This window comes from Devosia sp. FJ2-5-3, from assembly GCF_029201545.1.
Lineage (GTDB): Bacteria > Pseudomonadota > Alphaproteobacteria > Rhizobiales > Devosiaceae > Devosia.
Genome location: NZ_CP104007.1, coordinates 3214135 through 3268566, shown reverse-complemented (window position 1 = coordinate 3268566; position 54432 = coordinate 3214135). Strand labels below are relative to the sequence as shown.

Below are 54432 nucleotides of genomic sequence, written 5' to 3'. Positions count from 1 at the left end.
GCGACGCTGCCCAAGGTGATCATCCTCGACGAGCCGACCAAGGGCATTGATATCGGCTCGAAGGCGGCGGTGCATGAATTCATGGGCGAGCTGGTGGCGCAGGGGCTCAGCGTCATCATGGTCTCGTCCGAGCTGCCCGAAATTCTGGGCATGAGCGACCGGATCGTGGTGATGCGCGACGGGCTGGTGGTGGACACATTGGTCAATGATGGGCTCGCGCCGGAAAATCTGGTGCGGCTGGCCGCGGGCATTGTGGAGGACGCGGCATGAACCGGCTTCTCAAAACCCGCGAACTCTGGCTGGCGCTGGCCATTCTGGCCGTGCTGGTGCTTGTGACCATCCGCTTTCCGCGCTTTGCCCAGCCGGGCAATCTGCTGACCATTTTCAACGACACATCCATTCTGATGATGCTGGCGCTGGGGCAGATGGCGGTCATCCTGACCCGCTCGATTGATCTTTCCATGGCGTCCAATCTGGCGCTGACCGGCATGATCGTGGCGATGGCCAATGCGGCCTTTCCGATGATCCCGATCCCGCTGCTGATCGCGGCCAGTGTCGCCATTGGCGCGGGGCTGGGCGCATTTAATGGCGTGCTGGTCTGGAAACTCGATATTCCGCCCATCGTGGTGACGCTGGGCACCCTCACCATTTATCGCGGACTGGTGTTCGTCATTTCGGGCGGCGCCTGGGTCAACGCGGCGCAGATGAGCCCGGATTTCATCCAGCTCCAGCGCGGGGCCTTCCTCGGCCTGCCGATCTTGAGCTGGTTTGCCATCGTGGTCGCGGTGCTGGTTTATGTGCTGATGACCCGCACGCCGCAGGGCCGGGCATTCTACGCCATCGGCGTCAATCCGACGGCTTCGGTCTATACCGGTATCAATGTGGGGCGGACGAAATTCTGGGCCTTTGTGCTGTCCGGGGCCATTTCGGGACTCTGCGGTTATCTCTGGATTTCGCGCTATGTGATCGCCTCGGTGGAAGTGGCGAGCGGCTATGAGCTGACCATCATCGCCGCCTGCGTCATTGGCGGGGTGTCGATCGCGGGTGGTATCGGCACGGTGGCCGGGGCGCTGCTTGGAGCGCTGTTCCTCGGTGTGGTGAACAATGCGCTGCCGGTGATCGGGGTGTCGCCGTTCTGGCAGATGGCGATCTCCGGGGCGGCGATCCTGATTGCCGTGGTGCTCAATGCGCGGGGGGAGACCCGGAAGGGCCGGGTGATTTTGAAGAGGGCGGAGGCGTGATGGGGATCTTTTCCAGTTTTACCCCCCACCCATCCTCCCCCTCAAGGGGGGAGGTGTCTCTCCGCGTGTGCGGCACGATGGGAGGGTACGCACAGGCCTGGCACCTCCCCATTGAAGGGGGAGGTTTGGAGGGGGTGACGGCACGCCCAAATGTCATGAGTGATTTGGGAGGGCTTTCGCATGACTGACACCACGCACACCCGTCATCTGCCGGATCGGCTGGATAATCCGGTGCGGGCGGCGGTGATGAGTTGGGAGAGTTTGTTGGTGCTGGTGGCGGTGGCGATCTTTGTCGCCAATTCCTTTGCCTCGCCCTATTTCCTCAACGCCTGGAGCCTTTCGGATCTGACGTTCAATTTCACCGAGAAGGCGATCATTGCGCTGGCGATGGCGCTGGTGATCATCACCGGGGAGATTGATCTTTCGGTCGCCTCGATCATTGCGCTAGCCTCGACGCTGATGGGGCTGGCGCTGCAGTTTGGGGCGGATACGCCCATGCTGGTGGCGGTGGGCGTGGCGGTCGGGATCGCCTGCGGGGCGTTCAACGGGTTTCTGGTGACGGGGCTGAAACTGCCATCCATCGTCGTCACCATTGGCACGATGAGCCTATTTCGCGGGATCGCCTACATCATTCTGGGGGACCAGAGTTTCAAAGGCTATCCCGCGAGCTTTTCCTGGTTCGGGCAGGGCTATGTCTGGTGGGTGATCTCGTTCGAGCTGGTGCTGTTTCTCGTCGCGGCGGTGATCTTTTATGTGCTGCTGCACCACACCAATTTCGGGCGCCGGGTGTTTGCCATCGGCAATAATGCGACGGCGGCGCAGTTTTCCGGCGTGCGGGTGGACCGGATCAAATTCGTGCTGTTTTGCCTCACTGGGCTCATGAGCGGGATCGCCGCCGTGCTGCTGACGGCGCGGTTGGGCTCGACGCGGCCCTCGATTGCGCAGGGGTTCGAGCTTGAAGTGATCACCATGGTGGTGCTGGGCGGGGTGTCGATCCTCGGTGGTGCCGGCTCCGTCATCGGCGTGGTGCTGGCCGCCTTGATCATGGGGCTCGTGACCTTTGGGCTGGGGCTGCTCAACGTGCCGGGGATTGTGATGTCGATTTTCATCGGGGCGCTTCTGATCGTGGTCATTGCGCTGCCGATCCTTTTCAAGATGTGGAAGCAGCGGACAGCATGATCGTCGACCAAAACTACGAAAAACACGCCTTCAAGATGAAGCTCAATCCCGGCATGGCGGCGGAATATAAAAAGCGCCATGACGAGATTTTCCCCGAGCTGGTGGATCTGCTCCACGAGGCGGGGGTGAGGGATTATTCGATCCATCTCGATGAGGAGACGAATATCCTCTTTGGCGTTTTGTGGCGGCGGGTGGACCACACTATGGACGCGCTGCCGCAGACCGAGGTGATGAAGCGCTGGTGGGCGCATATGGCCGATGTGATGGCGACGAACGAGAAGAACGAGCCGCTGTCGGTCGATCTGGTGCCGATGTTCTGGATGAAATGAGGGGAGAAAGAAGTACCCCCCCTCCTAACCTCCTCCTGAAAGGGGGAGGGACAAAACCGGGTCATCCCCGCGAAAGGGGGGACCTCCGTTTAACAGAGGTTCCCGCTTTCGCGGGAATGACATCGTGGGGGTAACGGGCCGCGGTGTCAGTGCTTGTCGTGGGAGTTGCGGATGTAGCGGACCATGGCCCAGACGAAGACCAGCACGAAGGGCGCGGCCAGGGATAGGGTCATGGTCTTGTCCCAGTGCAGCTGGGCGAGCGGGCCGGCCAAAGCGTAGCTGATGATGCCGAGCAGGTAGTAGCTGATGGCAATGGTCGAAAGACCCTCCACCGTGCGCTGGAGCAGGAACTGGCTGCGGGCGGTGCGGGCGATATTGTCGAGCAGCTTGGCGTTTTGCACCTGCATGTCGACCCCGATGCGGACATTGAGCATGCCGACGGCGCGCTCGATCTTTTCCGACACGACCTGCAGGCGCTTTTCCATGGCCGCGCAGGTGGCCAGCCCCGGATCGACACGATTGCCGATATAATGGGTGAGGGTCGAGCCGCGCGGGGTCGAGTTTTCGCGCAGATTGGCGAGGCGGCGGCGCAGCACGTCGCCATAGGCCTGGCCGGCGGCGAAACGATAGCCGAGCCGTTCCGAGAGCTGGCCCGACCGCACCGACAGCGCATGGAGCGCATCGAGCGCCGCCTGGATGTTTTCCGGCGTCCCTGCGTCCGAAAGGCTTTCGATCTGTGTGGTCAGCTCAAGCTCGATACTGCGCAACTCCGGTCCCGCTTCGCGGGCGAGCGGCAGGCCGAGCAGGGCCATGGTGCGATAGGTTTCGACTTCCATCAGGCGGCGCACGACGATCGAGCGGCGCAGCTGGGTCAGCCGGCCGGCGGCCAGCTCGAAGCGGATAAAGCTGTCCTCATCGGCGACGAAGTCGGTGGCGACCTGGGCATTGCCGCTTTCGATGTCTGGCAGGCAGAGGCTTGCCAGGTCAAAACCGGGAATGAGTGCGTCCGGAATCATGTCCTGATTGGTCACGTCGATGCGCATGGCGCCGATCAGCAGACCATCGGCGATGGCGGACAGGCCGATATCCTCGGGCCAGTTTTCCCAATCCTCAAGGTCGCTGCGCCAGGTGATGGTGACGAATTCTGTATGGAATTCCCAGGTGACGTGGTGCGCCGCGGTGTTGAAACTGTGCTGGCGCGTCGTGGCGCTGGGCGCGGGGTGGCCGGCCTCGGCGCAGAATGCGGCAAAGGCGTCGAAGACGCGCATCATGGCGCCCGACACGGATGGCATGACGAAGACCAGTCGCCGCAGGCGGCCTGGGCCGGCGATGATATCGATGGGGCGCGCATGGACCTCGTCCATGATGGCCTGGCGATAGGGGTGCTCTGTCAGCAAAAGGGGCGGCATGGTCTGGTCCTAGGTGCCCGAGAAAATGGGCAGGGGGACAGAGTGTGTGACCCGGCCCCCCAATGGCAATAAGACCATCGGGCAAATCGACTGCGACAGATTAGCCGGGCCTATTGGTGGCGCCAGCTATATTGGGGCGAATAGCCCAGCATGCGCTTGGCTTTTTCGATGGAGAGCAGGGTGGAATTGGTGGAGATATTGCCCTTCTGCTCGACGCCGGGAAAGACTTCGGCGAGGAGCGAGGCGCTCGAGCGGCTCATGACCGAGTCGGCATTGGCGATGATGAAGGCCTCAAAGCCCTTGAAGTCGGCGAGGATGGCGCGGCGCACCGCCTGGGCTCCGTCGCGCGCGTCGATATAGCCCCAGAGGTTCCATTTTCGCGCCGTCGGATCGGTGTCGAATTTGGGGAAGGCGGCGTAGTCCTCGGGATACATGACGTTGGAAAAGCGCAGGCCGACCATGCGCAGCTCCGGGTCCCAGCGGCAGAATTGGGCGGCGATGGTTTCGTCGACCAGCTTGCCCAGTGAATAGGCGCTTTCCGGGCGCGGATAATATTCCTCATCAACCGGCGCATAGGGCGGGGGCGTGTCGAAGGGCAGGCCGAGCACGGTCTCGCTCGAGGCAAAGACGATATTCTTGATGCCGGCGAGGCGGCAGGCCTCGAAGATATTGTAGCTGGCCGTGACATTATTGGTGAAGGTGCGGGCATTGGCGGCAAGGCCCGGCGCGGGAATGGCGGCCAGATGGACGACGGCGTCGAAGGGCCCGCCGCGCTCGTCGATCCCGCCCATGATGGCGGCGGCGACTTCGCCGAAATTGGTGAGGTCGATCTTCACGCTCGGGCAGATCGGCTCGGGTGGCGGCGCCTGGTCGAGATTGAGCACATCATTGCCATGAGCGACGAGGTCGCGCAGGACCGCCCGTCCCAGCTTGCCGCTGCCGCCGGTCACCAGGATCTTGCCCATCGTCGAACCTCCTCAAATCGCTGGCGGATTTGCCTGCGTCTCCAGAACCCAGACTATGACGGTTCAGCCGCCCTGCCAATTCGCTGGGGTCGTTTTTGCGGCGGTGTCGAGATGAACGCTAGCTGAACGTCGGGATCAGCAAGGGTTCAAGCCAGCCGGCTAGGTTCGTGTCCAACACCAAGCAGATCTCCAAGGGGGGCGCCATGAACAAGACACAGGAAAAGCTGCTGATCGCCGGGCTTTGCGGGATTGTCATCACCGCCGCCGCGGCCTTTGCCACCCAGCCTGCCACGGCCGCCGGCTATGCGGTGGATGGGATGGCCAAGGTGTCCAATCTGGCCCGCTGGGACCAGCTCAATGTGCGCAAATGGCCGGCCAGCTATTCGCAGAAGGTCGGCGCCTTCAAGCCCGGCGCGCATGTCTGGGTCGAGCGCTGCATTGCAGTCAGGGCCGGCGCAGACTGGTGCCTTGTGGATCGCAACGATGTGCGGGGATGGGTCAACTCCCGCTATCTCACCCCAGTGGCCGACTGGGACTTCTGATCGGCCAAATTGCCTCCTCCCATGCAGTTGACTTTTCCGGTCCCGCGCTGTTCCACAAGAACAGTTCTGGACCGGAGTTTTTTTCATGGATGCCAATCCCGTTCTCGCTGAGGTCGTTCGCGGCAATTGGGTGGAGAACCGCCATCGCGGCGCCTTCGTAGTGATGGATGCGGATGGGCAGATCATCGCCTCGGCGGGCGACATCGAGCGGCCGGTGTTTCCGCGTTCGGCGATCAAATCCATGCAGGCGCTGGCCATGTTCGACCGCCACGCCATCGAGAAATTCCACCAGACCAGCGAAGAACTGGCACTGGCCTGCGCCTCGCACCATGGCGAGGATGCGCATGTGGCCGGGGTGAGCCAATTCCTCGATCGGATGGGGCTTTCGGTGGCCGATCTCGAATGCGGCGCGCATATGCCGACCAATGGCGCGGCGCGCGAGGCGGTGCGGGTGTCTGGGCAGGGGCCGAGTGCCTTGCACAATAATTGCTCGGGCAAACACGCCGGCATGCTGAGCGTGGCGCTGGCCATGGGCGTGCCGACGATGGATTATGTGAGCCGCGAGCATGATGTGCAGCGGGCGGTGCGCGCTTCGGTCGAGGCGGTGATCGGCGAGAGCCTGACGGAAGATCGTTGCGGTACGGATGGGTGTTCGATCCCCACCTGGGCGGCGCCGCTGCGGGCCTGGGCGCTGGGTTTTGCACGCATGAGCTCGGGCAAGGGACTGGATGCCGGGCATGCGGCCGCGGCGACGGCGCTGTTCGATGCGGCGACGAGCCATCCCCATCTCGTGGCCGGGACCGGCCACTTCGATAGTGTCGTGATGGAGGCCTTTGGCGGGCGCGTCATGCAGAAGGTCGGCGCCGACGGCGTGCAATGCGGCGCCATTCGCGACAAGGGCTGGGGCTATGCGCTCAAATGCGATGACGGGCATATCGCGGCCAGCCAGGCGATGATCGCGGGCGTGCTGTTGAAATATGCCGATCCGGATGCTGGGCAGAAGGCGGTGCTGGAGAGGTTTGCGCGGCAGGAGGTGAAGAGTGTCCGCAAGGCCGTGATCGGGGAACTGCGCGCTGTGGTGTGAGGCCTCAGTTACCCCCTCCCAAGCTGCGCTAGCCCTCCCCTCAAGGGGGAGGGTGACGAAGGAGCGGAGAATTAGGGGTGTAGGCGTCTCTGTCGGCGAGGAGGGTGCGAGATGGTGCCAAAACACCGGCAGAAACCCTCCCCCTTGAGGGGAGGGTAGGGAGGGGGTTTTTACATGACCCGCACATGCCCGTACTTGCCGGCATTCCCCAGGAGATCGCGCTCCGCGATTTCGGTCCAGCGCATGCCGACGATGTCGCCTTCGGTGGCGCCGGAGACGAGGTTGCCCGAGAGGGTGACGGCGCCGACGCCGTCGACGACGCTGACGCCGATGCCGATGGTGCTCTCGGTGACGATATTGCCCGAAACCGCGACATTGCGGAGATAGGGACCCCAGCCGGCGATGATGCCGGCGCCGGGGCTGTTGGCGACGAGATTGCCGGTGAGCGCCACTTCAGCCTCGACGAGAATGCCGATCGGCCGGGTGTCCGGATTGACTTCGGAGCGCGGAAAAATGTTGCGCACGATATTGCCGGCGCAAATGGCGATCTGGCCGCCGGTGTCGAGATTGGTGATGGCGATGCCGGTGGCGGCGCCGTCGATGACATTGTCCGAGACGATGGAGCCGGAAAAACCGAACTCGGAAAAGATCGCCACTTCCCGCGAATTGAAACAGAGATTGCCGGTGACCTGGCAATTGTGGGTGGTGTTGAGACGCACCGCAGTGAAGGCGCAATCGCTGATGTGGTTGTCGGCAACGATCACCTGATCGGCGAGATAGACATTGATGCCATTGCCGTTCTGGCCATTGCCGCCGCCGCGCCAGTCGATGGTGCGGATACGGTTGTGGGAGACGATGGACCCATCCGGCCCGTTTTCGGAGCGCCAGATGCGAACGCCCGCATTGCCACATTTCTCGATTGTGTTGCCGGTGACGATGACGCCGAGACTATCGACCGAGTGGATGGCGGCATCGCCATGGCCGGAAAAATCGCAATCGCGGATAGTGGCGCTGGAGGTGCGGAGGCCCAGCGCGATGGCCGGGCTGTCGCGAAAACCGCAGCGCTCGACGGTGATGCCGGTGCACTCTTCAAAACCGAGAAGGGGCGCGTCGCCGCTGTCGCCGGTAAAGCCGATATCGCGCAGCACGATGCCGGACTGCGCCGAGGCCGAGGCGGCCATGCCGCCTGAAGTGACCAGCCAGGTCGCGCCCGGAACACCCTCGATGAGAATATTGCTGGGCAGGCGCAGGCTCGACACCCGGAACCGACCTGCAGGCAGGGTGAGGCGCCCATTGGCGCTGTCGATGGCCGCCTGAAGCGCCGATGTCTGGTCCGTCGTGCCATCGCCGACGAGCCCGGTCTGTGCCTGCGCGGCAATGGGCAGGCTGGCAGCCAGCCCGGCGAGACCAGCGACAAAAAGGCGGCGATTGGGGGCGGTGAGATTGCGCATGACGACAGTGTGGCGGCAAATCACGGTGGCAGCGAGCAAAAGCGTCTGCATTGGTGAACAGCTTGCTGAAGGCCTTGCCTTGTTCGCCGCCCCTTCGCCCGGCTATAAACGCCCAACACTAGAGACTGACACAGGTGACCAGCATGCTCGTCGACGGCAAGATCTATCTGGGGACGAGCGACAGGCCGGAATATCTCGCGCTAAAATATGGCAATCGCCATGGGCTGATTACCGGGGCGACGGGCACCGGCAAGACGGTGAGCCTGCAGGTGCTGGCCGAGGGATTTTCTGCCGCCGGGGTGCCGGTGTTCGCCTCCGACATCAAGGGTGACCTTTCGGGCATTTCCAAGATGGGCCAGGCACAGAAGTGGCAGACCGAGCGCGCCGAGGTCATCGGCTTTGACGATTTCCGCGACGATGTGTTTCCGGTGGTGTTCTGGGATCTCTTCGGCAAGCAGGGCCATCCGGTCCGCGCTACGATCTCGGAAATGGGCCCGGTGCTGCTCAGCCGCATTCTCGATCTCAACGACACGCAGGAAGGCGTGCTCAATATCGCCTTCCGCGTTGCCGACGATGATGGCCTGCTGCTGCTCGATCTGAAGGATCTCCGGGCGCTGCTGACCAATGTGCAGGAGCGGGCAAAGGAAATTTCCGGCCGCTATGGCAATGTGACCACGGCCTCGATCGGCGCGATCCAGCGGGCATTGCTGGTGCTTGAGCAGCAGGGCGCAGACCATTTCTTCGGTGAGCGGGCGCTCGAGATCGCGGACCTCATGCGAACTGACAGCGATGGGCGCGGCTTTGTGTCCATCCTTGCCGCCGACCAGCTCATGCAGTCGCCGCGGCTCTATTCGACCTTCCTGCTGTGGCTCCTGTCCGAGCTGTTCGAGGAATTGCCGGAAGTCGGTGACCTCGACAAGCCCAAGCTGGTGTTCTTCTTCGACGAGGCGCATCTTTTGTTCGATGACGCGCCCAAGGCGTTGATCGACAAGGTGGAGCAGGTGGTCAAGCTGATCCGCTCCAAGGGTGTCGGCGTTTATTTCGTGACGCAGAACCCGGTCGATATTCCCGAGAGCGTGCTGGCGCAGCTGTCCAATCGCGTGCAGCATGCGCTGCGCGCCTATACGCCGCGCGAACAGAAGGCGGTGAAGGTGGCGGCCGATACGTTCAGGCCCAATCCGGCTTTCTCGACATCCGAGGTGATTACCCAGATGGGGATCGGCGAGGCGCTGGTCTCGGTGCTGGAGGACAAGGGCATCCCCTCGATGGTGGGGCGCACGCTGATCCGTCCGCCTTCGGCGCAGGTCGGGCCGGTTGGTCCTGCCGAGCGCGAGGCCATCGTCGCCAATTCGCCGGTGGGTGGGCTCTATGACAGTGTCATCGACCGGGAATCGGCCTTTGAGATCCTGCAGCGACGGGCGCGCGAGCGTCAGCTGGTGGAGGAGCGCAGCAAGCTCGAGGAAGCCGATCGCAAGGCGGCAGAAGCCAGGGCCAAGGAAATGGATCGCCTGCAGCGGACCAGCCAGCCCAAGCGCAGTTCGAGCCGGCAGACGCCAACCGAAGCGGCCGTCAATTCCTTTGCCCGCACCGTGGCCAACAAGCTGGGCAATGCACTGGTGCGAGGCATTCTCGGTGGCCTCTCGGGGAAGCGATAGACCATGAGCAGCATCAGCCCCTCCGGCCCGACGATCGGTATCTTCGCCTCCGACCGGGGACCCGGCGATCCGGAACGGGCAAGCCTGATGACCCAGGTCGGTACGCTTTTTGCGCGGCGTGGTGCACGGCTCGTGTGTCTTGCCGAAAAGGGCATCATCCCCGTGCCGCTGGTGACAGCGGCGCGGGCAGCCGGCGGCGCAGTGGAAATCCTCGCGGACGAGAGCATCGTGCTGCCGCCGGCGCTGAGAGGGGTGCCGATTACCGTGCTGTCTGACCGCGGTGACCGTTACCGGCGCATGGGCGAACTATCCAGCACGCTCGTGGCGCTGCCGGGATCGCTGGCTTCGACCTCGGCGCTTTTCAATTGCTGGGCGATCTCAAAACCCAAGCCGGTGGTGATGCTCAATCGTCACCGGGCGTTTGAAGTCGTGCGGGGCTTTGCCGGGGATGTGATGTCCCATTCCGTGCCGGGCTTCGACAAGAATTTGCAATTCGCCGAGACGGTCGAGGATTTGTGGAACAAGGTCACCTGGGTGGGCGAGCAGAAGCGGTAGGATGCTCCGCGTGGCCCCGTGCAAGGGCCGCTCGGCTTGGTCGCCTCGGTCGGTCTATCCAGCGAGCCGCGCTTCCCTCGGGCTTGACCCGAGGGGCTCTATCCGAGCGTGAGCGGCCAGTATCGTGGCTTGCGGAGTGGCCCTCGGGTCAAGCCCGAGGGAAGCCTAGAGCGTTTCCAGGAAAAGTGGACGCCACTTTTCCGGTTCGGAAGCGCGACAAAACAATGACTTGGAGTAATTTCATCGCGTCAACGACGCGGTGAAATGCTCTAGGGCACGTCAATTGAGTGCCCGAGGCGCCCTCAGATCAGCGGTTCGAGCCCGGGGTGCCGGGGCTTGCGACGGTCGGGGAAGAGGGGGATGACGTTGTCGCCATTGCGGCGCGCCGGGTGGGGCTGCGGCGTGGGCAGGGCGGCGCGGTTGCGGCGGTCGGGACCGCGATAGCCGGCCTGGACTGCGCCAATGACGCTGCGATTGATGAGCCGGGCCTGGACGCGCTGGAGGAGATGGCGCGGGGACATGGGCTTGACCACCACTTCATCGATGCCGGCGCTGATGGCCTGGTGGCGCATGGGCGGGGTGATGGAGCGGGTCAGCGCAATGACCGGCAGGTCGCGGGAGACGAAGCTGGGATCAAGGCGGATGGCTTCGACCATCTCGTAGGCGGGACGGCCCTCGCGGTCGAAATCGACCACCAGCAGATCCAGCGGAGCAATGCGCATATAGCCGAAGAGCTCGGCTTCGCTCTCGAAAGGGCGGATGCGCAGACGTGAATCGCCAGCCAGGACCATGGTCAAGACAGCCGACAAGGCCGGATTGGCGGCCAGCATGGCGACGGTTTTCGGCCTTTGATGCAAATCAGTCCCCTGGTTGGTAAAGGGTTCGTTAACATGCTCCAACGAGGGTGAGAAGATGGCGCTTCGCTCGGGCCAAACTATTCCGAGATAAAGTAAACCCGCCGGCCTTGCGGCGGCGGGTTTGATGTGGCTGGCGTGGCCAGCTCTGAGATCGCGGCTCTCGGACACCCCCTCCCAGCCTCCCCCTTCTAGGGGGAGGTGCCGGGCGGCGTATGTGGCGAGGTCTCTCCCCCTCTCACCGGCCAGTCACCCTCCCCCTTGGGAGGGAGGGATGGGGAGGGGGTGTAAGGCAGTTAGGCCGAGGCTTCTTCGAACATGTGCTCGACATGTTCCCAGTTCACGAGGTTGTCGAACCAGGCTTCGAGGTATTTCGGACGGGCGTTGCGGTAGTCGATGTAATAGGAGTGCTCCCACACGTCGACGCCGAGCAGCGGCTTGCCGCCATGGACCAGCGGCGACTCGCCATTGGCGGTCTTGGTGACTTCGAGCTTGCCGCTCTGGTTGTTCAGCGAGAGCCAGGCCCAGCCCGAACCGAACTGGGTGGTGCCGGCATTGATGAAGTCGGCGCGGAACTTGTTAAAGCCACCGAGGTCTTCGTCGATCTTGGCTGCGAGCTTGCCCGGAAGCGACTTGCCGCCGCCATTGGGCTTCATCCAGTTCCAGAAATGGACGTGGTTGTAGTGCTGGCCGGCATTGTTGAAGAGGCCCGCATTCTTGCCGAAGCTCTCCTTGACGATGTCTTCGAGCGGCAGGATTTCCAGACCCGAACCCTCAAGCAGCTTTTCGCCGTTGGTCACATAGGCCTGATGGTGCTTGTCGTGGTGGAATTCCAGCGTTTCGGCCGACATGTAGGGGCCGAGCGCATCATAGGCATAGGGCAGGGGCGGAAGAGTGAACTTGGTGGTCATGGAAGCCTCCATTGGTGAAAAGGGATGACGCTGGCGGTAAACACTAATGATGCCAGTGATATAAGCCGATCAGTCGCGCGCAACAATCGCGCCGATGGAACTAAGAGTCCAATCCCACGCACTTTATGGCAAAGGCGTAGCACTGGGCGGTTTCCTTGAGGCGGTCGAAGCGACCGGAAGCCCCGGCATGGCCGGCGCCCATATTGGTCTTGAGATATAATGGGGCAGTGCCTGTTCCGGTTGCCCGCAGCCTTGCGACCCATTTCGCCGGCTCCCAATAGGTGACACGGGGATCGGTGAGCCCGGCCAGCGCAAAGATCGGCGGATAGGCCTGGGCTGAGACCGCCTCATAGGGCGCATATTCAGCGATGCGCGAATAATCCTCGGCCGAAGTGATGGGATTGCCCCATTCGGGCCATTCGGGCGGGGTGAGCGGCAGCGTGTCGTCGAGCATGGTGTTGAGCACGTCCACGAACGGCACCTGGGCGATGATGCCAGCCCAGAGATCGGGGCGGAGATTGGCAATGGCGCCCATCAGCATGCCGCCGGCCGAACCGCCCTGCGCGACAATTCTGCCCTTCTGCGTGTAGCCGGCCGAAATTAGCGCCTCGGCAGCGGCGATGAAGTCACCAAATGTGTTTGGCTTGTGCTCGCGGCGGCCGTTCTTGTACCAGGCATATCCCTTTTCCATGCCGCCGCGGATATGGGCGATGGCATAGACGAAGCCGCGATCGACCAGCGACAGCACTGAAACCGAGAAGGACGCCGGCATGGACATGCCGTAGGCGCCGTAACCGTAGAGCAGGGCCGGGCGGGTGCCGTCGAGCGCGATGCCCTTCTTGTAGAGGAGGGTTACCGGCACATCGGCGCCGTCCGCTGCCTTGGCGAAGATGCGGCGCGTTTCATATTGCGCGGGATCGTGGCCGGAGGGCACTTCCTGGGTCTTGAGCAGGGTGCGTTCGCCGGTAGCCAGATCGACGTCATAGACCTGGTTGGGCGTGGTCGGCGAGGAATAGGAGAGGCGGAAGACGGTGGTGTCGAACTCGTAGCCGACCGACATGCCGAGCGCATAGGCTTCCTCGTCAAAGCCGACGACATCTTCCTTTTCGGTCTGCAGATCGCGCACGACGATGCGCGGCAGCCCATCCTCGCGCTCGAGGCGGAGGAGATGGTTCTTGAGCACGATCATGTCGAGGACGAGAACGCCGGGACGGTGGGGGATGAGATCGGTCCAGTTGGATGCGTCGGGCGCATCGATCGGCGCGGTGACGATCTTGTAGTCTTCGGCGCCATCGGCATTGGTGCGGATATAAAGAAGGTTTTCGCGGGCCTCGACGTCATATTCCCGGTCGGTGAGCCGGGGCGCGACGAGGCGCGGTTCGCCACCGGTTTTGGCGTCGATCAGCCAGACTTCGCTGGTCTGATGGTCGTGCGCGTCGATGACGATGAACTCATCGTTCTGCGTCTTGCCGACGCCGACGAAAAAGCCCGGATCTTTTTCCTCGAAGATGATCGGGTCGGCATCCTGGGCGGTGCCGATATCGTGGCGGCGGATACGGTAGGGCCGGTGGTTGTCGTCATATTCGGTGTAGTAAATGGCGCGGGAATCATTGGACCAGACATAAGAGCCGGCCGTCTCGGCGATGATCTCGGGGCTGTCCACGCCGGTTTCGAGGTCGCGAATGACGATGTCATAATATTCCGAACCGGCGCGGTCGGCGGCCCAGGCGAGGAAGCGGTGGCTTGGATCGTGGTCGGCGCCGGCAAAACCGAAATAGCCTTCTCCGGCCTCGATATTGCAGTCGAGGAGGATAGTCTCCTCGCCGCCGTTCCGGGGCGTGCGCACCACCAGCGGATATTGCTTGCCCTCGAGCATGCGCGAATTATAGGCCCAGGGGCCGTCGGGGGAGGGGACGCCGCTATCGTCTTCCTTGATGCGGCCGCGGATTTCCTTGTAGATTTTGTCCTGCAGCGCGGCGGTCGGCTGGCCGAACTCGGCCTCGTAATAGCCGTTCTCGGCCTCGAGATAGGCGCGGATTTCGGCATCCAGCGTCTCGGGCTTCTGCATCACCTCCTGCCAATTGTCGGCGCGCAGCCACGCAAAGTCATCCTCGCGGGTGATGCCGTGATGGGTGTGGCTGTGCGGAACGCGCTTGGCGCGGGGCGGGGTCGATTGGCTCATCTGGTCATCCGCATTGATTTGCCGCGCGAGGCGGGACGGTGGAGGGCGGGCCGGCGCTGGGCCCAGCCAAAAGGTGTCGTCACAAGCAGATAGGACCCCTGGGAAGCGAATGCCAGCCTGTGTTGACCGATTCTCGTGGGTAGTGGGGCATGCTTGGTCGATTACGCTTGTACCATGGGTCTCAAATTGTAAGGTCGCAACCCGAAGTCATTGATTGGAATCGCTTATCACCGAGGGGAGAGGCAAGCTTGGCGCTACCATCTCTGGATGCAAGCATTGCCCTCGTGGCTCTCTTTCCATTTCTCGCTGCTGCTCTCGCGCCGCTGTTGCATCGGCTGACTGGTCCTTTGTCGGGCTGGATACTGGCGCTGGTCCCGGCCGCTATTTTTGCTTTTCTCCTCTCATTGTTGCCCCGGATTGCCGCCGGCGAGACCTTGCGCCTCGCCATTGGCTGGGTGCCGGCCTATGGGCTTGAGCTGAGCTTCTTCGTCGACGGGCTGAGCCTTGTGTTTGCGCTGACCATTTCCGGTATCGGCGCGATGATCGTGCTCTATTCCGGCGCCTATCTGGCTGGCCATCCGCATCTGGGGCGCTTCTTCGGCTTCATCCTCGCCTTCATGGGCGCAATGCTGGGCCTCGTCCTGGCCGACAATATGGTCGCGCTGTTCACCTTCTGGGAGCTGACCTCGATCACCTCCTTCCTCCTGATCGGCTTCGACCACCAGCGCATGGCGGCGCGGCGGGCGGCGACCCAGGCTCTGGTGATCACCAATATTGGCGGCATGGCGCTGCTGGTCGGCGCCATCGTGCTCCAGCAGGCCGGTGGCAGCTGGGAGCTCAGCGTGCTCCGCGCCGGAGGCGGCCTGCAGGAGCATGGTCTCTATGGCCTCATCCTCGCGCTCTTTGTCCTCGCTGCCTTCACCAAATCGGCGCAGTTTCCGCTGCATTTCTGGCTACCCAATGCCATGGAAGCGCCGACCCCGGTCTCGGCATTCCTCCATTCCGCAACCATGGTGCAGGCGGGTGTCTATCTCCTCGCGCGGATGACGCCGATCCTCGGCGATACGCCGGTGTGGATGGCATTGCTGGTGAGTTTTGGCGGCTTCACGCTGATCTGGGGATCGATCGGTGCGCTGCGACAGACCGATCTCAAGCAGATGCTGGCGCAGACGACCCTGGCCTCGCTGGGTCTTCTGGTGCTGCTGATCGGGCTGGGCAGTCCTGTCGCGATCACGGCTGTCATGGTCTATTTCGTGGCGCACGCACTCTACAAGGCGGCGCTGTTCATGGCTGTCGGTGCCGTCGATCACGAGGCGGGCACGCGCGAAATCACAGCGCTTGGCGGGCTGGCCGACAAGATGCCGGTGACGTTCATCGCCGCGGCGCTGGCGGTACTTTCCATGCTCGGCCTGCCGCTGACTGTAGGCTTTTTCGCCAAGGAAGAGATGTATCTCGGGCTCATGTCGGGGGACTGGGTGAGCGTTTCGACGCTGGTCGTGCTTGTGGCGGGCAATGCAATGCTTGGCGGCATCGGGCTACTGGTGATGATCAAGCCCTTCCTGGGGGAAACAGTGCCGACCCCCAAGACTGCGCACGAAGCACCGATCGCCATGCTGGCCGGGCCGCTGCTGCTCGGCGCGGCCGGAATTGTCGCCGGGCTCCTGCCTGACTGGCTGGGCCACGATATTCTGGCGCCCGGCGCGACAGCCATTCTTGGCGACGCCGTGGTGCCCCATCTCAGCCTCGCCATCAATCTCGCAAGCCCGCTGCTGTGGCTTTCGGCGCTGACCTGGGTGTTGTCCATTCTGGTTTTCCGCCTTGCCGTGCCGATGCGGACGGTCCTTCGGCGCGCCGAACACGCCATTGGCTGGACGGCGGACAGCGTCTTTGACGCCGTCATGTTCGGGCTAATCCGCTTTTCCGGCGCGGTGACACGGGCGCTGCATCACGGCCAGCTCGAATTTTATCTCATCCTTGTGTTCAGCGCATTTGCACTGGCCCTGTTCGGCCCCATGCTCGTCCTGGGCGGTTTCGACTGGCTGCAGCCCAAGGCCGAACTGGGCGATTGGACGACGCTCATTTCCATGCCCGATCTGCGTCTTTACGATTGGGGCATCGTGGTTCTGGCGGTGATCGGCCTTGTGGCGGTGCTTGTTGCCCCCAGCCGGCTGGGGGCAATCCTGGCGCTGGGCGTGCAGGGCGCCGCGGTGGCGCTGATTTTCCTCTTGTTCGGCGCGCCGGATCTCGCCTTTACCCAATTGATGGTGGAAGTGCTGTCCGTGGCGGTGCTGACCCTGGTGATGACCAAGCTGCGGCTCGATATCCGCGATCACCGACCGTTCGAGGACTGGGGTCGTGACGGGCTGATCGCGATCCTCTGCGGCGCCGGGGTGAGCCTGATGTTGATGCTGGTGCTCAAAGGCACGCTCGATACGCGCCTTTCGGATCTGTTTACCGCCACCAGCGTGCCGATCGCGCATGGTGCCAATATCGTCAACGTCATCCTCGTCGATTATCGCGGCTTCGATACGTTGGGCGAGATCTCGGTGGTGATGGGGGCGGGGATCGCCATCCTTGCGCTGCTGCGGCGTCGGAAGGGGGTGCGGCCATGAACACGCTGATCTTCCGGACACTCGCCCCCTTGATCGTGGGCACCATGCTGGTCTTTTCCATCTATGTCTGCCTGCGCGGCCATAACGAGCCAGGCGGTGGATTTATCGGGGGATTGATCGCAGCCGCGTCCATGGCCGTTTTCGGCATGGCATCGGGCGTGGCCGAAGTGCGCAGGGCCCTGCGCGTCGACCCCATGGCTATCGCCGGGTCGGGGGTGGTGTTGGCGGGGGCGTCGGGGCTCGCCAGCCTGTTCATCGAGGCGCCATTCATGACCAGCATCTGGCTCTATCTCGATCTCGGTGACACCGTCCTGCCGGTCTCGACGCCGATGTTTTTCGATATCGGGGTCTATCTCGTGGTCTTTGGCACTTTGTCATCGGTCGCGTTGGCGCTGGAAGAAGAGAGCGAGGGAGACGCCTGATGGACTACATCCTCGCCGTTCTGGTTGGCCTCTTCATTGCCCTTGGCGTTTATCTGCTGCTGTCGCGCTCGGTTATCCGCATGCTGCTCGGCATGACTATCTTCGGCAATGGCGTGAACCTGCTTATCTTTACTGCGGGTCGGGTTACGCGGGAAATCGCGCCGATCGTTCCGCCGGGGCTCGCTACCCCGGAAGGGCCAATCGCCAATCCGCTGCCGCAGGCGCTGATCCTCACCGCCATTGTCATCGGCTTTTCGATGTTCTGCTTTCTCCTGGTGCTGGCCTATCGCGCCTACCAGAGCCTTGATGCCGACAATACCGACAGAATGCGACTGGCCGAGCCGCCAAATGCGCCTCAACCACCGCTGAGCTATTGACCATGACCGAGTTGGACCTGCCCCGCGCCATGATCGACACGCTCACCACCGCCGGCGCGTGGGTGATCGTGCTGCCCATCGTCCTGGCGCTGATGGGTGGTGCGCTGATGCTGGTCCTGCGGCAGGCAGGGCGACTTTCGCTCCTCGTGGCGCTTGTCGTCGTTGGCGCCATCATCGCCTGTGAGATCGCGCTGCTCATCCGCATTGCGGAAGTGGGACCGGTCAGCATGACCATGGGGCGCTGGCTCCCACCCTTCGGCATCAGCCTGACCGCAGACCTGTTCAGCGCCGCCTTCGCACTGGCCGCCTCCGTGGTGACTTTCGTAGTGCTTGTCTATGCCGAGATCGATCGCGACACAGGGGATCGGAACAACAATTTCCATGCTCTGGTGCTGCTTCTCCTTGCCGGGGTGACGGGTGCCTTCCTGACCGGCGACCTCTTCAACCTTTATGTGTGGTTCGAAGTGATGTTGATCGCCTCGTTCGGCCTGCTGGTGACCGGCGGCAGCGCGGCGCAGATGGATGGGGCGGTCAAATACGGCTTCCTCAATTTCCTCGCGACGACGCTGTTCCTGCTCTCGCTCGGCCTGCTCTATGGCCTGCTGGGCACGCTCAACATGGCCGACATCATGCGGGTAGCGCCCATGGCCAATTCGGCCGCGATGACGGGCGTGGCGGCATTGCTGCTGCTGGCCTTCGGCATGAAGGCCGCGGCCTTTCCGCTCAATGCCTGGCTGCCGGCGGCCTACCACACGCCGCCGGCAGCCGTGTCGGCGCTGTTCGCCGGGCTCCTGACCAAGGTGGGTGCCTATGCGCTGTTGCGGGCGCTGGTCGCGGTGCTGCCGGCCAGCCGAGATCTGTTGGAGCCTGTGCTGCTCATCCTCGCCATCGGCACGCTGCTGACGGCGCCATTGGGCGCCATTGCCGAAACCAATCTGCGCAGGGGCGTTGGTTTTCTGGTCATTGGCGGCATTGGCGCGGTGCTGGCCGGCCTGGCGCTGGCCAATGTCAGCGGCGTGGCGGGGGCGGGCCTCTATATCTTCCATGCCATGCTGACCATGACGGCGCTCTATCTCGTGGTCGGGTTGGTCGAGCGCCGCACGGGCGCCCGCGATACGCGGCAGATGGGTGGGCTCTATGCCGCCAATAGCGGGCTTTCCATTCTCTTCCTGGTCTTGATTCTTGCCGCTGCCGGCGTGCCGCCTTTCCTCGGCTTCTGGCCCAAGCTGATTCTGCTTGAAGCGGGCGTCGAGGCCGGCGGCTGGGGCGCTGCCGTGGTCGGGGCGCTGGTAATCAATGCAGTGCTGACGCTTATTGCAGGCGCTCGGCTCTGGTCGCATATTTTCTGGCGCAACGCGCCCGATGGCGCATCGGGACAGGCGGGGCAGGGCGGGGCCCCTGGCTATGTCGCCGTGGGCGCCCTGACCCTCGCCATCGTCGCCGCGGGACTCTGGCCCAATCCGCTGATCGAAGGTGGGCAGATCGCCGCCGGGGATATCCTCGATCCCGCGCGCTATGTCTCGGCGGTGGGACTGGCGGAGGCGCAGCCATGAACCCTTTGCTCCTGATCATCATTCTTGCCCTTGTCTGGGCGGCGATTACGGGCGGCTTTTCAGGTTTGAACCTGTTGTTCGGCGGGCTGATTGCCGGGCTTGCCGTGATGGTGTTGCGCGGATCTCTGCGACAGGGCGGGGAATGGCGGCGCCTGAGATTGATCGTCGCGCTCGCCGGCCTCTTCATCTACGAACTGATGGCCAGTGCCATCCGCGTTGCCTGGGTGGTCGTTCAGCCCGATATCAAGGCAGCGATTCGCCCGGCGGTGATTGCCGTGCCGCTCAAGGTAAAATCGGACGCCGAAATCGCGCTTTTGGCCAATCTCATCACCCTGACGCCCGGGACGCTGAGCGTAGACGTCTCCCCGGACCGCTCGACCCTTTATGTGCACGCGCTGTCTCTGACCAGCGCCGAGGCCCTGATTGCCGATATCGCAACGGGCTTCGAAGCGCGGATTGCGGAGATCTACAAATGAGCGCGGCGAGCTTTCTGGACTGGACGAGCCTGATTGCCCTTGTGCTGCTGGCCGCGGCCCTGCTGATCTCGGTGGTAAGAATAGTCATCGGCCCCACGCTGGCAGACCGGGTGATGGCGCTCGACCTGCTCACCGTCCTGGCGCTCGGTTTCATCGGCGCAGTAGCTGTCCGGACCGGGTTGACGCTCTATCTCGATATCGCCATTGCAGTTGCTCTGCTCGGTTTTCTCGCAACCATCGCCTTTGCCCGCTACATCCTGCGAAAAGCAATAGAACGGGAATAGTCAAAATGGCCCAGGAACTTGTTAGTTACATCGGCGGAGTAATACTTTTGTCTGGTGCGGCATTTTCGCTGCTGGCAGCAATTGGCGTTCTCAGACTTCCCGACCTGTTGACGCGATTGCATGCCGCCTCGAAGGCCGGGGTGGTTGGCGGCGGTCTGGTTTTACTTGCAGTTGGCATAGTAAGCATGGATGCCGCAATTTGGGTCCGTGCAGTAATTGGAATATTATTTTTGGTCTTGACTACGCCGGTCTCTGCGCATCTTCTTGCGAGGTCTAGTTATTTAGCGGGCGATAAATTTTACCAAAATACGATTCAAAACGATCTTGACTTGGTAGCTGGCAAAATTCGGCCACATGAATAGTCCAAAGTGTTAAGTGGTTGCTGTGGTGGGTCGGCTTGCACATTGCAATAATCCACCCTAGGAAAGAAAGAAGGCGACTACTGCCCTTGTTGTCGCCCAATAAAAAGCCTGGAAGGTTGACTATCATGAACGACAACGCCGCCCCGGTAGAGGCCGGGGAATTTGACCTCGTTGAACTCAGCGCCGACATCGTCTCCGCATATGTAAGCCATAACGCAGTTAGCCCCACCGATCTTGCGCGTTTGATCACCGATGTACATGGCGCCCTGCGCGCCTTGCGTACGAACGAGGTTCCCGCTCCGGTCGAAGAACTCAAGCCCGCAGTGCCGGTGCGCAAATCGGTTGCGCCGGACTACATCATCTGCCTTGAAGACGGAAAGAAGTTCAAATCCCTCAAGCGTCACCTGCGCACCCACTATAATCTGTCTCCCGAGGAATATCGCGAGAAGTGGGGCTTGCCCGCAGACTATCCCATGGTTGCTCCGAGCTACTCGGCCACTCGCTCCAAGCTTGCCAAGGATAACGGCCTGGGCCGCAAGGCCAGCTAAGCCGCCTGATTCGATTTTGCCTATTTCGATAGCCGCCCCTTGGGCGGCTATCGTCGTTTCGCCCCCTGCACATAAGATTTATTCGACTTATCCCCCTCCCGGCATAGCCGTGCAAGAAAGATAGGAATAAAGTCCTATATTGCGAGGAGGCCTAAAGTGCGAATCGAACAAGACAAGGATAGTGCTGCTATTTTGCAGCCCCCCAGGGGGCGGGGACAAGCAGAAGTCTCGTCGGCCATCGCCTTGGTGGCGCGGGAGAGAAATGTTCCAATTCGACTGCTTGTCCACTTTTCACGTTGCCGCGCCAAGACTGCGCGCGCCCGCCAGATGGCGATGTATCTTTCCCATGTGGTGTTCGGCGTCAGCCTTGCAGAGATCGGCGAGGCCTTCGGGCGTGATAGGACTACTGTCTCATACGCCTGCGGGCTGATCGAGGATTTGCGGGACGATCCGGTCTTCGATGCAGAGATGGACCGGCTCGAAAGCGTGCTGCTGTCGGGAGAGGGAAATGACTAGCCCGGCCGTGCCCCGCGCAGTCGAACGTCTTCTGGGCGCAGTCGGCAATGAGCCTGCCTTTCTCGAGGCCCATCATGGGCAGGCAGCGAGCCGATTGATGCGGGGATTCGAACGGGCCCGCCTCGCCCAGCGCGTAACCATGTCCTATGACCCAACCAGAATCGGCGGCCCCCGCGGGCATTCGGGTCAGGCCGAATTGGCTGACAGTGCCGCCGACGCCCGGAAACGGCTCGCCGAGTTGGCGCGCAGTTTGCCGCGTGACTGCTGGTCGGTGCTCTTCGATGTCTGCGGCTTCGACCGCGGCCTGCAGGAGGTGGAGGCCGAGCGCGCCTGGCCCCGGCGCAGCGCCAAGCTGGTCCTGCGGGTGGCTCTCGATCAATTGGCGGCGCTCTACGGCCTCGATGCGTCCGGCAGCGGAGCAGAGAAGGGCCACCAGCGCGGTTGGCTGGAAGCGCGTCCAAAGATGTTCGTGGATGAAACTTAACGATGTTTGCGCTGGGATTGTGCCTTGGGCTCCGTGACATGGTAACAGGGAGCAATCCAAAAATCCGGCAGCGCATGACCTCGAAGATCGTCACCGTCCAATATTTGCGCGGCCTGGCAGCGCTGCTGGTCCTCGCTTCCCATGCACTGCTCTATCCACTGGTCAGCCAACCGCTGGTCTATGGGCGTCTGGGCTGGCTCGGCGTGATCCTGTTCTTCGTCATCTCCGGCTTCATCATGGTGACGGTGACGGAGAGCGGGCGGTTCGATCCGATCGGCTTCATGCGCCGTCGGGTGCAGCGCATCGTCCCGCTCTACTGGGCCTTTACCCTGGTCGCCGCGGCCCTGGCACTGGTCGCGCCGCAATTGTTCAAGACCACTGTGTTCGACGCCCAGCAATTGCTTTTGTCACTGGCTTTCGTGCCGTTCCACAATGCCGCCAGCCATGGCATCCACCCGCTGTATAAGCTCGGCTGGACCCTCAATTACGAGATGTTCTTTTATGTGAGCTTTGCGCTGCTGGCGATGGTGACGGCGCGACGCCGGCTGCTCTGGCTGACGATGGCCTATCTCGCCATGGCGCTCATCGGGCAAATTTGGCCACCGGACAGCGCCTTTGCGCAGTTCTACACCAGCTATATGCCGCTGGCCTTCATCGCCGGCGCCTGGCTTGGCCTTGCCCATATCGAGGGCCGGCTCGGTCGGATCTCGGGCCCGCTGATCGGTGCGATCGGCGTTCTTGCGGCCATGGGTCTAGTGGAAGGCTTTTCATGGGGTGGCGAGGCCGTCGAGGACATTACGGCCTTTGCCGGGTTCCTGGTCTTCGCCCTTGGGGCCGTTGGTCTGTTGGTCCGGTTCGACAATGAAGTGCCGCGCATCGCGCTGATGGAGTGGATCGGCGATGCCTCATACTCCATCTATCTGGCGCATATCTTTGCCGTGGCCATGATCGCGGGGATCTGGCTGCATTTCTTCGGCAGGGGCGTGCCGGGAGCAGCTCTGGCCATCACTGCATTGTCGGTCGTCGGCGGCACCGGGATCGGCATGGTGCTTTACCGTAAACTTGAGCTGCCGCTGCTCAACTGGTTTCGCGCGCGGTCAGTTGAGCAGCGCGCGCGCCTCGCCGCGAATGCGGTTGACCATGGCAACCAGCCCGTTTGAACGCTGCGTCGTGAGGTGCTCGCGTAGCCCGATCTCGTCGAAAAGGGCAATGGCGTCGGTCTCGGCAATTTCGCGCGCCGGACGGTCTGAATAAAGCGAGAGCAGCACGGCAACGAGCCCCTGAACGATCATCGCGTCGCTTTCGCCGCGGAAGCGGAGCTGCGGCGCGTTTTCGCCCTGCGTCGGTTCGGCGACGAGCCAGACCTGGGAAACGCAGCCATTGACCTTGTTGGCGGCCGTGCGCTCGGCCTCGTCCAGCCTGGCCAGCCCCTGGCCCAGTTCGATGATATAGCGATACCGATCTTCCCAATCGTCGAGAAAGGAAAGGTTGTCGGCAATGTCCTGGAAAGCCTGCGGATGTGTCATGGTCTCTATCTAAGCCATGGCCCCATGAGTTTCCAGCGCCGGATGGATCGTCTGGGATCGAAAAGAAAAGCCGCAAGCACTGGGGGTGCCTGCGGCAGTAAGACTTGCCTTGAACGGGGCACCCAGGGGAGGGAGCCCACGCCTTTAGCCCGAGTGATCCGGCCGAGGTCGGGGCAATGGGATCGAATCGGGTCCCGGCAGAGCTTGCATGTGAGGGACGGGACGCGGCACGGGCTGGAGTGCGGCCGAAACGACCGCCTTGCCGCCGAGACAGGCCAAATTATCGCATTCGATGGCTTCGACCTGGCCGGCGACGAACTGACCGCCCCGCGCTACCGCCTCGTTGGAGAGTGCGGTTGCGGTCTGTGCCACGTCGAATTCGGGTCGGATGACCACGAATGCCACTGTGAGCCAGAATGCGGAGCGTAAAAGGAACATCATGTCGAATAATGGGTCCGAACGGGCCGATTCCCGCTCTTCTTGGCTTCACCCTAGGATCCCCCCGTTAAAGGCGGCTGCGCCAGCTTCCTAAAATTTGAAACAAATGCCGTCGCACTTTTGGAGGGGCGCAACCCCTTGTTTACGCTATCTGTCGAAAGCGGGACGCGAACCGCAGACTTAAATCCGTCTTAGCGGTTGCTGCGCGAATGTGCGCTCCAGGCAAGACCTGCACCAATCAGGCAAGCGGCACCGCAAGGGGTCGTGGCAGCCGGCGACCGGGCCGGAAGAGTGGCGTCTCGAGTATGAGTTTTTTGATGGCTAGCATTGTCCAGTTCGGCGCCCGCAGGGGGAGCGCACCGGCGAAGGCCGGCAGTGCTCGCCCCGAAATGCAGCGCCGCAAGACCATCGCTGAAAACGCCTTCATGCTGATCGCCGCATCGGCAGTCGCCATGCCGTTCTCGATCTGGCTGCTGGTCACCCAGGCCGCACTGCCGTTCATCATCGCTTGCGCAGGCCTCGTCGGGGGCATGGTCAGCCTGTCGTTGCACCAGCGTCATCGCTTTGACGAAGCCGCGCTCGCGCAGGTGTCGACGCTGATGGGGGCTGGCCTGATTCTGACCCTGCTCGACGTGCGCCTTGGCGATTCTGGGCTGGCGCTCACGCTGATGGGCCCCGTGCTGGCCGCGCTGCTCGCCACCAGGCCGATCCGTCGGTTGAGCTGGATCGCGACGGCTGCGATCATTCTGATGAGTACGCTCGCCTCCATGCTGGGCGTGCCCGCGGCTTCGACCTTCACCCAGCCCGCCATAGCAACGGGCGCGATCGCCTTTGCCTTGGCCGTGGCCATGATCATTCACACCACCCATCACATCAACGCCGCCTTCGTCGTTCAGGACAAGGCGCAGGTGAACGCCTATCGACACCTCGTCGAGCATGTCCAGGACGCGGTGTTGCGCTATTCGAGCGATGGGGAACTGCTTTTTGCCTCGCGTTCGGCGGAGAAGCTCTTGGGGTGCCCGCGCTACCAGGTCCAGGGCACGGCATTGGCCGAGCGCGTGCATGTCCTTGATCGCCCGCTCTACATGACCGCCTTTGCCGATGCCAATATGGCGGGCAAGAACCGCACGATCGAAGTGCGCATGCGCCACGACGACGACGCCATTGCCAGCACTATCCCGGTGTTCATCTGGGTCGAGGTGCGCTTCTCGCCTGTGGTCGAAGACGCAGCCGAGGCACGCCACGAAGTCATCGCCATGTTGCGCGACGTGACGGAACGCAAGGATGCGGATGCCTCCAAGACTGCAGCGCACCGCGCCGCTGAAGAGGCCTCCCAGGCCAAGTCGCGCTTTCTCGCCACCATCGGTCACGAACTCCGGACCCCGCTCAATGCCGTGGTCGGATTTTCCGAGATGATGGCATCGGGGATTGGCGGCGAACTCTCGAGCACGCACAAGGAATATGCCGGCCTGATCCAGCAGAGCGGCAGGCATCTGCTCGACGTGGTGGGCATGCTGCTCGACATGTCGCGGATCGAGGCGGGCAAGTTCGAGATCGAGCCCAGCCGCTTTCAGCCCGACGAGATCATTCCGGCGTGCTTGGCCATGATCGAGACCACGGCGCAGAACAAGAAGGTCGCGCTCGCCACCGAGATCGAGCCAAACCTGCCCGAAATCATGGCCGACGAACGCGCCTGCCGGCAGATCCTGCTCAATCTGCTTTCCAATGCGGTCAAGTTCAGCCACGCCGATGGCGCGGTGACTCTGACGGTCAAGCGGCAGGGTCAGTCGATCAGCTTTTCCGTCCGCGACAATGGAATCGGCATGGCGCCGATGGCGCTCGAAAGAATCGGCGAGCCCTTCTTCCAGGCCCAGGACGGCCTCACCCGCCAGTATGAAGGAACGGGCCTTGGCCTCTCCATCGTCAAGGGTCTGGTGGAACTGCACGGTGGCGCCTTGCGGGCCATGTCCGAAATTGGCATGGGGACAACCATGACCGTGCTGCTTCCTATAAACGGTCCGGCAACCAAGATGGCGGACACTGCCACTGTTCTTCCTCTCCATCGCGAGCCTGTAGCGCCCAAGACTTCATGGCAAAACGAAAAAAGAAAAGCGCAATGACGACGGCATCCATCCTGACTCAGTTGCCCCTCCAGCTTGGCAACGTTTTCCTGTCGCAACTCGCACGGGTGGGGCACTGGACCCTGTCGCGTTACATGAAGGCGCCGCTGGCCTCGACGGGCCTGCTCGCCATGGTGACGCTGACGGCCCTGGCCGGCAGCAATGCGCTCTACTTCCAGACCGTGGACCATCCGTCGCCCTTCTTCGGCCCGATCCGTGCCGTGCCCGCCAGCGTGTCGGTCGAGGCGCCGGTGCCCGCGCCGGTTTCGCTGCGCGAGCAGGCGTCGGATGGTGCGGACGTCCTGCCCGCGATGACGCAGGCGAGCGAGACAACCGGGTCGATCGCCAATGCTCCCCAGGCTGTCCCTGACCAGCCCGTTGGCAATAAGGAAGTCTTTGCGGTCCAGAAAAAGCTGGCCGAACTCCGCCTCTTCGACGGCAAGGTCGATGGCTATTATGGTCCGATGACCGCGCGCGCCATCCGGGCGTTCGAGGAACGCAATGGCATGGCGCCCCAGGGGGCACTGTCCTCGGGCGTCGTGTCTGCCATCCTCAATGCCGATAGCGCCGGCCGGGCCATGGCGCCCGTCGCTCCGCCGCAGCCTGCTCCAGTCGTTCAGCCGGTCGCCCAGCAGGCGCCCGTGGCGCAGCCGGTCGCCGCGATCCAGCCAGCGCCTGTCGTTCAGCCCCAGGCGCCTGTCGCCCAGCAGCCAGACCAGGTGATCGCGCGCCTGCCGACGCTTTCTCCGGGTGAACAGGTGTTCGACCAGGTGGCGACCACCGCCGCCCAGACACTCGATTCGATCGTTGCCGCGGTGGACGGTTCGCGCTCGAGCCCGCAGGCCATGGCCAACCCGCCCATCCCGACCGCGCCCTTGCCCACCCAGACCATGCCGGCGCCGGTTCAGGTCGCCTCGGCCGCGCCTGTGACAGTGGCCGTCGTGGCGCCGACCACCGCCCCTTCGGCCCGTGTGCCAGATGCCGGTCCGCCGGCAAATGACGCTGCACTGGTTTCCCAGATCCAGAGTGGGCTGGCGAGCCTCGGCTTCTTCCGCGGCGCCATCGACGGCAATCCGGGACCGGAAACAGCCCGCGCCATCCGCGAATTCGAGAATTTCCACCGCTACAGGATTACCGGGCAGGTGCAGCCTGACCTCGTCAAACTGCTGCGGGACGCCGGCGCGGCCATCTAGTGGCCAGCCTGCGCAGCGATCTGTGGTGCATGGCTTTTGTCCGGCGCCACAATGATTTGGGCAATATGTGCGTGGTCTCCCGCAGGGGAGATCCGATAGCCGGGCAGGTCTTCATCGAGGTGGATCACCTCGATGGCAGTTATTCGCTGTTCACCCCCGCACCCCTATTATCCCGCGATGACAGCGCGGCGCTGGTGTTCCAGCGTCGCTTTTCCCATGTCGAGCCGCAGATTGTTCGCGACCGCATTGCAAGGGAGCAGGATTTTGACCCCGACCTATGGGTGCTGAGCCTCGATCTGAGAGGGGATGATCCGGGGATCGACCTGGTCAATCCCCGGACCTGAACCGCTTAGCTGGCGCGGCGGGCGCCAATGCGGGAGAGGGCTTCCATGGCCTGTTCTACCACGGGGTTCGCCGAGCCGGCCGATGCTGCGACGCGGCGACGGGGCTGGGAAACCGGCTGGTATTGCGGCTTGGACAGGTCCAGCAAATTCACTTCACCGCGCCAGGCGCTCATCAGGTAAGCCATTGATTCCGGTGACACTGTCGCGAACAATGTGGCGAAATCGGCCAGTGCCTTGGAGCGCTCATTGTCGTGGCTGGTGGCGTGGATCAGGACCTTCAGCCCGTCATAGGCCGAGACGCCAAAGCCGCGCAGGATCACGAACACCGATGCGCCGGTGACGTCATGGGCGATCTGGCCGCAGCGGACTTCATCGAGCCCGGTGATCTGGGAGAGAAGGCGGGTGACTTCCGGACGGCGGTTTTCCGAGAAGAGCTTCATCAGGGCCTTGGTCAAATCGGTCGTCGCGACAGACAGCTGCTCGATGGTGCGGGTGATCGGCGCCGGGGGAGTTTGGCGGCTGGAGAAGGCCTGGATGACCCGGATCCGGTTCTCGTCGGAGAGGTCGAAGAAGGCGGGGGCAAGCAGTGCCGCGTCAAAATCCCTACGTGTACCAAGGGTTTCGGCAACCATGTGGTCCATCTGGGCCGAGCGGGCGAGGGCGCTGAGATAGGGGCCGCGCGGAGTGATGTGCAGATTGCTCGCGAGCGCCCGGTAGACCTTCCGGGAGTTCATCTGGAAGAGTTTTGCCAGCACCACATTGGACAGGTTCGGGCGGCGCGCCAGGGTGGCGGCGGCGGAAACGTCATAGCGCCCGATAATGTCGAGCATGGTCTGGTCGGACAGCTCGCCCGCCGATTCGATGAAGGAAATCAGGTCCTCGCCGATGTTCTCGACCACGAGGGTTTCGAGGACCGGCGAGAGCAGTTCGGCGCGTCCGAGAATGGCTGCCGCCTTGGCGCGGGCCTGCTGGCTTGCGGCCGGAAACAGGCGGCTGGCAAGGGTTTCGAACTGTTCCATTTCGGGACCGGTGGGGCGCCCACGGCGCGCATAGGCGTCGCAGGCTGCGATCAGCAGGGTGTTGGTGCGATCGACACCACCCGTCTCGATAAGGAGCTGAAACGTCTCGTAGGGCTGGAAACCAAGCATTGGGGGCGGGACCGTGGATAGTTATTCGCATCAGGTGCGTTCAATGCTCATTTTGCCGTGAATTCGTTAGCAGACTGTTAACCTTGACGATCTCTTAATGTGGACAAGCGCGAGGGGCGTCGCGCCGATAGAATCGATCCAACTCGCTGCCTCCAATGGGACGGGGGAGCTGCGCAGCCAATGGAGGCCCGATTGGGACAGCTGCTGAAATTCGTGAGGCGGGAACAACCCGCAGATGCCGTCGTCAGGCCGATTGGCAACGCCCAGATTATTTTCTTCACCGGGGTCCGGTATGAGCGCGACACACCGCCGCCGCCCAAGAACCACCTCGGCTCCTCTCGTCGACGCAAACGCGGCTGATCCCTTGCATAGATATTCCCGACTTCTCGGCCTCGTTCTTCTCGCCGGCCTTGCCACTGCCTGTGCCTCTCGCCCGGTGGGCGATTTCGGCCGCGCCCAACCCAGCGCCCTGCATGATGCCATGCTTCCGGCGGTCGGGGACTTCATGGCGCGCCAGCGGCGCGAGCCCGTGTCGAATTTCAACCAGACCGACCAGGAAGGCGAGATGCATGACCGTACCTGGCGGTTCCTCGTGGCCAATAATGCCAAGGACTGGCTGTTCAACACCGAAGCCGAGATGCAGCGGGTACGGATCACCCGCGCCAAGGATTTTACATTTTTCCCGGACCGCTATTACAACTGGCTGAAGAAGACCCATTACCAGTCTTCGCGGGTTCGCTATGCGACCGTGAACCGCCATATCCTCGCCGATCTCGACACCTTGCCCAAGACGTTCCTCTCCATCTGTGCGGTGCAGGAAGTGGATCGGCAGCGCCGGGTGGCTCTCAATGAGCTGACAGACCTCGCCCCGACCGCCGCCAACGATGTCCGGGCGCGGCGGATCGAGAACCAGTGGCATGTCGACTGGTTCGTGCGGGCGGTGAACTATCGCTATGACAGCTATTCCTACGCGCTGGAAAATCTGCTGGTCGAAACGCCCCATGAGCAATCGGTGAGCGTCGATGCGTTCCTGCGCCGGCTCAAAGTCTGGGCCGATCGCGCCAATCGCGGCGATTTCTGTTCCGGGGCCAGCGGGCAGGGTGGTCAGGGCGATGTCGCCATACCGTCACGCTTTCAGACCATGGTGCGCGACACAGAAGTTATCGCACCAAAATAGTCTTGAGAGGGCGCCGTGCTCGACCCCGATCAGCGCCCCCACGGCTCTGTCTCCGAAGTCTTCCTGACATTTCTCAAACTCGGACTGACCAGCTTTGGCGGGCCGATAGCCCATCTTGGGTATTTTCGCGACGAGCTGGTGGCGCGGCGCAAATGGATTTCCGAGGCCGGCTATGCCGACCTCGTGGCGCTGTGCCAGTTTCTGCCGGGCCCAGCGTCGAGCCAGGTGGGCTTTGCGCTGGGATTGATGCGCGCGGGTCCCCTTGGTGGCCTCGCGGCCTGGCTGGGCTTTACCCTGCCATCGGCGATCCTGCTCGTGCTGTTTGCCTATGGCGCTGCCGTGCTCGATGGGCCACTGGCCGCAGGCGCGATCCATGGGCTGAAACTCGTGGCTGTGGCCGTGGTGGCCCAGGCCGTGCTGGGCATGGCCAAATCCCTGACCCCTGACCGCCAACGCGCCGCCATCGCGCTTGCGGGAGCGGCCATTGCCCTTATTGCTGGTGGCGCCATCGGGCAGGTGGAGGCGATTGTCGCCGGCATTGCCGCAGGGCTGGTCTTTTGCCGCGACGGTCTTTCGGGCGAACCGCAGGGGGATGGACCGGTTCTGTCGCGACGGGCAGGTTTCGTCGCCCTTGCGGTGTTTCTGATATTGCTCGTCGGTCTGCCGCTCATCGCTGGACTGGGGCAGGGTTTTGCGATCTTCGACGGGTTTTATCGTGCCGGGGCGCTGGTGTTTGGCGGCGGGCATGTCGTGCTGCCGCTGTTCGATGCCGAGACGGTGGGACAGGGCTGGCTCGACAGGGACAGTTTTACAGCGGGATATGGCGCGGCGCAGGCCGTGCCCGGACCGCTCTTCACCTTTGCAGCCTATCTCGGCGCTGCCAGCACCTTGCCGCCCAATGGCGTTTTCGGGGCAAGCATTGCGCTTGTGGCGATCTTCCTGCCCGGCATGTTGCTTGTGATCGCGGCGCTGCCGTTCTGGGAAGATTTGCGCCGCCAGAGCTGGGCGCAGGCCGGCATGCGCGGCGCCAATGCGGCAGTGGTGGGGATCTTGGGGCTGGCGCTCTATGATCCGGTGTTCACGAGCGCCGTAGGCGAGCCCCTCGATGCCCTCCTCGCGGCTGCGGGCTTTGTCGCGCTGATGGCCTGGAAAGCACCACCATGGCTCGTGGTCGTGGCATTGGCCATCGCCGGCGCGCTGGTCAGCGTGGCCAGAACAGGGATGCTATAGCCACGACGCCGAAACCGATCAGCACCATGCCGGAGGCGCGGGAGATCCACGTCGCAAAGCCCGGTGGTAGTCGGCGGCTGAGCAGGGCAACCCCGCCGCTGAGGATGATCCACCAGAGAAGTGACCCGGTGAAGACCCCGGCGACGACCATGAGCTTGCCAATGAGATCGGTGCCGCTGGCGAGACCGAGGCCGGCAAAGATGGCCGCAAAGGTGAGGATCGTCATCGGGCTGGTGATGGTGAGAAGGAAGGTGGCGGCCACCGTTCCGATCAGTCCGCCCGCGCCGATGCGGGCAGCCCTGGCCGGGTCCCTGGGCCGAAAACTCTGCCAGCCGAGCCAGAAGAGAAAAAGCCCGCCGAGAAGGCGCATCGGCATGTCGATGCCGGCGAGGAAACCGGCAAAGGCCGCAAAGCCGATGGCGGCGAGCGCCGCATAGCAGGCATCGGCCAGAGCCGTTCCGAGACCTCCTGCGACACCGGCGAGGAAGCCACGCTCCAATGTACGGCTGATGCAGAGGGCGCCGATCGGACCCAGCGGCGCGGCAATGGCGAGGCCGAGCAGGACGCTCTTGGCGAAAAGAAAGAGCTCGTTCACGGCGATACCGGCTTGGGCGTGTAGCTGGCTTCGACGGCGCTCGACAGGGCGATGATGGTCTCGCTGCGGGCGATGAACTTGCGGGCCTTGAGCTCGGCGAGAAAGGCTTCGAGCTCGGGCAGGGAGGCGACGCGCACCTTGGCGATGTAGGACCAGGCACCGGTGACGTTGTGGCATTCCTCGATGGCCGCATGGGTGGCGGCGAAGGCGCGGAAGGCGGCTTCATCGGTATCGGCGGCGAGGGCGAGGCAGACAAAGGCGAGGACGGGGCGGCCCATGGCGTCGGGGGCGGCGTCGATCGTGAAGCGCCGCACCGCGCCGCTGGCGACGAGGCGCCGGATGCGCTCATTAATGGCCGAGGCGGATAGTCCGACATACTCGCCGATATCGGTCAGCGAGCGCCTTGCGTCTTCGGCGAGAAGGTCGATGATTTTGCGGTCGATGTCATCCATGGCCGGATGAAACGCAGTCATGTGCAGCGTTGTCAATAAATATTGTGGTTTGTGCCGCATTACGATGATTGTTTTGCGGGGCGTTCATTTGAGTGCCGCAAAGTTTGCGGTTTGGCGGGGGCGGAGGGCGTGGAGGGCAGGTTTGTCCGGCGGGGTGTGCATGCTGCGCTGGGGCGGCGTCCGGGCTTTCAATCACTATCGGGGCTCGCGGAGTGGCCCTCGGGTCAGGCCCGAGGGAAGCCGGGGCTCTGTCGCGCAGTACGGGTCAGGCTCGAGGGAAGCGGGGGCTCTGTCGTAGAACGGATGAAGCTTAGCTCGGGCGGGGGCCGCAGCGGACCGATTGCAGGCGGTCCTCGAAACGCGGGCGCATGGCCTGGTGGGGCGGGGCGAGGCGGACGAGGACGAAGATGCGGTCGCTGGCCGCTTCGACCACGAGCAGGCCCTCGGCAATGTCGAGCTGCTGGCGGGCGAGGAGACGCGTCTGGGCGGCGTTGAAAATGCCGATCTCGAGCGTCTGGCCGATCCCGTCGCGATTGGTCGTGGAATAGGTGACATTGCCGGCCCCGTTATAGAGGGCAACGGACCAGAAGGCGTCGGGCAGGATGCCGCTGAGATAGGCCGGCCCCTCGGCAAGGTCGACCTGGCAGAGACCATAGACGAGCTCGGGATCGAGCCGCAGTGGATTGGGCTGGCCGGGCTCGACGGGCGGCAGGATCAGCATGCGGTTGAGCGCGTCGAAACGCGCAAGGCGCGTTGCAGTGGTTTCCTCGGCCAGGAGCGGCATGGCGAGAATGACGACGAGATGAATGATGCCGCCAAGCAGGACGCCACCGATGAGCCAGAGCAGGGTGCGGATCACGGGCAGCCCCTTCGCAGAATGACGGGCATGGTGTCGTTGCCCGCGCCGAGGCCGGAAAAGGCGGTGGTGTCGTAAAGGGACAGGGCGAGGGTGAAGGGGCCTTCGCCGGTTATTTCGAGCCAGTTTCCGGCGGCCAGCGCCGTGCCCACGGCAATATCGATGGCGCCATTATTGTCGCGCACGATTTCGCTTGAACGCAGGGCCGGCTCGCTGTTAGGCGCAGCAAGATTGATCCAGTTTTCATCGACCGCCACGAGGGTCCAAAAGGTGGAAACGGGCACATGCCCGATCAGGCGATAGGCGCAGGCCCGATCCAGCGGACGGCCTTCGCTGTCATTGGTGGCAATGAATTGCAGCCCCTCGGCGCGGCCCATCGGCAGGGCCGCCTCGCGCACCAGATGGGCGCGGGTATAGGGATTGGGCTGGGGCGTGCCGGCATCGGGCCAGGAGACCCAGGGGCCGATGGAATTGCCCCCGAAGAACCGGCCATCGTTCAGCGCGAAAGAGCTCAGGCCGAAACCGATCCCAAGCGCGACGGCGATCGTCAGAAGGAGGCGGAGGACAAAACGCACTGGTCAGCGACTTGCGGAAATGAGCATGGGCGAAATGTCGGCTCTCATGGGCTTGCAGCTATGGCTAACGTAATCGGGCAGCGGAATAAAGCCATGGCAATCGGCGAGGGCGGGGAGACGGCTCGCGCCGCCGCCTAGACCCCGCCTTCGAGGGCGGGCGGGGGCAGGGCGGCCTGATCGCTGAGCGGGGTGGCATTGCGCAGGGTGGTATCGAGACGCTGGGCGAGGTCGAGCAGCTTGCGCGCCGCGCCCGGCTTGAGGCTGGGCGGGCGTTCGTCGCTCTCGTCCACCAGCGCATCGGCGTCCGCATCGGCCACGATGGTCTGGGTGGGCTGGAAGTCGACGCCGTAGACCGGTTCGATCTCGATATTGGTGTGGGCATAGGCCATGAATTTCTGCCAGGCCACGGTGGGCAGGAGGCCCCCGGTGAGATTATTGGTGGGGCGGTAATCGTCATTGCCGAACCACACGGAGGCAACGAAATTGCCGGTCAACCCAGCGAACCAGGCATCGCGATAAGAGGTGGTGGTGCCGGTCTTGCCGAGGACCGGAACGCCCGGCACGTCGGCGCGGCGGCCCGTGCCACCGGTGACGACCGTGCGCATCATCTGGTTCATATAGGCCACGGTCTGCTCAGAGAGAACGCGTTCGCGGGGCGCGTCGAGGTCATATTCCCAGACCGGATCGCCCGAGAGCGTGGTCATGCGGGTAATGCCATAGGCCGGGGTCTTGAGACCGTGATTGGCAAAGACCGCGTAGGAGGAGGTCATGTCGAGCACGGAGACCGAGGCGACGCCAAGCGCCAGCGAGCGGGTGACCGGATATTCCTGGCGCAGGCCCATGCGATAGCTGAGTTCGGCAATCGGCTCGCGGCCGGTCTTGATGGAAAGGGTGACCGGGACGGTATTGAGCGATTGCGCAAAGGCGCTTTCGAGGCTCACCGTGCCCTTGTAGTTGCGGCCATAGTTCTGCGGGCACCAGTCGCCGATGCAGACCGGGCGGTCAGTGATCGGGTCCGAGGGTTTTAGACCCAGCTGTTCGAGCGCCTCGGCATAGACGAACACCTTGTAGGACGAGCCCGGCTGGCGGGTGGAGACGATGGCGCGGTTGAACTGGCTCTTGCCGTAATCGACGCCGCCCACCATGGCGCGGACGGCACCCTGGGTGTCGGTGGCGACCATGGCGGCCTGGCTGACGCGATATTGCTCGCCCTGTTCGCGCACCACCGACGTGATGGCTTCCTCGGCGTAGCGCTGCAGCGTGGTGTCGATGGTGGTGCGGACGACGAAATTGTTCCCCGGCGCATTGGTCTCGTCGATGATGCGCTTGGCTTCCTCGAAGGTCCAATCGAGGAAATAATTGGGAGAGTTGACGTCGGCGGTGCGGTCGATGGGGGAGGCCGGGTGGCGCCGGGCCGCGGTGACCTGGCCCTCGGTGAGAAAGCCCGAGGCGACGAGATTGGAAAGGACGAGATTGGCCCGGCCACGGGCGGCGGCAAGGTCGACATGGGGCGCATAGCGCGTCGGGGCCTTGAACATACCCGCCAGCATCGCGGCTTCAGCCAGATTGATGTCCTGCACGCGCTTGCCGAAATAGAATTCGGCCGCGGCCGTGACCCCGAAATTGCCGCCGCCCATATAGGCGCGGTCAAAATAGAGTTTGAGGATCTCGTCCTTGGAATAGTGCCACTCGAGCCAGATGGCGAGATAGGCCTCGATGATCTTGCGCTCGAGCGTGCGTTCGGCCGAGAGGAAGAGGTTTTTGGCCAATTGCTGGGTGAGCGAAGAACCGCCCTGGGTGGAATTGTCGCCCTGGGCGTTGGAGGCCAGCGCGCGCAGCGTGCCGACAATGTCGATGCCGAAATGCTCGTAGAAGCGCCGGTCCTCGGTGGCGAGGGTCGCCTTTATGAGATAGTCGGGCATCTGGTCGAGCGCGACGCTATCGTCCGAGCGAATGCCGCGCCGGCCGATCTCGGTGCCGTAGCGGTCGAGGAAGACGACGGAATAGTCCTCGGCCTTGTTGAAGGACCCGCGGGCAATGGTGTCGAAGGCCGGCAGGGCGAGGGCGGTCATCAGCACCGCGCCGATGGCCCCGAAGGTGAACGCGTCCGACAGGATCTCGACGAAGAAGCGTTTTATGCCCGAGACGTGGAACCTGGACATGAAATCCTGGTAGCGCGTATAGCCGCGCCCGAGGGTCTGCCAGAACTCGTAAAGCGAGGAATCCAGCCACGCGTCCGCCGCCAGCATGCCGCCAGCCGGTTTTTTCCGCTTTTCCTTGGTATAGAACGGATCCTGCACGCCGAACCCCAATGCCCCGATAACGGACTTTTGTCCTTTCCGGCGGATCAAAGCAATTTCCTCGCCGGAATATGATTGCGCCAGGCGGCAGACAAGCGCAAACCGGCAACACAGTGAACGCGTGACGGTTAATATGGCCTTTTGGGAAGAAAAAACGCTCGAAGAAATGTCGTCGGCAGAGTGGGAAGCCCTTTGCGACGGCTGTGGGCGCTGTTGCCTGATCAAGCTCGAAGACGAAGATACCGGTACGCTGATTACTTCGGACGTCCGCTGCAAGCTGCTCGACGGCGACACCTGCGCCTGCACCAATTATCCCGAGCGCCAGAAGATCGTGCCCGACTGCATCAAGCTGACGCCGAACAATGTGCGCGATATTGCCTGGATTCCCACGACCTGCGCCTACCGCCGGATTGCCGAGGGCAAGGGGCTGGCCTGGTGGCACCCGCTGGTTTCGGGCGATCCGCAGACCGTGGTGGATGTGGGCGTATCGGTGAAAGGGCGGACATTCCTCGAGACCGAGGTGGACGCCGACGAGTGGGAAGAGCATGCCGTCGACTGGCCCGAATTCGAACCGCCCGAGACGATCTAGCCGGATCGCTGAAATAGACTGGTCATTCCAGGTTTAGTCTAAATAGACTGGCTTAGGATGCTACATCCTATGAAGAAGATCGCACTTGCCAAATCACTCGCTTTGGTTACTTCTCATTAACCATATATGAATACATCCCGTCGGGCACAGATCGCTGGGGGGCGGCACGATGAGCATGATGGATCTTTCGCAGAGCGATAGCCTGTGGGCCAGAATTCGGGCCCTGCTGCAGCTGACGCCAGCCGGCCGCGCCTATGCGGGCATCGGCTTGCGGAGCGGACAGAACCGACCCCTGGACGAAGAAATGCGCCGCTGCTGGGCGCTGGCTGCCGAGCGCCATGTGTCGCTCTGTGTCATGACCCTCGAAATCGACTGCTTCGCCGAATATCTCGCCGCCTATGGGCGTGACGCCAGCGAGGACTGCATGGACGCGCTCGAAGGCGCGATCCGCTCGATTGTCGGAGCCGAGGAAGCACGCTGCCTGCGCATGGGCCAGGCAGGCTTTGTCCTGATCCTCCCCGACCTGCCGGTGCTGATGGCGCGCAGCCTTGCCGGCAAGATCATGAAGGCGGTGCGGCTCGAAGGGCTGGTCAACAAGGAAAGCCACGCCGGCATCGTGACGCTGGGCTGCGGCATTGCCGTGGTCAATCCGCAGGGGGCGTTCGAGCCCAATGTGATCGAGGCGGCGATGGCGACCTTGCGTCGTGCGCAGCGCCATGGCCTCTCCCGGATCGAAACGGCCGATCTGCGTGGCGGCGAAATCCGCACCGCCAGGGCCGCCTGACCCCGGACATTCTGACCGATTGCCAAGCCTGCCTGAACCTCTTATAGGGGCCGTCCCCGCGCGCTCGGCGTGCGTCTATCCCCCATAACAGAGGTCGCTTGTCATGGCCCTATCCTGTGGTCTCGACTTCGGGACGTCCAATTCCACGCTGAGCCGCATCGGTCCCGACGGGCAGCCCAGACTGGTCGCTCTCGAGGGCGAGCAGGCGACCATTCCCAGCGTGCTGTTCTTTGGGTTCGAGGACAACAGCCTCCATTTCGGCCGCGCCGCCGTGGCCGAATATGTGACGGGGGCCGAGGGTCGGCTGATGCGCTCGCTCAAAAGCGTGCTGGGCACGGCGCTCTTTGCCGATACGACACGCATCAAGGCGCAGCGGCTTGGCTTCGGCGAAATCATCGGCACCTTTGTGGGCGAGGTGAAACGCCGCGCCGAAGCCAGGCTCGGCGACGAGCTGACCGATGTGGTTATGGGGCGCCCGGTGCAGTTCGTCGACGACGATCCGGTCGCCGATGCCGAGGCGCAGGCTCAGCTGGAAGCGGCAGTGCGGGCGCAGGGTTTCAGGAACATCGTCTTTCAATATGAGCCGATCGCGGCGGCGCTCGACTATGAGCGGCATGTATCGGGCGAGAAGCTGGCGCTGATCGTCGACCTTGGCGGCGGTACATCGGATTTTTCGCTGGTGCGCGTTTCGCCCGAGCGGGCCGGCAAGGCCGATCGCACGGCCGATATCCTGGCGACGACGGGCGTGCATATCGGTGGCACCGATTTCGACCGCCTTCTGGCCATGGCGAGGGTGATGCCGGAGCTGGGGCTCGGCTCCAAGACCGTCGACGGCAAGCGCTTCCTGCCGGTTGCGCCCTATTACGATCTCTCGACCTGGCACCGCATCAACCGGCTCTATGACGCCAAGGCGCTGCGCGATCTGCGCTCCACCATCCGCGAAGCGCAGCAAGCCGAGCGGGTAGAGACCATGGTGATGCTGGTCGAGGATCGGCTGGGGCACCGGCTGATCGGCGCGGTCGAGGGCGCCAAGATCGCCCTGTCGGACCACGATCTGACGCCGTTTTCGTTCCCGGTCCGTGACCGGACCATCAGCACCGAGATTTCGGTCGCCCATCTCGGGGCGGCGCTGGCCGATTCGGTGACCCGGCTCGAGACCACGATTGCCGAGACGCTGCGCCTCGCCGGGCTGGTTGCGAGCGATATCGACAGCCTGATCCTGACCGGGGGATCGACCCTGGTGCCGGAAGTGTCCGGACGCCTGCAGCGGCTTTTCCCCCAGGCCGAAGTGGTGCGCACAGACGTTCTGGGCAGCGTGGGGCTGGGCCTGGGGCTCGAGGCGCGGCGGCATTTTGGGGCTTGATGGCCCAGTCTTCCCCCTCCATCCTTTGCCGCGCGGGGCGCAGGAGATGCAGGGGGAGACATGAGCTACCTGAAATTCAAGCTGCGCCAATTGATGCAGCGCATGTGGTTTTTGCCGGCCGCCTTTTCCGGCATCGCGCTGCTGACGATCCTCATCGCCTACCTGCTGGCGCAGTATGCGCCCGAGGAACTGCCCTTCGTCATGCCGGCAAATGCCGTGCAGACCATTTTGCAGATCCTGGCGTCGAGCCTGCTGACGGTGGCGGTCTTCGCCCTTTCGACCGTGGTCAGCGCCTTCTCCGGCGCCTCGGCGGCGACCACCCCGCGCGCCGTGCCGCTGATCGCCGGCTATCTGCGGGCGCAGACCTCGATCTCGGTCTTTATCGGGGCCTTTCTCTTTTCCATCGTCGGCATTATCGGGCTTTCGGTTGGCATCTACAGCGAGGCGGGGCGGCTGTTCCTCTTCGTGGTGACGCTGGGCGTGGTGGTTCTGGTGGTGACCTCGCTGATCCGCTGGATCGGCCAGATTTCCGCAATCGGCCGGGTGGGCTACACGATCAGCGCGGTGGAAACGGCAACGCGCAGCGCCATCGAGACCATGGCAGAATTCCCCTATCTCGGCGGGCAAAGGCTGGACGGGGACGGCGAGGGCAAACCGATCCCGGCACCGCGTTCGGGTTATGTCCAGCATTGCGACATGCCGGCGTTGCAAAAGCTGGCTGAAGAACACGAGCTCCGGGTCATTGTGATGGCGCGGCCCGGCACTTATGCGACCCCGGTCAGGCCATTGATGCTGGTGGACGGGCGTGCGGACGAGGAGATCCGCGAGCAGCTGATCGACTGTTTCGTTCTGGGCGAGAACCGGACTTTCGATTCCGATCCGCGCTTCGGCATGATCGTGCTGGGTGAAATTGGCGACAAGGCGATGTCGGCCGGCATCAATGATCCGGGCACGGGCATCGTGGTGATCGATACGGCGACAAGGCTGCTCGTCGACTGGCGGGAAGAGCCCGTAGAAGTGCGCTATGACCGGGTCTATGTCCGGCCGATCCGGCCGGCGGAGGTGCTGGAAGATGTCTATCGCCCGACGGCCCGCGATGGCGCCGCCATTGTCGAGGTGATGATCCGGCTGATGAAAAGCCTCGAGACCGTGGCCGAATGCAATTCGGCCTTTGCTCGGGCAGCGCATGACTTTGCCCGCGTGAGCTTGCGGCGGGCAGAGGCGGCGATGACGCTGGACGATGACCTGGCAACGCTCAAGGCCGTGGCAGACTGGATCAAGCCGGACTGACCGGCAGGTTTTCGGGGGGCGGGAATGGTGATCACGCGGGTGAGCAAGGCCGTGTTGGTGGCGGCGATGGGGCTTTATGCGGGGCTCGTGGCGTTCGGCAATCTCACCGATTACGGGTCCAATTTCGCCTTTGTGAGCCATGTGCTGGCGATGGACACGATCTTTCCCGATGCCACGATCGGCTATCGGGCCATCACCAGTGAGCTCATTCATCACATCGCCTATGGACTGATCATCGTGACCGAAATTCTGGTGGCGGTGCTCTGCCTGATGGGGGCGGCGCGGATCTTCGCGCGGCGGGCGGCGAGCGCACGGGACTTCAACCGGGGCAAGACTTTCGCGATTGCCGGGCTGACCCTTGGCTTCGTGCTCTGGCAGGTCGGGTTCATGTCCGTGGGCGGGGAATGGTTCGGCATGTGGATGTCGCAGAGCTGGAACGGGCTGGCTTCGGCGTTTCGCGTCTTCATCACCATGCTGGCCGTGTTGATCTATGTGGTCCTGCCCGATGGTGAAATCGACGGCTGAACGGCAAGAACTTATCCAACTTATCTGCGGGTGCCGCTGGTCTGGTAGAGTTCAGGCATGGTCGAAGAAATGGGTCAGGAAGACGCGGCGCCCAAGCGGCGGCGGCGTCGGTTCCTGGAACTCTCCTCCTCAATTTTCGTGCAGCGATAATGGCCCTTGATGGCGCGGTTGAAATACTGGCCGCGCGAGGGGGCGTCGCGCAGGGCTTCATAGGCCGATTGCGGCACATCGAAATATTTGTAGCGCCGGCCCTCGGGGGCAAACCAGATCGAAAGCTCCGCGCTTTCGGGGCGGTAGAAAAGATGGCGGATTGCGGTGGACATCGGGGATCTCCCTGTCGGACTCCGCAAGGACGAATCCCGCCCGATTCCTTGCGGTTCCGCCCGGTGATGCCGGTGCTTCTCACAGTTGAGTCAACGCCATGGAAAAAACGCCGAAGGACCGGCCCCGAAAGGCGCCGGACTGGGAGACCATCCGCTTTGAATATGAGGGGCGGTTGTTTCACCCCGAGGTGATCTGTCAGCGCCACGGGATTACGCCAGCGCAGCTGCGCTATCGCCGGGAAAAGCAGGACTGGCTCAGTATCAAGGCAAGCCCGCTGCGCAAGGCGGAGCTGGTGGAGCGAATGCTGCGGGTTCTGGAAGCCCAGATCAGAGAATTGGAAAAGGCCGAGGATATGCCAATCGACAAGAAAGCCAAAGTGCTGGCCGACGAGGTGCGCACGCTCGACAAGCTGATCGAACTGGGAGCCGCCGAGCGCAATGTGGAGCCGCCGACCCGTAAGGACCTGACCGATCTCAGGGCCAAGCTGATCAAGCGTCGCGAGCAGTTTCTCGCGCGCTGATGACCGGATTTGCAAAACCGGTCAATGCGCTATCGGCGGAGGAGCTCGAGGCGGAATTTTTCGACTGGCCGCGCTGGGCGCTCCCCAAACAATTGGCGCCGCCGGGGGACTGGACCACCTGGCTGCTGATGGGCGGGCGCGGCTCGGGCAAGACGCGGGCCGGCGCCGAATGGGTGCGAAGCCTCGCGCGGGACGGGATTGGCCCGATCGCGCTCGTGGGTGAAACCATGAAGGAAGCCGTCGAGATCATGGTGCGCGGCGACAGCGGCATTCTCAGCGTGCATCCCGATGAAGAACGGCCGGTATTGCGCGGCAATAATCGGCTGATCTGGCCCAATGGGGTCGAGGGCGCGGTGATGACCGCCTCGGACCCCGAGCGCTTTCGCGGGCCCCAATTTGCCGCCGCCTGGTGCGACGAGGCCGCCAAATGGCCCAATGCCGAGGCGGCGTTCGACCAGCTGCAGTTCGGGCTGCGGCTGGGGGAGCATCCGCGCCAATTGGTGACGACGACGCCAAGGCCGACCAAGCTGATCAAGCGGCTGCTTGCCGATCCGCAAACTGCGGTGGTGCGAATGGCGACGGTCGAGAACAAGGCACAGCTGGCGCCCAATTTTCTCGAGGCGGTGGTGGCGCGCTATCGCGGCACCGTGCTGGGGCGGCAGGAGCTCGATGGCGAGCTGATCGAGGATCGGCCCGATGCGCTCTGGCAGCGCGGCCTGTTCCGGCCCGCCGAGGCGGGGGCGGACGGTCGGATCGTCGTGGCGGTGGACCCGCCAGTGACGGGGCATGCGCGCTCGGACGCCTGCGGGATTGTCATTGCCGGGCGCTGTGGCGAAGGCGCGGTGGTGCTCGAGGACGCAACGCTGAAGCGTGCGGCGCCGCTCACCTGGGCGCGGCGGGCGGTGGCGGCATTTCATGCGCACCGGGCCGACGCCATCGTGGTCGAGGTCAACCAGGGCGGGGACCTCGTCACGCAGATGATCGCCCAGGTCGACGCCAATGTTCCGGTGCGGCCGGTGCGGGCGACGCGGGGCAAATGGCTGCGCGCCGAGCCGGTGGCGGCCTATTACGGGCGGGGCCTGGTGACCCATGCGCCGGGGCTGACGGCGCTGGAGGATGAACTCTGCGCTTTCGGGCCGGACGGCAAGGCCGATGGGCATTCTCCGGACCGGGTCGATGCGCTGGTCTGGGCGCTGACGGATTTGTTGGTGGATGGGACAAGGCCCCGGGTGCGGGGGCTTTAGGGCTGGCGTTCCCCAGAAACATGGATAGATTTCGTCTATGAGCCTGATCGAGAACGAGCGCACGAAACTATTGGCCAATGCGTTGGATCGCACATCCACTGCCTGTCTTACCGTCGGTGTCCTGGCGCCTCTTGCAGCTGTTATTTACGGCGCATCGGGAACGGCCTTGGCGACTTGGGCCTTTGTTCTCGGTGGCGTCATTTGGCTTTTGGTCGCGATTGCACTACATATGATTGCACGATGGGTCCTTGGAGGACTGAAATCATGAGCTTCATCGAAGTCTTCGCCTTCATCATCATGCCGATCCTGGTTCTGGCGATCGGTTCGGGTGGCGCATGGCTGCATATGCGCGATCTGAAACGCCACGAGCAGCATCCGGCTGAATAGGCGCGAGCGCCACAGAATGATCTGACCAAGCCCCGGCATTGTCCGGGGCTTTTTGTTTGCCTTGCTTGCTGGGAGAACCAAGACCATGCCGAACTGGATCAACCGCCTGTTTGGCGGAGGGACAAGCGCGCCCGATGAACGCAAGAATTTTGGCGGGCAGACGCTGATGACGCTGAGCGCGCTGGGACCGGCGCAGTGGAGCGGGAGGGGGTATTCCAGCCTCGTCAACGAAGGGTTCATGCGCAATCCAGTGGTCTATCGCTGCATCCGGCTGATTGCCGAGGCGGCGACGCGGGTGCCACTTTCCGTCGTGGTCGATGGCAAGGCGGTAAGCGAGCATCCGCTGGCCGAATTACTGGCCAAACCCAATGGGCGCCAATCGGGCGGGGAAATGCTTGAGGCGGTCTATGCTTATCTCCAGACTGCGGGAAACGCCTATCTCCAGGCGGGCATTGTCGATGGGGCGGTGCGGGCGCTGTTCGTGCTGCGGCCGGACCGCATGCGGGTGGTAGCCGGCGCCGATGGCTGGCCGGTTGGGTATGATTATACCGCCGGCGGGCGGACGATGCGGATCGGGCAGGGGAGCGAGCCGGTGCCGGGCGTGCTGCATATGGCCCTGTTCCACCCCATGGACGACCATTATGGCATGGGCCCGCTGGAGGCAGCGCAGACCAGCCTCGATATTCACAATGCCTCGGCGCACTGGAACAAGGCGCTGCTCGACAATGCAGCGCGACCGAGCGGGGCGCTGGTCTATTCGGCCGGTGGGGGAAACCTTACCGAAGAGCAGTTCCAGCGGCTCAAATCCGAGCTCGAGGAGAATTTTGCGGGTGCAGCCAATGCGGGGCGGCCCATGGTGCTCGAAGGCGGGCTCGACTGGAAGGCCATCGCGCTTTCGCCCCGCGACATGGATTTCATCGAGGCGAGGAATGCGGCGGCGCGGGACATTGCGTTGGCCTTCGGCGTGCCGCCCATGCTGCTCGGCATTCCGGGCGACAACACCTATGCGAACATGGCCGAGGCCAATCGGGCGCTATGGCGCCAGACCCTGGTGCCGCTTGTGGTGCGCGTGGCGCAGGAATTGAGCGTCTGGCTCGGGCCGGCGTTTGAGGGGGCGGAAGTCGTGCCCGAGTTCGATGCGGTGGAGGCTCTGGCCGAGGACCGCAACGCACTGTGGGAGCGGGTGGGGAATGCGAGTTTTCTCAGTGATGAGGAAAAGCGGGCGATGGTTGGCCTGGGCGGGGCGTGAATGGCAAATCGCTCCACTGGAGGGGTTTGAGCGACCAAGGCCATAAGAGCTTGGCCCGAACGGCGGGGCCTAATGTGCCTGAGGTCATCCCCTCCCCAACTCCCCCTTCAAGGGGGAGATGCCGATCTGTGGGTGGGGCGAAAATGTGGCCTCGCGAGAGGGGCTACAGAGCGCATTGTGGCTCTTATCCCCCCCCGGCCCTCCCCGCGAGGGGGAGGGAGAAGGACGGTGGACGGGGTGCGATCTTGTCAAAAGCACGATGCGGCTCCTCCCCCTTGACGGGGGAGGCTGGAAGGGGGTGCGCCAGGCGCACTGTCTTCGCCGCCTTTCGTGTCGCTTGATCACAGTGTCATTCCCGCGAAAGCGGGAACCCCTGTTGAACGGAGGTCCCCGCTTGCGCGGGGATGACCCGGTGGCAATTGCCGCCAAGCCCCCGCCAAGAAGGCGGGAAGGAGACCATCATGGACGAGCTGACCAAAACCGTCGTTGAGCGCGGGGATCTGGCGCATCTGGCGCTGTTTTTGTGGGCGAGTGGCGCGAGTGCGCTTTTGGTGTGGAGCCTCAAGGAGCTCGCCGCGGCCAATAAGCGCTTCAATGACTTCGTGACCGAGATATCGAGCCTCAATCGTTTGTTTCGCAAGGGGGACGAATAGATGGCGGAAAAGACCAAGCGCGAGCAGGCCCAGCAGACGTTCCGGCAATTTGCCTGGAACCTGGCCGGGACCTTGGCCGACAAGACCAAGGCATCGGCGCCGCCGCCGGGCAGGAGCGGGGTAAAACGCTGATGGGCGAAAAAATCCCCATTGATGCAGAGGGACGCTTTGCCGGCTATGCCAGCATTTTCAACCGGATCGACAGTGGCGGCGACATCGTGCAGCCCGGGGCCTTTGCGAGGAGCCTCGCCAAGCGGCGCGGGCGCATCAGGCTGTTGTTCCAGCATGACCCCAAGGAGCCGGTGGGCATCTGGGAAGAGCTGCGCGAGGACGCGCACGGGCTTTTTGCGGCCGGACGGCTGGTGCCGGGCGTGGCCCGGGCGGATGCCTTAAGAAAACTGATCGAAACGCGGGCGCTCGATGGGCTCTCCATCGGCTTTCGCACGGTCAAGGCCAGCCGCCAGAGCGGCCAGCGCCTGCTGCACGAGATCGATCTCTACGAGATTTCGATCGTGACCTTTCCGATGATGGAAGAAGCGCGGATCGCCGCTTCCGTCTCGGCGGGCGCCGCCATTGCGGCGGCTACGAAAACTATCCGCAACCGATAGAAGGATGCCGACATGGATCGGATCAGTGACGGCCTTGAAACCAAGGCCGGCGCGGGGAGCGATATTGCCGCGCTTTTCGCCGAATTTTCGACCGCATTCGAAGAATTCAAGCGCACCAATGACCAGCGCCTGGGCGAAATCGAAAAACGCGGCACCGCCGACGGCTTGCTGGATGGCAAGCTCGAGCGGCTCAACGCCGTGCTCGACGGGCACAAGGCGGCGCTGGACCGCGCCAGCGCCGAACGCGGCCGCCCGGCGCTGGAAGGCAAGGGCGCTCTCGCCAATGGCGAATACAAGGAGGCCTTTTCCGCCTATGTGAAGCGCGGCGAGGAAAAGGCGCTGCAGACCGGCGTTGCCGGTGACGGCGGCTATGTGGTGCCTGGCGAGGTCGAGACGGAAATCACCCGCCTCATGACCCATATCTCGCCTATCCGCGCCATTGCCGGCGTGCGTCAGATTTCGGCTTCGGTCTATAAACGCCCGATCACCGTGACCGGGCCGGAAACGGGCTGGGTCGGCGAGACGGCGTCGCGGAGCGAAACCGATAGCCAGGTGATCGCCGAGCTCAGCTATCCGACGGCGGAACTCTACGCCATGCCGGCGGCGACCTCGGCCTTTCTCGACGATGCCGCGGTGGATGTGGGCCAGTGGATCGCCGACGAGGTGAACGCAGCCTTTGCAGCACAGGAAACCACCGCCTTCGTGACCGGCGACGGCACCAACAAGCCCAAGGGTTTTCTCGCCGCGACGACCGTGGCCGAGGGCAGTTGGGAATGGGGCAAGCTCGGCTATGTGGCGACCGGCACCTCCGGCGCGCTGCCATCGTCCAACCCGAGCGATGTGCTCGTCGACCTCGTCTATGCGCTGAAATCAGGCTATCGGCAGAACGCCAGCTGGGTGATGAACCGCAAGACGCAAGGCGCGATCCGCAAGCTCAAGGATAGCGACGGCAATTATCTCTGGCAGCCGGCGACATCGGCCGACGGCCGCGCCAGCCTGATGGGCTTTCCGCTGGTGGAAGAGGAAGACATGCCCAATGTCGGCGCCAATTCTCTGTCGGTGGCCTTTGGCGATTTCCGCCGGGGCTATCTGATCGTCGACCGCCAGGGGGTCAACGTGTTGCGCGATCCCTATTCGAGCAAGCCCTATGTTTTGTTCTACACGACCAAGCGCGTGGGCGGCGGGATAGCGGACTTTGATGCGATCAAGCTGCTGAAGTTCGGCGCGAGCTGAGGGGTTTAGACCCCCTCCTAGCCTCCCCCTGTGAAGGGGGAGGGACGCATCGCGTTTGCGGCGAGAATTGAGAGCCGCCGGCCTATTCCTCCTCCTGGGAAGGGGGAGGTCAGGTGGGCTGGCCACAACAAGGAACAAAAAAATGACTTCCTATCTCCTGGCGGGGCCCGCCGCGGAGCCGGTTTCGCTCGCCGAGGCCAAGGCTTTTCTCAAGGTGGATGACGAGGCCGAAGACGGGCTGATCGAGACGCTGATCGGCGCGGCGCGGCTGCATGTGGAAGGGATTACCGGCAAGGCGCTGATGGCGCAGAGCTGGCGCATCGTGCTCGACCGCTGGCCGGACGAGCGATGGCTGCGGCTGCCGGTGACGCCGCTGATCGCGGTGAGCGAAATCTCGGCGATCGACGAGGCCGGGGCGAGCCACGAGGTGGCAGTCGATGGCTTTGTGGCGGATGGCGAAAGGCTGATCGTGCCGGGCCATGTGCCGAATATGCCCAGGCTGCAGGGGCGGCAGGGGATCGAGATCGACTATGTCGCCGGCTTTGGCGAAGAGCCGGAAGATGTGCCAGCGGATTTGCGACAGGCCATGCTGGGGCTGGTGGCGCATTGGCATGAGCATCGCGACGCGGTGATCACCGCCGGGTCGGGGGCGGTGGTGCCTTCGGGCTTTGACCGGCTGGTGGCCGCGCACAAGCGGGTGCGGCTATGAGCGATAAAATCCCGCCAGTGGGCACGCTGACCGACCGGGTCCAATTGCGGCGGCGCGAGAGCGTGGCCGAGGACGAGGGCGGGCACGCCAGGATTTTCGTGCCGCTGGGCACGGTCTGGGCGCGGGTGCGCAGCCTCACCGGACGGCAGGGCACCAATGCCGACGGGCGGGCGGTGGCGATTTCCCATAGCGTGGTGCTGCGCTTTCGCAGCGATGTCGCGCCGGGAGACCGGATTGTCTATCGCGGGCGCAATCTCGATGTGGTGAGCGCGGCGGACATGAATGGGCGGCAGGCTTATCTCGCCTGCGCCTGCAGCGAGACGCAGGTGACCGGATGAGCCACCCGATTGTGCAATTGCAGGCGGCGCTGGTGGCGGCGCTCGGTGCTGACGAGGACCTCGTCGAGTTGATCGGCGAGGGCGGAATCTTCGATGCGCCGCCGCGCGACCGGCCGGCGCCCTATGTGGTGGTGGACCGGCACGATGTGCGCCAGCGCGACGGCGATCTGACGCCGGGGCAGGAGCATCGCGTCTTGATCCACTGCTGGGCCGACCAGCCGAGCCGCAAGGCGGCGCTGGCGCTGGCAGCGCGCGTGGTGGCGGCCAAGGACGGGCTGGAGCCGGTGGGGCTGGTTTTGACCCATGCCGAGCATATGCGCACCGAAACGGTGATCGATGGGGCCACGGGTTTGGCCCGCGCGGCGGTGATGCTGCGGTTTTTCAGCGAGTAGATCGGGGCTTTCGAACCCCACCCTTAATCCCTCCCCACAAGGGGGAGGGACGCATCGCGTTTTAGGCGAAATCTGAGCGCCACCGGCCAGCTCCTCCTCCACTTGAGGGGGAGGTTGGGTGGGGGTGACTGGAGAAAAAGGACCAAAAGAATGGCGGCCCAGAGTGGCAAGGATATGCTTTTGAAACTCGACCAGACGGGGTCGGGGAGTTTTCTCACCGTGGCGGGATTGCGTACGCGCAGTCTCAATTTCAATGCGGCGAGCGTGGATACGACCGACCAGGAAAGCGCCGGGCGCTGGCGGGAGCTGCTTGCGGGCGGTGGGGTGAAGCGGGCCTCGGTATCCGGGTCGGGTGTGTTCAAGGACCAGACCTCGGACGGGGTGATCCGGACGCTGTTTTTCGCCGGGACGATCCGGGACTGGCAGCTGATTCTGCCGCATTTCGGCACGGTCGAGGGGCCGTTCCAGATCGTGGCGCTGGAATTTTCCGCCGACCATGCCGGGGAAGTGGTGTTCGACCTGGCGCTGGAGAGCGCGGGCGAAGTGAGTTTCACGGCGACCTGAGGACAAAAATGCCAAACATCCATCGAGGTGAAATCGCCGCCAATATTGGTGGCGAGGTGCGGACGCTTTGCCTGACGCTGGGGGCGCTGGCGGAGCTTGAGGCGCGGCTGGGGGCCGGGGATCTGGCGGGGCTGGCCGAGCGCTTTGCTGGAGGAAAGCTGTCGGCGCGGGATCTGACGGCGATCATCGGGGCCGGATTGCGCGGGGGTGGGAATGCCATTTCCGACGACGAGCTGGCGCGGATGAGCGTCGAGGGTGGGCTGCGCGGGGCGGCCGAGATCGCGGTGAAATTGCTCAAGGCGACGTTCGGGGACGAGGCATGACGCCGTTTCCCTGGAAGGAAGCGATGCGCTTCGGACTGGGCGTGCTGCGCCTGCCGCCGGAGGCGTTCTGGCGAATGAGCCCGCGCGAACTGGCGGCGGCCTGGGGCGCGGTGATGGGGGATCGGGCCGGGCCGCTCGACCGGCAGGGGCTGGAAACATTGATGGAGCGTTTTCCCGATGGCTGCTGATCTTTTTGGCTCTGACTTTCGTGAGGAGTTGGGCGATGTTTCCGTCGAGCTCGAGCGGATCGGCAATCTCGCCGATGGCGTGGCGCGCTCGGTGAGCAATGCGTTTCGCGGGGCGCTGACCGAGGGCAAATCCTTCCGCTCGGTGCTGGGCGATATCGCCAAGGCCTTTGCCGATATTGCGCTCAAGGCGGCGCTGAAGCCGCTCGGGAACATGGTCGGTGGGTTCGTCGAGAATTTGTTCACGGCGGCCAATCCGGCGCTGGGCGGGATAAAGCCCTTTGCCAAGGGCGGGGTGATCGCGGCGCCGAGCTATTTTCCGCTCTCGCAGGGGCTTGGGCTGGCTGGTGAGGCCGGGCCGGAGGCGATCATGCCGCTGGCGCGCGGGCCGGATGGGCGGCTGGGTGTCGCCGGGGGCGGTGGCGCGGTGCAGGTGACGTTTAATGTGACCGCGCAGGACGCGCGCAGCTTTGCCCAGAGCGAGGCGGAGGTGAGCGCGATGCTGTTACGGGCGGTGCGACGCGGGACGAGGGGCGCATAGGAGCGAGCGCGGTGGCTCTTGGTCACCCCCTCCCATCCTCCCCCTTAAAGGGGGAGGTGCCGGGCGGTGGTTGGGGAGGGGTGGGTGCAAAGACCCCCACCTAACCTCCCCCTGAAAAGGGGGAGGGATAGCATCGGGTTTGCGGAGACGTCTGAGAGCCACTGAGGCGCTCCTCCCCCTCCTTCAGGGGGAGGTTGGGTGGGGGTGGAAGGAGCAAAAGAATGGCATTTCATCATGTGCGGTTTCCGCTCGATATCGCGCTGGGGGCGCGGGGTGGGCCGGAACGGCGGACGGATGTGGTGACGCTGGCGGGTGGGGGCGAGCAGCGCAATGGGCGCTGGGCGCAGTCGCGGCGGCGCTACAATGCGGGCTATGGGGTGAAATCCCGGGCCGACATGCAGGCGGTGCTGGCCTTTTTCGAGGAGCGGCGCGGGCGGCTGCATGGGTTCTTGTGGCGCGACGGGATCGACCATTCCTCGGGCGGGAAGGTGCCGGCGCCGATGGACCAGGCGATCGGGACAGGGGATGGGACGCGGACGGAGTTTCAGCTGACCAAGACCTATGGCGCGGCGTTCGATCCATATGTGCGGGTGATCGTGAAGCCTGTGGCCGGGTCGGTGCGTGTGGCGGTGGACGGGGTCGAGGTGATGAGCGGCTGGAGTGTGGACGTCACCACGGGGGGCATCGCCTTCGCCAGCGCGCCGGCGGATGGCGCAGCGGTGACGGCGGGTTTTTTGTTCGACGTGCCGGTGCGCTTCGATACGGACCGGCTTGATATCGAATGGTCGAATTTTGACGCGGCCGAGGCGCCGAGCATTCCGCTGGTGGAGATTTTACCATGAAAGCGATTGGGGCCGAGCTCGCCGCGCATCTGGCGCAAGGCGAGACGACGCTGGCGCATTGCTGGCGGATACTGCGCACGGACGGGGTGGTGCTGGGTTTTACCAACCATGACCGGGCGCTCGAGGTGGAGGGGACGATCTGCGCGCCGACCTACGGGCTGGATGGCGGGGAGAGCCCGGCAAAGCTCGGGGCGCAGGTGGAGACGGGCGAAGTGCTGGGCATTCTCGACCATGCGGCGCTGAGTGAGGACGATATTCTGCTCGGGCGCTATGACGGGGCGGAGGTCGAGACCTTTGTGGTCAACTGGATGGCGCCGTCGCAGTGCCTGCTGCTGCGTGTGGACACGATCGGCGAGATCGTGCGCGAGGATGGCATTTTCCGTGCCGAACTGCGTTCCGGACAAGCGGCACTCAATGTGACGTGCGGGCGGCTCTATCAGGGGCTTTGCGATGCGCAGGTGGGGGATAGGCGTTGCGGCGTTGATCTGGCCGCGAGCGAATTTCGCGGGACCGCAAGTGTGGTGGCGGTGGCCGATCCGTTCCGGCTGGTGGTCGAGGGGCTCGAAGGTTTTGCCGAGGACTGGTTTGCCTTCGGCATGGGCCTCTGGGGTGATGGCAAGCGCGCGGGGCTTGCCGATGCGGTGCTGACCCATCGCAAGGAGGCGGCGGGCGATGTGCTCGGCTTTGGCCAGGCGGTGGGTGAATGGGTTGTTCCCGGCGATCTGCTGGTGGTGACGGCGGGGTGTGACCGGCGCTTTGTGACCTGCCGGCACAAATTTGCCAATGCCGCCAATTTCCGGGGCTTTCCGCATGTGCCGGGCAGCGATTTCGTGCTGCGGCATCCACGTGACGGCGATGCGCTGGATGGCCGAGCGGTGGTGCGATGAACGCGGATCGAGTGGTGGCGGCAGCGCGCGAATGGCTGGGCACGCCCTATCGGCATCGCGCTTCGACACTTGGCGCGGGGTGCGATTGCCTGGGGTTGGTTCGCGGGGTGTGGCGGACACTTCACGGGGACGAGCCGAACAAAATGCCGGCCTATCGGGCCAGCCCGCGCGACCCCGAAAATGCCGGGGCGCTGCGGGCGGCGGCGGAAAAATTCCTGGTGCCGGCGGCGGGAGAACTGGCGGCGGGGCAGGTGGTGCTGTTTCGGCTGGCGGGGCTTTCCGAGGCCAAGCATTGCGGGATCATGGTGTCAGGCGATCGGTTCATCCATGCGCAGGAAAAGCTGGGCGTGGTGGAGGCGAATTTGACCGAAGGCTGGGCCCGGCGGGTGAGCGGGCGGTTCTGGTTTCCCTCTTCCTTCTCCCCTTGAGGGAGAAGGTGGCGCGCAGCGCCGGATGAGGGGTGGCGGACCTTGGGTAAGCCCGAAAGGAAAGTGACCCCTCACCCGTCTCGCGCTGCGCGCGATCCACCCTCTCCCTCAAGGGGAGAGGGGAAGAGGGCTTCGTGCGAAGACCAAAATCCCACAAAACCAAAAAGGAAAAAGACATGGCCACTATGGCTTTATCCCTGGCGGGGCAGTTTGCCGGGGCGCTGGTGGGTGGGCCGTTCGGCGCGACCATCGGGCGGGCGCTGGGGGCGCTCGCCGGGAGCGCCGTCGATGGCTGGCTGTTCGGCGAAAAGCGCGAGGCAACCAGTTTTGATGTGCGGCTGGTGGGTTCGGTCGAGGGTGCGCCGATCCCGAGGCTTTATGGCTGGGGGCGGCTGGCGGGTAACATCCTCTGGGCGCGCGAACTGGAGCGGCTGAGCGGCGAAACGGCCGGGGCCAAGGCCATGGGCGGGCCCGAGGACGAGGAAATCGGCGCGAGCTTTGCCATCGGCTTTTGCGAGGGCGAGGTGGCGCGGCTGGGACGGATTTGGGCGGACGGGCAATTGCTCGACACCCGCGGGCTGAATTTTCGCTTTTATGGCGGGGGCGAGGATCAACTGCCCGATAGCCTGATCGAGGCGACGCAGGGGACGGGCAATGCGCCGGCCTATCGCGGGCTTTGCTACATCGTCTTCGAGAATTTGCCGCTGTCGCGCTTCGGCAATCGCATTCCGCAGATTTCGGCGGAGCTCTGCCGGGTGGTGGGGGAACTGGAGCGCGATATCCGCGCCATTACGGTGATCCCGGGCGCGACCGAGTTTGGCTATGACCCGGTGCCGCGCTTGCTGGTGCTGAGGCCGGGCGAGGGGCGCGGGGAGAATGCCCATCTGCTTCCGGGTGTAAGCAATTGGACGGCGTCCATCGACGAACTCTCGGCCCTTTGCCCGAATTTGAAACATGTGGCGCTGGTGGTCAGCTGGTTCGGCGACGATCTGCGCTGCGGGCAATGCCGGATCACGCCGCGGGTGGAAGCCTATGGGCGCGAGATCGAGGGCGTCACCTGGAGCGTTGCGGGTTTGTCGCGTGAGGATGTGCCGGAGGTGAGCTATCACGATGGCGGGCCGGCCTATGGCGGCACGCCATCGGACGCCTCGGTGAAGGCGGCAATCGCCGATCTCAGGGATCGCGGCTATGCGGTGACGCTCTATCCGTTGATCATGATGGATGTGCCGGCCGGAAACGGGCTCGACGATCCCTATGGCGCCGAGGAGCAGGCGAGCTATCCGTGGCGCGGGCGGATCACCTGCCACCCGGCGCCGGGGCAGGCGGGATCGCCGGATGGCGGGGAAGATGCGGCCGATCAGGTCGCGGCGTTTCTCACCGATTATCGGGAAATGGTGCTGCACTATGCCGGGATCGCCGCGGAAACGGGCGTCGAGGCACTGCTGATCGGCTCGGAAATGCGCGGGCTGACGACAGCGCGGGGGGCGGGGGACAGTTTTCCCTTCGTCGATGCGCTGGTGGAATTGGCGGCCGATGTGCGGGCCGTTGTCGGGGCGGGCACGAAGCTCAGCTATGCGGCCGACTGGAGCGAATATTCGGGCTATCAGCCGGATGGGGCGAAGTTTTTCCACCTCGATCCGCTCTGGGCTTCGGACGATATCGATGCAATCGGGATCGACTGCTACATGCCGGCGGCCGATTGGCGGGATGGCGAGGGACATCTCGATGCTGCGGGTGCGGATGGGCCGCATGATCTCGGCTATCTCGCCAAAAATATCGCGGGGGGCGAGGGCTTTGACTGGTTCTATGCCAGCGATGCCGACCGGGCGGCGCAGATCCGCACGCCGATCACCGATGGAACACACGGCGAGCCCTGGATCTGGCGCTACAAGGATATCGAGGCGTTCTGGCGCAACGAGCACTATGACCGGCCGGGGGGTGTGCGGGCGGAGACACCCACAGCCTGGGTGCCGCAGAGTAAGCCGATCTGGCTGACGGAACTGGGCTGTGCGGCGGTCGACAAGGGCGCCAACCAGCCCAATATTTTTGGCGATCCGAAAAGCGCCGAGGGCGGTCGGCCCTATTTTTCCTCGGGCATTCCGGACCTGCTTATCCAGCGGCAATATCTGCGGGCGCACTTTCGCCACTGGAACGATGGGGGCAAGAACCCGGCCGGGATGGTCGATCCCGAACGGATCTATTGCTGGACCTGGGACGCGCGGCCCTATCCGGCGTTTCCGGCGCAGGACGCGGTCTGGGCGGATGGGCCCAACCACAATACCGGCCATTGGCTGACCGGGCGGCTGGGCGGGGCGGCGAGTGACGAGATCCTGGCGGCGGTGGCGGAGGAACATGGGTTTGCCGTGGATGCGAGCCCGGCTGCGCCACTGATTTCCGGCATGGTGCTGCCTGGACCAGCGCGGGCGCGCGACGCCATCGAGCCTGTGCTCGACGTGACGGGGCAGAGGCTGGCCGTGCGGGATGGCGTGCTGACGACGCGGCCGCTCAG

The 54432-nt window shown here is 63.8% G+C and carries 64 protein-coding genes (2 of these 64 cut by a window edge); 49 read left to right on the top strand and 15 right to left on the bottom strand.

What is annotated here, in order from left to right; all coding sequences use genetic code 11:
• The 4 genes from N0P34_RS15710 to rhaM all read left to right on the top strand — a co-directional run.
• A protein-coding gene (locus tag N0P34_RS15710; RefSeq protein WP_275604165.1) for a sugar ABC transporter ATP-binding protein crosses the window boundary here: on the top strand, positions 1–270 show its 3' end. The gene continues 1233 nt to the left of window position 1, outside the view; 270 of the gene's 1503 nt are visible here — the last part of the coding sequence; its start codon lies off the left edge, out of view; its stop codon occupies positions 268–270.
• A complete protein-coding gene (locus N0P34_RS15705; protein WP_275604164.1) occupies positions 267–1241 on the top strand; it encodes an ABC transporter permease in 975 nt (324 codons plus the stop codon). The genes N0P34_RS15710 and N0P34_RS15705 overlap by 4 nt, the downstream gene beginning before the upstream one ends.
• A 180-nt stretch (positions 1242–1421) precedes the next feature.
• Entirely contained in the window at positions 1422–2420 is a 999-nt protein-coding gene (locus N0P34_RS15700; RefSeq protein WP_275604163.1) for an ABC transporter permease, read from the top strand.
• Positions 2417–2749, top strand: coding sequence for an L-rhamnose mutarotase (gene rhaM / locus N0P34_RS15695; RefSeq protein ID WP_275604162.1), 333 nt, complete (start codon positions 2417–2419; stop codon positions 2747–2749). Before N0P34_RS15700 ends, rhaM begins: the two co-directional genes overlap by 4 nt.
• A 146-nt stretch (positions 2750–2895) precedes the next feature.
• Here the strand turns inward: rhaM and N0P34_RS15690 are convergent, their stop codons facing one another.
• Positions 2896–4158 carry a DUF3422 domain-containing protein gene (locus tag N0P34_RS15690; RefSeq protein WP_275604161.1) on the bottom strand — a complete coding sequence of 421 codons (1263 nt, stop codon included), beginning with the start codon at positions 4156–4158 and terminating at the stop codon, positions 2896–2898.
• 110 nt (positions 4159–4268) lie between these two features.
• Positions 4269–5123, bottom strand: coding sequence for an NAD(P)-dependent oxidoreductase (locus N0P34_RS15685; protein WP_275604160.1), 855 nt, complete (start codon positions 5121–5123; stop codon positions 4269–4271).
• Positions 5124–5326: 203 nt separating this feature from the next.
• Here N0P34_RS15685 and N0P34_RS15680 point away from each other — a divergent pair, with 203 nt between their 5' ends.
• Both N0P34_RS15680 and N0P34_RS15675 read left to right on the top strand, forming a co-directional pair.
• Entirely contained in the window at positions 5327–5665 is a 339-nt protein-coding gene (locus N0P34_RS15680) for an SH3 domain-containing protein (protein ID WP_275604159.1), read from the top strand.
• Positions 5666–5750: 85 nt separating this feature from the next.
• The gene (locus tag N0P34_RS15675; RefSeq protein ID WP_275604158.1) at positions 5751–6749 is read left to right on the top strand and encodes an asparaginase; all 999 of its coding nucleotides are present in this window, start codon (positions 5751–5753) and stop codon (positions 6747–6749) included.
• A 170-nt stretch (positions 6750–6919) separates the two neighbouring features.
• On the opposite strand, the gene N0P34_RS15670 is transcribed toward N0P34_RS15675, so the two are convergent.
• The gene (locus N0P34_RS15670; RefSeq protein WP_275604157.1) at positions 6920–8251 is read right to left on the bottom strand and encodes a TIGR03808 family TAT-translocated repetitive protein; all 1332 of its coding nucleotides are present in this window, start codon (positions 8249–8251) and stop codon (positions 6920–6922) included.
• A gap of 92 nt (positions 8252–8343) precedes the next feature.
• Here N0P34_RS15670 and N0P34_RS15665 point away from each other — a divergent pair, with 92 nt between their 5' ends.
• Both N0P34_RS15665 and N0P34_RS15660 read left to right on the top strand, forming a co-directional pair.
• Complete coding sequence (locus N0P34_RS15665; protein ID WP_275607001.1) at positions 8344–9855, top strand: helicase HerA-like domain-containing protein; 1512 nt, start codon at positions 8344–8346, stop codon at positions 9853–9855.
• 3 nt (positions 9856–9858) lie between these two features.
• Positions 9859–10410 (top strand): hypothetical protein, encoded by a 552-nt coding sequence (locus N0P34_RS15660; protein WP_275604156.1) that lies wholly within the window; start codon positions 9859–9861, stop codon positions 10408–10410.
• A 302-nt stretch (positions 10411–10712) separates the two neighbouring features.
• Here the strand turns inward: N0P34_RS15660 and N0P34_RS15655 are convergent, their stop codons facing one another.
• From N0P34_RS15655 to N0P34_RS15645, 3 genes are all read right to left on the bottom strand, one after another.
• Entirely contained in the window at positions 10713–11267 is a 555-nt protein-coding gene (locus N0P34_RS15655; RefSeq protein ID WP_275604155.1) for a response regulator, read from the bottom strand.
• A gap of 293 nt (positions 11268–11560) precedes the next feature.
• The gene (locus N0P34_RS15650) at positions 11561–12175 is read right to left on the bottom strand and encodes a superoxide dismutase (RefSeq protein WP_275604154.1); all 615 of its coding nucleotides are present in this window, start codon (positions 12173–12175) and stop codon (positions 11561–11563) included.
• A gap of 100 nt (positions 12176–12275) precedes the next feature.
• Entirely contained in the window at positions 12276–14357 is a 2082-nt protein-coding gene (locus N0P34_RS15645; protein ID WP_275604153.1) for a S9 family peptidase, read from the bottom strand.
• 248 nt (positions 14358–14605) lie between these two features.
• Between N0P34_RS15645 and mbhE the strand changes: the two genes are divergently transcribed.
• From mbhE to N0P34_RS15590, 11 genes are all read left to right on the top strand, one after another.
• Positions 14606–16969, top strand: coding sequence for a hydrogen gas-evolving membrane-bound hydrogenase subunit E (mbhE, locus tag N0P34_RS15640; protein WP_275604152.1), 2364 nt, complete (start codon positions 14606–14608; stop codon positions 16967–16969).
• A complete protein-coding gene (locus tag N0P34_RS15635; RefSeq protein ID WP_275604151.1) occupies positions 16966–17391 on the top strand; it encodes an MnhB domain-containing protein in 426 nt (141 codons plus the stop codon). The genes mbhE and N0P34_RS15635 overlap by 4 nt, the downstream gene beginning before the upstream one ends.
• Complete coding sequence (locus tag N0P34_RS15630) at positions 17391–17768, top strand: Na+/H+ antiporter subunit C (protein WP_275604150.1); 378 nt, start codon at positions 17391–17393, stop codon at positions 17766–17768. Before N0P34_RS15635 ends, N0P34_RS15630 begins: the two co-directional genes overlap by 1 nt.
• Positions 17769–17770: 2 nt before the next feature.
• Complete coding sequence (locus N0P34_RS15625) at positions 17771–19321, top strand: proton-conducting transporter membrane subunit (RefSeq protein ID WP_275604149.1); 1551 nt, start codon at positions 17771–17773, stop codon at positions 19319–19321.
• Complete coding sequence (locus N0P34_RS15620) at positions 19318–19797, top strand: Na+/H+ antiporter subunit E (RefSeq protein ID WP_275604148.1); 480 nt, start codon at positions 19318–19320, stop codon at positions 19795–19797. The genes N0P34_RS15625 and N0P34_RS15620 overlap by 4 nt, the downstream gene beginning before the upstream one ends.
• A complete protein-coding gene (locus N0P34_RS15615) occupies positions 19794–20081 on the top strand; it encodes a monovalent cation/H+ antiporter complex subunit F (RefSeq protein WP_275604147.1) in 288 nt (95 codons plus the stop codon). The genes N0P34_RS15620 and N0P34_RS15615 overlap by 4 nt, the downstream gene beginning before the upstream one ends.
• 5 nt (positions 20082–20086) lie before the next feature.
• Positions 20087–20443: a monovalent cation/H(+) antiporter subunit G gene (mnhG, locus tag N0P34_RS15610; protein WP_275604146.1), complete on the top strand. Its 357-nt coding sequence runs from the start codon at positions 20087–20089 to the stop codon at positions 20441–20443.
• A 125-nt stretch (positions 20444–20568) separates the two neighbouring features.
• Positions 20569–20991 (top strand): MucR family transcriptional regulator, encoded by a 423-nt coding sequence (locus N0P34_RS15605; RefSeq protein WP_275604145.1) that lies wholly within the window; start codon positions 20569–20571, stop codon positions 20989–20991.
• A gap of 156 nt (positions 20992–21147) precedes the next feature.
• Positions 21148–21507, top strand: coding sequence for a helix-turn-helix domain-containing protein (locus N0P34_RS15600; RefSeq protein WP_275604144.1), 360 nt, complete (start codon positions 21148–21150; stop codon positions 21505–21507).
• Positions 21500–21991, top strand: a complete 492-nt coding sequence (locus N0P34_RS15595) for a DUF6456 domain-containing protein (protein ID WP_275604143.1) — start codon at positions 21500–21502, stop codon at positions 21989–21991. Before N0P34_RS15600 ends, N0P34_RS15595 begins: the two co-directional genes overlap by 8 nt.
• A gap of 38 nt (positions 21992–22029) precedes the next feature.
• On the top strand, positions 22030–23151 hold the full coding sequence (locus N0P34_RS15590; protein WP_275604142.1) for an acyltransferase: 1122 nt from the start codon (positions 22030–22032) through the stop codon (positions 23149–23151).
• Here the strand turns inward: N0P34_RS15590 and N0P34_RS15585 are convergent.
• Entirely contained in the window at positions 23089–23517 is a 429-nt protein-coding gene (locus tag N0P34_RS15585) for a SufE family protein (RefSeq protein WP_275604141.1), read from the bottom strand. The two genes, N0P34_RS15590 and N0P34_RS15585, sit on opposite strands and share 63 nt — an antisense overlap.
• Before the next feature lie 144 nt (positions 23518–23661).
• Positions 23662–23958, bottom strand: a complete 297-nt coding sequence (locus N0P34_RS15580; protein WP_275604140.1) for a hypothetical protein — start codon at positions 23956–23958, stop codon at positions 23662–23664.
• Between the two features lie 314 nt (positions 23959–24272).
• On the opposite strand from N0P34_RS15580, the gene N0P34_RS15575 reads away from it, so the two are divergent.
• Genes N0P34_RS15575 through N0P34_RS15565 form a run of 3 tightly spaced genes read left to right on the top strand, consistent with a single transcriptional unit; the run spans position 24273 to position 27612 of the window.
• A complete protein-coding gene (locus tag N0P34_RS15575; RefSeq protein WP_275604139.1) occupies positions 24273–26075 on the top strand; it encodes an ATP-binding protein in 1803 nt (600 codons plus the stop codon).
• The gene (locus N0P34_RS15570) at positions 26072–27268 is read left to right on the top strand and encodes a peptidoglycan-binding domain-containing protein (RefSeq protein WP_275604138.1); all 1197 of its coding nucleotides are present in this window, start codon (positions 26072–26074) and stop codon (positions 27266–27268) included. Before N0P34_RS15575 ends, N0P34_RS15570 begins: the two co-directional genes overlap by 4 nt.
• Positions 27268–27612, top strand: a complete 345-nt coding sequence (locus N0P34_RS15565) for a DUF1491 family protein (protein WP_275604137.1) — start codon at positions 27268–27270, stop codon at positions 27610–27612. Before N0P34_RS15570 ends, N0P34_RS15565 begins: the two co-directional genes overlap by 1 nt.
• Positions 27613–27617: 5 nt before the next feature.
• Here the strand turns inward: N0P34_RS15565 and N0P34_RS15560 are convergent, their stop codons facing one another.
• The gene (locus N0P34_RS15560) at positions 27618–28760 is read right to left on the bottom strand and encodes a DUF2336 domain-containing protein (protein ID WP_275604136.1); all 1143 of its coding nucleotides are present in this window, start codon (positions 28758–28760) and stop codon (positions 27618–27620) included.
• A gap of 364 nt (positions 28761–29124) precedes the next feature.
• On the opposite strand from N0P34_RS15560, the gene N0P34_RS15555 reads away from it, so the two are divergent.
• Positions 29125–29937 (top strand): hypothetical protein, encoded by an 813-nt coding sequence (locus N0P34_RS15555; RefSeq protein WP_275604135.1) that lies wholly within the window; start codon positions 29125–29127, stop codon positions 29935–29937.
• Between the two features lie 15 nt (positions 29938–29952).
• Positions 29953–31167 carry a chromate efflux transporter gene (gene chrA / locus N0P34_RS15550; RefSeq protein WP_275604134.1) on the top strand — a complete coding sequence of 405 codons (1215 nt, stop codon included), beginning with the start codon at positions 29953–29955 and terminating at the stop codon, positions 31165–31167.
• On the opposite strand, the gene N0P34_RS15545 is transcribed toward chrA, so the two are convergent.
• From N0P34_RS15545 to N0P34_RS15525, 5 genes are all read right to left on the bottom strand, one after another.
• Positions 31139–31762 (bottom strand): LysE family transporter, encoded by a 624-nt coding sequence (locus tag N0P34_RS15545; protein ID WP_275604133.1) that lies wholly within the window; start codon positions 31760–31762, stop codon positions 31139–31141. The genes chrA and N0P34_RS15545 overlap by 29 nt on opposite strands.
• On the bottom strand, positions 31759–32214 hold the full coding sequence (locus tag N0P34_RS15540; RefSeq protein WP_275607000.1) for an Lrp/AsnC family transcriptional regulator: 456 nt from the start codon (positions 32212–32214) through the stop codon (positions 31759–31761). Before N0P34_RS15540 ends, N0P34_RS15545 begins: the two co-directional genes overlap by 4 nt.
• 310 nt (positions 32215–32524) lie before the next feature.
• The gene (locus tag N0P34_RS15535) at positions 32525–33073 is read right to left on the bottom strand and encodes a DUF1254 domain-containing protein (protein WP_275604132.1); all 549 of its coding nucleotides are present in this window, start codon (positions 33071–33073) and stop codon (positions 32525–32527) included.
• Positions 33070–33645, bottom strand: a complete 576-nt coding sequence (locus N0P34_RS15530; protein WP_275604131.1) for a DUF1214 domain-containing protein — start codon at positions 33643–33645, stop codon at positions 33070–33072. The genes N0P34_RS15535 and N0P34_RS15530 overlap by 4 nt, the downstream gene beginning before the upstream one ends.
• A gap of 134 nt (positions 33646–33779) precedes the next feature.
• Entirely contained in the window at positions 33780–35996 is a 2217-nt protein-coding gene (locus tag N0P34_RS15525) for a PBP1A family penicillin-binding protein (protein WP_275604130.1), read from the bottom strand.
• Positions 35997–36078: 82 nt separating this feature from the next.
• Between N0P34_RS15525 and N0P34_RS15520 the strand changes: the two genes are divergently transcribed.
• The 5 genes from N0P34_RS15520 (at position 36079) to N0P34_RS15500 (ending at position 40496) form a co-directional block, all read left to right on the top strand.
• Positions 36079–36534 (top strand): YcgN family cysteine cluster protein, encoded by a 456-nt coding sequence (locus N0P34_RS15520; RefSeq protein ID WP_275604129.1) that lies wholly within the window; start codon positions 36079–36081, stop codon positions 36532–36534.
• A 169-nt stretch (positions 36535–36703) separates the two neighbouring features.
• Positions 36704–37318 (top strand): diguanylate cyclase, encoded by a 615-nt coding sequence (locus tag N0P34_RS15515; protein WP_275604128.1) that lies wholly within the window; start codon positions 36704–36706, stop codon positions 37316–37318.
• Between the two features lie 103 nt (positions 37319–37421).
• Complete coding sequence (locus tag N0P34_RS15510; protein WP_275604127.1) at positions 37422–38681, top strand: Hsp70 family protein; 1260 nt, start codon at positions 37422–37424, stop codon at positions 38679–38681.
• 60 nt (positions 38682–38741) lie between these two features.
• A complete protein-coding gene (locus tag N0P34_RS15505; RefSeq protein ID WP_275604126.1) occupies positions 38742–39971 on the top strand; it encodes a DUF2254 domain-containing protein in 1230 nt (409 codons plus the stop codon).
• 24 nt (positions 39972–39995) lie between these two features.
• Positions 39996–40496 carry a DUF2165 domain-containing protein gene (locus N0P34_RS15500; protein ID WP_275604125.1) on the top strand — a complete coding sequence of 167 codons (501 nt, stop codon included), beginning with the start codon at positions 39996–39998 and terminating at the stop codon, positions 40494–40496.
• Between the two features lie 74 nt (positions 40497–40570).
• Here N0P34_RS15500 and N0P34_RS15495 read toward each other — a convergent pair whose 3' ends face one another.
• Entirely contained in the window at positions 40571–40819 is a 249-nt protein-coding gene (locus tag N0P34_RS15495; RefSeq protein WP_275604124.1) for a KTSC domain-containing protein, read from the bottom strand.
• Between the two features lie 98 nt (positions 40820–40917).
• Between N0P34_RS15495 and N0P34_RS15490 the strand changes: the two genes are divergently transcribed.
• The 20 genes from N0P34_RS15490 to N0P34_RS15395 form a co-directional block, all read left to right on the top strand.
• Positions 40918–41340, top strand: coding sequence for a hypothetical protein (locus N0P34_RS15490; RefSeq protein ID WP_275604123.1), 423 nt, complete (start codon positions 40918–40920; stop codon positions 41338–41340).
• Positions 41340–42584 (top strand): terminase family protein, encoded by a 1245-nt coding sequence (locus N0P34_RS15485; RefSeq protein ID WP_275604122.1) that lies wholly within the window; start codon positions 41340–41342, stop codon positions 42582–42584. The genes N0P34_RS15490 and N0P34_RS15485 overlap by 1 nt, the downstream gene beginning before the upstream one ends.
• Positions 42585–42621: 37 nt before the next feature.
• Positions 42622–42852 carry a hypothetical protein gene (locus tag N0P34_RS15480; RefSeq protein ID WP_275604121.1) on the top strand — a complete coding sequence of 77 codons (231 nt, stop codon included), beginning with the start codon at positions 42622–42624 and terminating at the stop codon, positions 42850–42852.
• Positions 42849–42971, top strand: coding sequence for a hypothetical protein (locus N0P34_RS15475; RefSeq protein ID WP_275604120.1), 123 nt, complete (start codon positions 42849–42851; stop codon positions 42969–42971). The genes N0P34_RS15480 and N0P34_RS15475 overlap by 4 nt, the downstream gene beginning before the upstream one ends.
• Before the next feature lie 85 nt (positions 42972–43056).
• Positions 43057–44220, top strand: coding sequence for a phage portal protein (locus N0P34_RS15470; protein WP_275604119.1), 1164 nt, complete (start codon positions 43057–43059; stop codon positions 44218–44220).
• Positions 44221–44681: 461 nt separating this feature from the next.
• A complete protein-coding gene (locus N0P34_RS15465) occupies positions 44682–44873 on the top strand; it encodes a hypothetical protein (RefSeq protein WP_275604118.1) in 192 nt (63 codons plus the stop codon).
• The gene (locus N0P34_RS15460; protein WP_275604117.1) at positions 44874–45005 is read left to right on the top strand and encodes a hypothetical protein; all 132 of its coding nucleotides are present in this window, start codon (positions 44874–44876) and stop codon (positions 45003–45005) included.
• Positions 45005–45481: an HK97 family phage prohead protease gene (locus N0P34_RS15455; RefSeq protein ID WP_275604116.1), complete on the top strand. Its 477-nt coding sequence runs from the start codon at positions 45005–45007 to the stop codon at positions 45479–45481. The genes N0P34_RS15460 and N0P34_RS15455 overlap by 1 nt, the downstream gene beginning before the upstream one ends.
• Before the next feature lie 12 nt (positions 45482–45493).
• Entirely contained in the window at positions 45494–46714 is a 1221-nt protein-coding gene (locus N0P34_RS15450) for a phage major capsid protein (RefSeq protein WP_275604115.1), read from the top strand.
• Between the two features lie 142 nt (positions 46715–46856).
• Complete coding sequence (locus N0P34_RS15445) at positions 46857–47423, top strand: head-tail connector protein (protein ID WP_275604114.1); 567 nt, start codon at positions 46857–46859, stop codon at positions 47421–47423.
• On the top strand, positions 47420–47761 hold the full coding sequence (locus N0P34_RS15440) for a phage head closure protein (RefSeq protein WP_275604113.1): 342 nt from the start codon (positions 47420–47422) through the stop codon (positions 47759–47761). Before N0P34_RS15445 ends, N0P34_RS15440 begins: the two co-directional genes overlap by 4 nt.
• Positions 47758–48153, top strand: coding sequence for a DUF3168 domain-containing protein (locus N0P34_RS15435; protein ID WP_275604112.1), 396 nt, complete (start codon positions 47758–47760; stop codon positions 48151–48153). Before N0P34_RS15440 ends, N0P34_RS15435 begins: the two co-directional genes overlap by 4 nt.
• A gap of 150 nt (positions 48154–48303) precedes the next feature.
• Complete coding sequence (locus tag N0P34_RS15430; protein WP_275604111.1) at positions 48304–48717, top strand: phage major tail protein, TP901-1 family; 414 nt, start codon at positions 48304–48306, stop codon at positions 48715–48717.
• Between the two features lie 8 nt (positions 48718–48725).
• Positions 48726–49040, top strand: a complete 315-nt coding sequence (locus N0P34_RS15425) for a gene transfer agent family protein (protein ID WP_275604110.1) — start codon at positions 48726–48728, stop codon at positions 49038–49040.
• Positions 49037–49228 (top strand): rcc01693 family protein, encoded by a 192-nt coding sequence (locus N0P34_RS15420; protein ID WP_275604109.1) that lies wholly within the window; start codon positions 49037–49039, stop codon positions 49226–49228. Before N0P34_RS15425 ends, N0P34_RS15420 begins: the two co-directional genes overlap by 4 nt.
• Complete coding sequence (locus N0P34_RS15415; protein ID WP_275604108.1) at positions 49218–49766, top strand: phage tail tape measure protein; 549 nt, start codon at positions 49218–49220, stop codon at positions 49764–49766. Before N0P34_RS15420 ends, N0P34_RS15415 begins: the two co-directional genes overlap by 11 nt.
• A 221-nt stretch (positions 49767–49987) precedes the next feature.
• The gene (locus N0P34_RS15410) at positions 49988–50608 is read left to right on the top strand and encodes a DUF2460 domain-containing protein (RefSeq protein WP_275604107.1); all 621 of its coding nucleotides are present in this window, start codon (positions 49988–49990) and stop codon (positions 50606–50608) included.
• Positions 50605–51495 carry a DUF2163 domain-containing protein gene (locus N0P34_RS15405; protein WP_275604106.1) on the top strand — a complete coding sequence of 297 codons (891 nt, stop codon included), beginning with the start codon at positions 50605–50607 and terminating at the stop codon, positions 51493–51495. Before N0P34_RS15410 ends, N0P34_RS15405 begins: the two co-directional genes overlap by 4 nt.
• Positions 51492–51923, top strand: coding sequence for an NlpC/P60 family protein (locus tag N0P34_RS15400; RefSeq protein WP_275604105.1), 432 nt, complete (start codon positions 51492–51494; stop codon positions 51921–51923). The genes N0P34_RS15405 and N0P34_RS15400 overlap by 4 nt, the downstream gene beginning before the upstream one ends.
• A 176-nt stretch (positions 51924–52099) precedes the next feature.
• On the top strand, positions 52100–54432 hold the 5' portion of the coding sequence (locus tag N0P34_RS15395; protein WP_275604104.1) for a glycoside hydrolase/phage tail family protein. The gene runs 1390 nt beyond the window's last position; the window shows 2333 of its 3723 coding nt (coding positions 1–2333); the start codon lies at positions 52100–52102; the stop codon falls past the right edge of the window.

Coding starts and splice junctions, on each gene's coding strand:
- N0P34_RS15705 (WP_275604164.1), top strand. CDS start 267: ATGAACCGGCTTCTCAAAACCCGCGAACTCTGGCTGGCGCTGGCCATT.
- N0P34_RS15700 (WP_275604163.1), top strand. CDS start 1,422: ATGACTGACACCACGCACACCCGTCATCTGCCGGATCGGCTGGATAAT.
- rhaM (WP_275604162.1), top strand. CDS start 2,417: ATGATCGTCGACCAAAACTACGAAAAACACGCCTTCAAGATGAAGCTC.
- N0P34_RS15690 (WP_275604161.1), bottom strand. CDS start 4,158: ATGCCGCCCCTTTTGCTGACAGAGCACCCCTATCGCCAGGCCATCATG.
- N0P34_RS15685 (WP_275604160.1), bottom strand. CDS start 5,123: ATGGGCAAGATCCTGGTGACCGGCGGCAGCGGCAAGCTGGGACGGGCG.
- N0P34_RS15680 (WP_275604159.1), top strand. CDS start 5,327: ATGAACAAGACACAGGAAAAGCTGCTGATCGCCGGGCTTTGCGGGATT.
- N0P34_RS15675 (WP_275604158.1), top strand. CDS start 5,751: ATGGATGCCAATCCCGTTCTCGCTGAGGTCGTTCGCGGCAATTGGGTG.
- N0P34_RS15670 (WP_275604157.1), bottom strand. CDS start 8,251: ATGCAGACGCTTTTGCTCGCTGCCACCGTGATTTGCCGCCACACTGTC.
- N0P34_RS15665 (WP_275607001.1), top strand. CDS start 8,344: ATGCTCGTCGACGGCAAGATCTATCTGGGGACGAGCGACAGGCCGGAA.
- N0P34_RS15660 (WP_275604156.1), top strand. CDS start 9,859: ATGAGCAGCATCAGCCCCTCCGGCCCGACGATCGGTATCTTCGCCTCC.
- N0P34_RS15650 (WP_275604154.1), bottom strand. CDS start 12,175: ATGACCACCAAGTTCACTCTTCCGCCCCTGCCCTATGCCTATGATGCG.
- N0P34_RS15645 (WP_275604153.1), bottom strand. CDS start 14,357: ATGAGCCAATCGACCCCGCCCCGCGCCAAGCGCGTTCCGCACAGCCAC.
- N0P34_RS15635 (WP_275604151.1), top strand. CDS start 16,966: ATGAACACGCTGATCTTCCGGACACTCGCCCCCTTGATCGTGGGCACC.
- N0P34_RS15630 (WP_275604150.1), top strand. CDS start 17,391: ATGGACTACATCCTCGCCGTTCTGGTTGGCCTCTTCATTGCCCTTGGC.
- N0P34_RS15625 (WP_275604149.1), top strand. CDS start 17,771: ATGACCGAGTTGGACCTGCCCCGCGCCATGATCGACACGCTCACCACC.
- N0P34_RS15620 (WP_275604148.1), top strand. CDS start 19,318: ATGAACCCTTTGCTCCTGATCATCATTCTTGCCCTTGTCTGGGCGGCG.
- N0P34_RS15615 (WP_275604147.1), top strand. CDS start 19,794: ATGAGCGCGGCGAGCTTTCTGGACTGGACGAGCCTGATTGCCCTTGTG.
- mnhG (WP_275604146.1), top strand. CDS start 20,087: ATGGCCCAGGAACTTGTTAGTTACATCGGCGGAGTAATACTTTTGTCT.
- N0P34_RS15605 (WP_275604145.1), top strand. CDS start 20,569: ATGAACGACAACGCCGCCCCGGTAGAGGCCGGGGAATTTGACCTCGTT.
- N0P34_RS15595 (WP_275604143.1), top strand. CDS start 21,500: ATGACTAGCCCGGCCGTGCCCCGCGCAGTCGAACGTCTTCTGGGCGCA.
- N0P34_RS15590 (WP_275604142.1), top strand. CDS start 22,030: ATGGTAACAGGGAGCAATCCAAAAATCCGGCAGCGCATGACCTCGAAG.
- N0P34_RS15585 (WP_275604141.1), bottom strand. CDS start 23,517: ATGACACATCCGCAGGCTTTCCAGGACATTGCCGACAACCTTTCCTTT.
- N0P34_RS15580 (WP_275604140.1), bottom strand. CDS start 23,958: ATGATGTTCCTTTTACGCTCCGCATTCTGGCTCACAGTGGCATTCGTG.
- N0P34_RS15575 (WP_275604139.1), top strand. CDS start 24,273: ATGGCTAGCATTGTCCAGTTCGGCGCCCGCAGGGGGAGCGCACCGGCG.
- N0P34_RS15570 (WP_275604138.1), top strand. CDS start 26,072: ATGACGACGGCATCCATCCTGACTCAGTTGCCCCTCCAGCTTGGCAAC.
- N0P34_RS15560 (WP_275604136.1), bottom strand. CDS start 28,760: ATGCTTGGTTTCCAGCCCTACGAGACGTTTCAGCTCCTTATCGAGACG.
- N0P34_RS15540 (WP_275607000.1), bottom strand. CDS start 32,214: ATGGATGACATCGACCGCAAAATCATCGACCTTCTCGCCGAAGACGCA.
- N0P34_RS15520 (WP_275604129.1), top strand. CDS start 36,079: ATGGCCTTTTGGGAAGAAAAAACGCTCGAAGAAATGTCGTCGGCAGAG.
- N0P34_RS15515 (WP_275604128.1), top strand. CDS start 36,704: ATGAGCATGATGGATCTTTCGCAGAGCGATAGCCTGTGGGCCAGAATT.
- N0P34_RS15510 (WP_275604127.1), top strand. CDS start 37,422: ATGGCCCTATCCTGTGGTCTCGACTTCGGGACGTCCAATTCCACGCTG.
- N0P34_RS15505 (WP_275604126.1), top strand. CDS start 38,742: ATGAGCTACCTGAAATTCAAGCTGCGCCAATTGATGCAGCGCATGTGG.
- N0P34_RS15500 (WP_275604125.1), top strand. CDS start 39,996: ATGGTGATCACGCGGGTGAGCAAGGCCGTGTTGGTGGCGGCGATGGGG.
- N0P34_RS15495 (WP_275604124.1), bottom strand. CDS start 40,819: ATGTCCACCGCAATCCGCCATCTTTTCTACCGCCCCGAAAGCGCGGAG.
- N0P34_RS15490 (WP_275604123.1), top strand. CDS start 40,918: ATGGAAAAAACGCCGAAGGACCGGCCCCGAAAGGCGCCGGACTGGGAG.
- N0P34_RS15485 (WP_275604122.1), top strand. CDS start 41,340: ATGACCGGATTTGCAAAACCGGTCAATGCGCTATCGGCGGAGGAGCTC.
- N0P34_RS15480 (WP_275604121.1), top strand. CDS start 42,622: ATGAGCCTGATCGAGAACGAGCGCACGAAACTATTGGCCAATGCGTTG.
- N0P34_RS15475 (WP_275604120.1), top strand. CDS start 42,849: ATGAGCTTCATCGAAGTCTTCGCCTTCATCATCATGCCGATCCTGGTT.
- N0P34_RS15470 (WP_275604119.1), top strand. CDS start 43,057: ATGCCGAACTGGATCAACCGCCTGTTTGGCGGAGGGACAAGCGCGCCC.
- N0P34_RS15465 (WP_275604118.1), top strand. CDS start 44,682: ATGGACGAGCTGACCAAAACCGTCGTTGAGCGCGGGGATCTGGCGCAT.
- N0P34_RS15460 (WP_275604117.1), top strand. CDS start 44,874: ATGGCGGAAAAGACCAAGCGCGAGCAGGCCCAGCAGACGTTCCGGCAA.
- N0P34_RS15455 (WP_275604116.1), top strand. CDS start 45,005: ATGGGCGAAAAAATCCCCATTGATGCAGAGGGACGCTTTGCCGGCTAT.
- N0P34_RS15450 (WP_275604115.1), top strand. CDS start 45,494: ATGGATCGGATCAGTGACGGCCTTGAAACCAAGGCCGGCGCGGGGAGC.
- N0P34_RS15445 (WP_275604114.1), top strand. CDS start 46,857: ATGACTTCCTATCTCCTGGCGGGGCCCGCCGCGGAGCCGGTTTCGCTC.
- N0P34_RS15440 (WP_275604113.1), top strand. CDS start 47,420: ATGAGCGATAAAATCCCGCCAGTGGGCACGCTGACCGACCGGGTCCAA.
- N0P34_RS15435 (WP_275604112.1), top strand. CDS start 47,758: ATGAGCCACCCGATTGTGCAATTGCAGGCGGCGCTGGTGGCGGCGCTC.
- N0P34_RS15430 (WP_275604111.1), top strand. CDS start 48,304: ATGGCGGCCCAGAGTGGCAAGGATATGCTTTTGAAACTCGACCAGACG.
- N0P34_RS15425 (WP_275604110.1), top strand. CDS start 48,726: ATGCCAAACATCCATCGAGGTGAAATCGCCGCCAATATTGGTGGCGAG.
- N0P34_RS15420 (WP_275604109.1), top strand. CDS start 49,037: ATGACGCCGTTTCCCTGGAAGGAAGCGATGCGCTTCGGACTGGGCGTG.
- N0P34_RS15415 (WP_275604108.1), top strand. CDS start 49,218: ATGGCTGCTGATCTTTTTGGCTCTGACTTTCGTGAGGAGTTGGGCGAT.
- N0P34_RS15410 (WP_275604107.1), top strand. CDS start 49,988: ATGGCATTTCATCATGTGCGGTTTCCGCTCGATATCGCGCTGGGGGCG.
- N0P34_RS15405 (WP_275604106.1), top strand. CDS start 50,605: ATGAAAGCGATTGGGGCCGAGCTCGCCGCGCATCTGGCGCAAGGCGAG.
- N0P34_RS15400 (WP_275604105.1), top strand. CDS start 51,492: ATGAACGCGGATCGAGTGGTGGCGGCAGCGCGCGAATGGCTGGGCACG.